At 50.2% G+C, this 57,671-nt stretch carries 6 protein-coding genes (2 of these 6 running past the window's edge); 5 read left to right on the forward strand and 1 reads right to left on the reverse strand.

The window, feature by feature from the left end; all coding sequences use genetic code 11:
• The 5 genes in view from G4O42_RS08615 to G4O42_RS08635 are tightly spaced (at most 17 nt apart) and all read left to right on the forward strand, a layout consistent with a single transcriptional unit that may run on beyond the window.
• A protein-coding gene (locus tag G4O42_RS08615; protein ID WP_032874969.1) for a non-ribosomal peptide synthetase crosses the window boundary here: on the forward strand, positions 1-9,012 show its 3' portion. The gene continues 5,937 nt to the left of window position 1, outside the view; the window shows 9,012 of its 14,949 coding nt (coding positions 5,938-14,949); the start codon falls outside the window, past its left edge; it ends in the stop codon at positions 9,010-9,012.
• A gap of 1 nt (position 9,013) precedes the next feature.
• Positions 9,014-22,426 (forward strand): type I polyketide synthase, encoded by a 13,413-nt coding sequence (locus G4O42_RS08620; RefSeq protein WP_032874971.1) that lies wholly within the window; start codon positions 9,014-9,016, stop codon positions 22,424-22,426.
• A gap of 17 nt (positions 22,427-22,443) precedes the next feature.
• Positions 22,444-32,979 carry a type I polyketide synthase gene (locus G4O42_RS08625; protein WP_032874973.1) on the forward strand — a complete coding sequence of 3,512 codons (10,536 nt, stop codon included), beginning with the start codon at positions 22,444-22,446 and terminating at the stop codon, positions 32,977-32,979.
• Positions 32,969-49,267 carry a non-ribosomal peptide synthetase gene (locus tag G4O42_RS08630; protein ID WP_032874975.1) on the forward strand — a complete coding sequence of 5,433 codons (16,299 nt, stop codon included), beginning with the start codon at positions 32,969-32,971 and terminating at the stop codon, positions 49,265-49,267. Before G4O42_RS08625 ends, G4O42_RS08630 begins: the two co-directional genes overlap by 11 nt.
• 13 nt (positions 49,268-49,280) lie before the next feature.
• A complete protein-coding gene (locus tag G4O42_RS08635) occupies positions 49,281-56,738 on the forward strand; it encodes a beta-ketoacyl synthase N-terminal-like domain-containing protein (RefSeq protein ID WP_032874977.1) in 7,458 nt (2,485 codons plus the stop codon).
• A 134-nt stretch (positions 56,739-56,872) separates the two neighbouring features.
• Here the strand turns inward: G4O42_RS08635 and G4O42_RS08640 are convergent, their stop codons facing one another.
• Positions 56,873-57,671: the 3' portion of a cytochrome P450 family protein gene (locus G4O42_RS08640; RefSeq protein WP_032875233.1), read on the reverse strand. 413 nt of this gene lie beyond the right edge of the window; the window shows 799 of its 1,212 coding nt (coding positions 414-1,212); its start codon lies off the right edge, out of view — the gene reads right to left on this strand; the stop codon is at positions 56,873-56,875.

A 57,671-nucleotide genomic window follows, 5' to 3' on the forward strand; every position in this document is an offset into this window, starting at 1 on the left:
GCTGACGGAATGATCGGCGGTGAGGGAGCCGGCGCCGTGCTCTTAAAAAAAGCGTCTGATGCCGTTAAGGACGGCGACCATATTTATGCACTGCTGCGCGGAATCGGCGTCAATAATGACGGAGCGGATAAGGTCGGATTTTATGCGCCGAGCGTCAAAGGACAAGCTGAGGTCATTCAGAAGGTCATTGATCAGACGGGCATCCATCCCGAAACGATCGCGTACGTCGAAGCTCACGGCACGGGAACAAAACTCGGCGATCCGATCGAACTGTCCGCGCTTCAATCGGTGTACGGCCAATATACAGATAAAAAACAATACTGCGGCATCGGTTCAGTCAAAACAAATCTCGGGCATTTGGATACAGCGGCCGGAATGGCGGGCTGCATCAAGGTTGTCATGAGCTTATATCATCAGGAAATCGCGCCGAGCATCAATTACAAAGAGCCGAACCCGAATCTTCATTTAGAAGACTCTCCGTTTTACGTAGCGGAAGAAAAGAAAGAGTTAACCCGTGAGAACAGAGCGCACCGCATGGCTTTAAGCTCTTTCGGTCTTGGCGGAACAAACACACACGCGATTTTTGAACAATATCCGGATGCATCTAAAGCAGCAGACGCTGCCGGTCCGTTCATCATTCCGTTGTCTGCCAGAAAAAAAGATCGTCTGAAGGAGTACGCAAAACAGCTGCTGGCTTTTCTGGAAAGAAAAACGGACGCCGGCCTCGCTGATCTTGCCTACACGTTCCAAGTCGGAAGGGAAGCGATGGAAGAGCGCGCGGCCTTTATCACAAGCGGCACTGCGGAGCTCAAGCGGCAGCTTGCCGATTTTATCAATGATAAGCCGGCTGTAACAGGCTGCTTCAGAGGAGAAAAACAGCAGGCGAAAGATATTGCCTGGCTTTCTGATGATGATGACAGTGCTGAACTCATTGAGAAATGGCTTGCGAAAGGAAAAGGAACGAAGCTCTGTGAAATGTGGAGTAAAGGTGTCGCCATCAATTGGCACAAGCTTTACAAAGACAAGCATCCGAAACGGATCAGCGTGCCGGTCTACCCATTTGCAAAGGAGCCGTACTGGCCGAAAAAAGCAGAAAAGAAAACATCTGCCGCACACACCGGAATCTCAGTTTTACACCCGCTCGTGCAGCAAAACACGTCAGATTTGGCCGTTCAGCGGTTCAGCTCACGGTTTACAGGCTCAGAATTTTTCCTGAAGGATCATGTGGTCAGGGAAAAAGCGGTGCTTCCGGGAGCGGCATATTTGGAAATGTCTTATGAAGCGGTAAAACGGGCGCTTGGCGGCTTATTAAAAGACCAAGACAGAATAACGCTCCATCATACCGTCTGGATGAAACCGATCGTCGTTCACGAACAAGAGCGCCAGGTCCATATTGCACTGTTCCCTGAAGAGGACGGCATCATCTCATATGACATTTACAGCGTAAACGCTGACGATGAAGAAGTGCTGCACAGCCAAGGACGGGCCGAAATCATAAAGGCTGAACGAGAGCCAGAGACCGACCTTTCTGCCATACAAAACAGATGCACAGCGGACATTCTTGATCCGGCGGCCTTTTATCGGGAAGGCCGGAGCAGGGGGATGTTCCACGGAAAAGCCTTCCAAGGCATTAAGTCCGCCTTTATCGGCGAGAAAGAAGTGCTTTCGGACATACAGCTTCCGGATTCTGTTTCTCATACGAACGGACAATTTACGCTTCATCCGAGCATCATTGATTCGGCTATTCAGACGGCGACGATCTGCATTATGCAGGAGTTTTCCGGACAAAAGCTGATTCTGCCGTTTGCGCTGGAATATCTTGAAGTCATCAAAGCATGCACGCCGACTATGCGGGCGCATGCGCGCTTCAGTGAAGGATATCAAACCGGTGATTCCGTGCAGAAAGCCGACATTGACCTGTTCGACGAAACAGGAGCGCTTTGCGTGAAGGTGAGAGGATTCTCTACGAGAGTGCTTGAAGGCGATGCAGAATCGGCTCAGCGGCCATCAGGCTCGGAAAAGGTCTTGTTTGCACCGGTTTGGAAAGAAGCCGCCGCATCCGAAGAAGCTTCTGTCCAAGCTGATGAGCATTTGATCATACTTTGTGAAGATGCCTGCCGTATAAAAGATAAAGCGGCATCCGGCCTGAAAGACGCCGAACTGCTGATTGCAGAAGGTGAGGGTGAAACAGCCGCTGAACGCTTCCAAAGCTTTGCGCAGACAATCGCTGAACACATCCGGCGGATCATCAGCGAAAAAAGGCAGGGCCGCATTCTGATTCAGACTGTTATTTCAGCAGACGGCAGCCAGCAATTGTTTGCGGGGTTAACAGGTTTGTTAAAAACAGCCGAGCTGGAATACGGAAAACTTGACTGTCAGCTCATCGAAATGGAATCAATCGGCGAAATGCCGGCTGTCGCTCAAAAACTGAAAAACGACAGTCATCGGCCGCATGATAAACATATCCGTTATAAAGGAGAAAAACGGTATGTGAAGGCTTGGGAAGAAATGCATCCCTCAGGGGGCGGCATCGTCTGGAAGGACGAAGGCGTATATCTGATTACCGGAGGGGCAGGAAGCCTGGGGTTGATGTTCGCAAAAGAAATCGCAGGTCGCGTAAAACACCCGAAAATCATTCTGACCGGCCGCTCAAATCTGTCAGAAGCCAAACAGCGTGAGCTTGCTATGCTTCAGCACTCAGGCGCAAATGTCGTCTACAAAAAGCTGAATGCGGCAGACCGGCGGGAAAATGAAGCGCTGATAAAAGAGATTACGGCGGAATTCGGAAAGCTTAACGGAATTATTCACGCTGCGGGAGTGATACAAGACCGCTTCCTGCTGCAAAAAACGAAGGAAGAGTTCAGGGAAGTGCTTGATCCGAAAGTCATCGGAACCGCTTATTTAGATGAAGCCAGCAAAGACTGCAATCTTGACTTTTTCGTATTGTTCTCCAGTGTTTCCGGCGTTCTCGGCAATGTCGGGCAGGCTGATTATGCCGCCGGCAACGCGTTTATGGATGCATACGCCGCTTACAGGCAATCCCTTACGGAGAATGGCCTTCGGCACGGAAAAACGGTCGCCTTTAACTGGACGCTGTGGAAAGATGGCGGTATGCAGGCGGGAGACGAGACGGAGAGAATGATGAAAAAAGCTTTCGGCATGGTTCCGCTTCAAAAGGCGTCAGGCCTGGCTGCATTTTATGAAGGAATGGCTCAGGAAAAGCCGCAGCTTTTAGCAGCTGAAGGACACGCTGCAAAATTAAAACAGTCGTTCCTATCCGTTTCTGAAACTGAAAAGCCGCAGGTGGAGAAAATTGAGCCTGTATCCGCCGTTTCGGGAGACAAATGGCACGGTGCGCTTATCCGATTGGTCAGTTCAATTTTAAAAGTCGGCCAAGACGAGATCGATATTGATACGGAACTGAGTGAATACGGTTTTGATTCCGTATCGTTTACCGTCTTTACGAATCAATTAAATGAAGCGTATCAGCTGGAGCTGGCGCCGACGATCTTCTTCGAACACGGGACGATCCGCAGTTTAGCAGAGTATTTGACGGATGAGGCAGAAGCCGGCCTTCCTTCTCAGCCGGAAGAAAAACACGATGCAGAAGAATCTCTTCAAACGCTTCACACCGCTTTGACAGCCATGGTAAGCGGCATTTTAAAAGTTGACCGTGAGGACGTTGAGACAGATACGGAATTGAGTGAATACGGTTTTGATTCCGTATCGTTTACTGTCTTTACGAATCAATTAAATGAAGCGTATCAGCTGGAGCTGGCGCCGACGATTTTCTTTGAGTACGGAACGATCAGCGGTCTCGCCGGATATTTGGCAAAAGAGCATCCGGGCCGTTTCGGCGAAAAGAAGAAAGAGTCTCCGGAAAAAGCGCAGCCAAAAGCCCAAAAACCGAAAATGCAGCGGAAAAAGCGCTTCGCAACGGTAATGAACGCTGCGGCAGCGACACAAGAGCCGCGCGGCAATGACCCGGTTGCCATTGTCGGAATCAGCGGCCGATTCCCGGGTGCAAAGGATATAGAGGAATTTTGGCGCAATTTGAAAGAAGGAAAGGATTCGATCACAACCATTCCGAAAGAACGCTGGGATTGGCAAGCGTTTGATGGCGACCCGAATCTTGAAGGGAATAAAACGAATATCAAGTGGGGCGGCTTTATCGACGGAATAGCTGAATTTGATCCGCTGTTCTTTGGGATTTCACCGCGGGAAGCCCAATATTTAGATCCGCAGCAGCGGCTGTTATTGACTTATGCATGGCGGGCGATAGAAGATGCGGGCTGTAAGCCGGAAAGCCTTTCCGGCACAAATACGGGCGTCTTTATCGGCACCGGAAATACCGGTTATAAAGATTTGTTCACAAGGGCAGGTCTAGCGCCGGAAGGACATGCGGCGACAGGCAGCATGATTCCTTCCATAGGTCCGAACCGTTTGAGCTATTTGTTAAATCTTCACGGGCCGAGCGAGCCGATTGAAACGGCATGTTCAAGCTCGCTTGTGGCAATTCACCGGGCGGTATCCGCTATAGAAAACGGAGAATGCGACATGGCGATTGCCGGGGGAATCAATACGATTCTGACGGAAGAAGCGCATATCAGCTACAGCAAAGCAGGCATGCTCAGCAAAGACGGAAAATGCAAAACCTTCTCCAAAGATGCCAACGGGTATGTCAGAGGAGAAGGCGCGGGAATTCTGATGCTGAAGAAACTGACAGATGCAGAACGTGACGGCAGTCCGATTTACGGCGTGATTCGCGGTACGGCTGAAAACCACGGCGGCCGGGCGAATACGTTAACCTCGCCGAATCCGAAACTGCAGGCTGATTTATTGGTGAAAGCATACCGGAAAGCGGGAGTGGACCCGAGCACCGTCACGTATATTGAAGCGCACGGTACAGGAACGGAATTGGGCGACCCGATTGAAATAAACGGTTTGAAAGCGGCGTTTCACGAGCTGGCGAAAACAAATCAAGAGCCTGAAGTCTCCGGTCACCGCTGCGGCATCGGTTCGGTCAAAAGCAATATCGGCCATTTAGAGCTTGCCGCGGGAGTATCAGGCGTGATGAAAGTGCTTTTGCAAATGAAACATAAAACGCTGGTGAAAAGCCTGCATTGCGAGACGATCAATCCGTACATTCAGCTCGATGACAGTCCTTTCTACATCGTGCGGGAAAATCAGGAATGGACGGCAGGAAAAGATAGCAACGGAAATGCCATTCCGCGCCGGGCCGGGGTCAGCTCATTTGGCATCGGCGGGGTCAACGCCCATATCGTCATTGAAGAGTATGTCCCGAAAGCAGCCGCTCAGCCTGAGCACAGCCCGGAAAATCCGGCAATCATCCTTTTGTCCGCCAAATCAAAAGAAAAACTGTTTGAACAGGCGCAGCAGCTGCAAAAAGCGATCCGTCAAACGCCGTATACAGATCAAGACTTGGCGGGCGTCGCTTATACGCTGCAAACCGGAAGGGACGAAATGGAAGAGCGCTTGGCCATTCTTGCAGCGACGATGGCGGAATTGGAAACAAAGCTGGAAGCATTTACGAAAAATGAGAAAAACATCGCCGGGCTGTATACCGGCCAGTCTCACCGAAATAAAGATACGTTTGCCTTGTTCACGGCAGATGAAGATATGGACATCGTCATTGACGCCTGGATCAGAAAAGGAAAATTCGCCAAGCTGGCAGAGGTATGGGTGAAAGGCGGCGTATTGAATTGGAACCGGCTGTATGAAAAGGGTACGCCGCGTTTACTCAGTCTTCCGTCTTATCCGTTCGCAAAAGACACGTATTGGGTGCCTGAGAATCCTGACAAAAATAAGGTCCATACAGAGGAACGGATGAAACGTATTCTGACGAAACAATGGGAACTGAGCCCGCTCGAACTGCGTGAACCGTGCGCACGTTCAGTTGCGATTTTGACAGGCGGGGACACGATTAATCTCGCAGAAGAGATCGCAGCGCACATGCCGAATCACCGTATCATCACAGCATCAGACCTTACCGGTGAATATGACTGGCAGGCGTTTGACGGAGTCATCGACCTCCTCGGCGCAGCGAAAGAAGATTCTCAAGACATGGCCGGAATCAAATGGCTTCAGCAATTGATTGAGCATGGGCATAAAGAAGGGATGACACTGCTTTGTGTCACGAAAGACCTTGAGTCATTAAATAAAGAGGCCAATCAAACAACAGGAGCAAAACGGGCCGGTCTGTACAGAATGCTGGCATGCGAATACGGTCATCTGTCTTCAAGGCATCTCGACCTTGAAGGAGCGCTTTCGGATGACAAACTGGCGAAGCAGATTGCCGATGAGTTTCATGCCCGTACTGATGACGCGGAAGTTTGCCGGAGGGACGGCTTGCGCTACCGCGCCGTATTGAGCGGATCAGAAAATATAAATATGCAAGGCGAGAGAATTGATTTTCCCGACAACCATGTGCTTCTGATCACCGGAGGGACGAGGGGGATCGGCCTTTTATGCGCACGCCATTTTGCCGAACATTACGGAGTGAAAAAACTGGTGCTTACAGGCCGTGAGACCCTTCCGCCGCGAAGTGAGTGGACGGGCGGACTGAATGGGGTGACGGCTTCTGTAAAAGCGAAAATTGAAGCTGTTCTCGACTTGGAATCCAAAGGTGTACAAGTGAAGGTTTTGTCAGTCCCGTTAGCTGATGAAGCCGGGCTGAGACAGGAACTGAGCCAGATAAAACAGACGCTCGGAAATATCGGCGGCGTGATTCACTGCGCGGGTGTGACCGATAAAGAGACGCTCGCATTCATCAGAAAAACCGATGAAGACATACAGCGCGTGCTCGAGCCGAAAGTAGACGGGCTTCAGGCGTTATACAGTGTGCTCAGCGAAGAGCCGCTGAAGTTTTTCGTCTTGTTCTCTTCCGTGTCAGCTGCGATACCGGCGCTTTCGGCAGGACAGGCCGACTATGCCATGGCCAATGCGTATATGGACTATTTTGCAAACTCATACAAAGAGCAGCTGCCGATCGTAAGCATTCAGTGGCCGAACTGGAAAGAAACCGGAATGGGCGAAGTAACAAACAAAGCTTATATAGAGAGCGGGCTATATAGCATCACGAATGCAGAAGGATTACAGCTCCTTGACGGCATACTTCTTGAATCAGCAAGGGGCCCAGTGCTGCCGGCCGTTCTGAATCCTAAGCTGTGGAAGCCGGAGCGATTCCTGCGGCGGAGCAGGCAGGATCAGCCAATGAGTCCGGCTATGGTAAAACCGGCGGAAAAAACCGCTTATGCTGCCGCAGACAACGCTCAATTAACAAGGAAAACAGAAGAATGGCTGAAAGAATTATTTTCTGAAGAGCTGCGGATTGACCAGGATCAGCTTGAGACAGACGTATTATTCCAAGATTACGGAGTGGATTCCATTATTCTTGCTCAGCTTCTGCAGCGGATCAATCGGAATCTCTCGGCATCGCTTGACCCGTCCATTCTGTATGAATATCCGACGATTCAATCTTTCGCAAATTGGCTTCTCGAAGGATATACAGAAGTTTTGTCGGAACTGTTTGATTTGGCGGCGGAGCCTGTTAAGAAGAAGCCGGCTGAGCCGGTGATTGAAACACAAGCCGTTAAGGTGCAAGAAGAGCCGGCCGGAAAACAGATTCACCGGGAAGATATCGCGGTCGTCGGCATGTCCTGCCGGTTTCCGGGAGCGGCTTCCTTAGAGGCGTACTGGTCGCTTTTGGCTGAAGGCCGTTCGGCTATCGGTCCTGTTCCGGCTGAGCGATGGGGGTTGAAGACGCCTTATTACGCGGGAATGCTTGATGGAATTCATCAATTTGATCCGGACTTCTTTTTACTGGCAGAAGAAGATGTAAAGGCAATGGACCCTCAAGCTTTGGCCGCTCTGGAAGAATGCCTTAACCTGTGGTATCACGCTGGCTATACGCCGGATGAGATAAAGGGAGAAGCAATAGGTGTGTATCTCGGCGGACGCAGCCGTCACAGACCGGGTGAAGAGAAACTGCTGGATGCGAAAAACCCGATCGTCGCGCTGGGTCAGAATTATTTGGCCGCAAATCTCTCTCAATATTTTGATATGCGCGGCCCGAGCGTTGTCCTCGATACGGCTTGTTCTTCTGCTTTAGTCGGAATGAATATGGCCGTGCAGGCTCTTGTAACAGGAGAAATAAAAGCGGCCGTCGTCGGCGGGGTGAGCCTGTTTGAATCAGAAGAAACCCATAAATTATTTGAACAGCGCGGCATATTAAGTAAAGCGCAGTCGTTCCATGTATTTGACGAACGCGCCGATGGAGTCGTGCTGGGCGAGGGTGTCGGAATGGTTCTTTTAAAAACCGTGTCGCAGGCGATTGAAGACGGAGATTCTATTTATGCCGTAGTGAAGGCGGCATCCGTCAATAATGACGGAAGAACGGCAGGCCCGGCTACGCCGAGTCTGGAAGCGCAAAAATCCGTCATGAAGACGGCTCTTGAAAAAAGCGGAAAACAGCCGGAAGACATCACTCATATTGAAGCGAACGGTTCAGGCACGGTCGTGACAGATCTGTTAGAACTGAAGGCCATTCAATCCGTCTACCGTTCAAAAGACGCCGGCCCGCTCGGAATCGGATCTGTGAAACCGAACATCGGGCACCCGCTTTGCGCGGAAGGAATTGCAAGTTTCATAAAAGTTGTTCTCATGCTGAAAGAAAAGAGCTTTATCCCGTTTTTATCAGGCGAGCATGAAAACACACATTTTGATAGAGAAAAGGCCAATATTCAGTTCAGCCGCACTCTGGCAGACTGGCCGTCACCAATGCCGGCGGCAGGAATTAACTGCTTTGCCGACGGCGGAACAAACGCCCACGTCATTGTGGAAGCGTGGCAGGAAGACGAAGGGCGCCGAATCAAGCGCCATCCTTTAACACCGCCTGCATTAAATAAGCGGCTGATTTCGCCGGACAGCAAAGAAGAAACGAACGAAAAAGCTGCGGCAAACATCTGGGATACCTATGAAGTGGAGGTTTAACGTGAAGAACTTCAATAAGCAAATCACTTTATCGCTGAAAAATCCGTTTATTTTACATCATGACGTTTACGGACAAAAAGTCCTTCCGGGATTGGCTTATATTGATATGTTTTATCAGATTTTCAAAGAGCGCGGCTATTCATACGACGGGCTTCAGCTGCGCCATTTATCCATATATCAGCCGCTTATTGCGAAAGAAGACAGCGCCGTCAAGCTTACGGTTGAATGTACAAAGGTAAAAGAAGGGCGCTGGAAACTTACCGCAAAAGGGGCTGAGGTCAGCGGCGGACGAGTCCAGCCGAAAGAACGCATTTACGTCAAAGCGGAAATGCACGAGACGGCACCCGCAGTTTTCAGTGACACGCTTGATCTTGACTCTGTCAAACGCGAGGCGGAACGCACCATCAATTTAAATGAGCTGTATGCACAATGCAGAAGCCAGGAATTGGTTCACAGCGGATATATGAAAGCAGAAGGAGAAGTTTTTGAGGAGTGGGACGGCGTCACCTTTGATGTATCGCTCGGAAAAGACGCGATGGGACAGGCCGGAGGGTTTTTGTTCCATCCGACTCTTCTTGACGGAAGCGGCGTCGGCGCAAACCTATTGATCTCATCGTTGTTAAATGGGGAAAAGAGGCTGTTTCTGCCTCTTTTCTACGAATCTTTTACAGCTTCTGAACCTTTGCAGGCCGGCTGCATCACGAGAATCAAACGTTCGTCGCTTCGGCAGGAAAAGGAGCTTATTTACATTACACTGGAGTTTTTTAACGCATCCGGCCGGAAAGTAGCCGAGCTGAAAGATTTCACAAGCAAGCTCGTGCGGGATGCCGAGCTGATCAATACAGACTGTAAGCCTGCTGAGAAGTCTCCTGAAAAAGCCGGTTTACCGGAAGTTGCGGCATCGCTTGAAGGCGGACACCCGCATGAGGAAGCAGAGCGGTATGTCATGAATCTGATGGCGGAAAAAATCGGCAAGCCGCTTGAACAGATTGATTCTCAAGTCGGCTACTATGAAATGGGCCTGACATCGTCCGGACTGCTTGACGTCGTCGAAACGATCAGCGAAAAAATCGGAGAAACCCTTTCTCCGACTTTGCTGTTTGAATATACGACGGCAGCAGAGCTGGCGGCTTTCCTGACTGAGCAGTACGGGAGCCATTTCAGCGCGTCTCCGGCAAAAATGGAGAAGCCGGTTGAGACGCAAACAGAAAAAAGGCGGAAAAGCAGTGTGCCGCAAGATGAAGATATCGCCATTATCGGCATGGCCGGCCGCTATCCGCAGGCCGAAAATATTCATGAATTCTGGGAAAACCTGAAAGAAGGAAAAAACTGTGTCACCGAAATTCCGGAGTCTCGCTGGGACTGGCGCCGGTTTGAAAATGTAAAGTCGCCTTCCGGAAAGAGCATTTCAAAATGGGGCGGATTTATCGATGATCCGGATTGCTTTGATCCCCAATTTTTCCGGATTACGCCGCGGGAAGCTGAAACAATGGACCCTCAGGAACGGCTGTTTTTACAAACATGCTGGGAAACGATTGAGGATGCCGGATATACGCCGAAGTCGCTCGCAGAGGCGCGCGGACGGAATAAGAGACAGCGCGTCGGCGTCTTCGCAGGGGTGATGCATAAGGATTATACGTTGGTCGGGGCTGAAGCTTCTTCTGAAGATCATGTATTCCCGCTTTCTCTTAATTATGCGCAAATCGCAAACAGAGTTTCATATTTTTGCAATTTTCACGGGCCGAGCATGGCGGTCGATACGGTCTGTTCATCTTCGCTGACTGCGGTTCATCTTGCTGCGGAAAGCATTCGGCGCGGGGAATGTGAATCGGCGGTTGCCGGAGGCGTCAACTTGTCGCTGCATCCGAATAAATATCTGACATACGGTTTATGGGACATGTTTTCAACAGACGGGGTTTGTCATACATTCGGGAAAGACGGAGACGGCTATGTACCGGCTGAAGGAATCGGTGCCGTTTTATTAAAACCGCTGCGGGAGGCGGTAAAAGACGGAGACCGGATTTATGCGGTGATAAAGGGCAGTGCCGTCAACCATGTGGGGACAGTGAGCGGAATTTCCGTGCCGAGCCCTGTCGCGCAGGCCGATTTGATTGAAGAATGCCTGGACAAAGCGGGCATCGATCCGCGCACGGTCAGTTATATTGAGGCGCACGGGACGGGAACTTCTCTCGGCGATCCGATTGAGGTTCAAGGCCTTGTCAAGGCGTTCCGCCAGTACACACAGGACAAACAGTTCTGTTCGATCGGATCAGTGAAGTCCAATATCGGCCATGCGGAATCGGCGGCGGGCATCAGCGGCTTAAGCAAAGTTGCCCTGCAGCTTCACCATAAAACTTTGGTGCCGTCTCTTCATTCCGAGGAGCTGAATCCGTATTTAGATTTTGAACAATCACCGTTTTACGTCCAGCATCTTACCGAAGAGTGGCAGCAGCCCTCAGTGACGGAAAACGGAAATGAGACCGTATATCCCCGGCGTGCAGGGATCAGTTCTTTCGGGGCGACAGGTTCAAATGTGCATCTCATTCTGGAGGAATTTATCCCTGAAGAATCACACGGAACAGCGTATGAACCGGCAGGAGAACAGACATTCATTTTTCCGGTTTCAGCCCGGAATGAAGAACGGCTAAAAGAGTACGTTGCGAAGCTGTCTGCATTTATTCATCCCGGCCTGCCGCTTGAGGATGCGGCGTATACACTTCAGATCGGCCGTGAACAGATGGAGGAGCGGGTTGCGTTCACCGCTCAGAATATGACACAGCTCAAAGAGCGGCTGGAAGGCTTTCTGGCAGGTAAAACGGTCAGCGGGTGCTGGCGGAACCGAGCTGATAAAAGCAAACAGGCAGAGCTTGCTCCGGACTTGATACATAAATGGCTTTCTTCCGGAAGTCTGGAGATGATTGCTGAGAAGTGGGCCGGCGGAGGAACAATGGATTGGAATCTCTTATACGGTGAAAACAAACCGAATCGGGTCAGCCTGCCGACATATCCGTTTGAAAAAACACGGTATTGGGTGCCGAAGGCGGAGAAAAAAGATTCGTTCCCGCAAAAAAATGCAGGCATGCTGCACCCGCTCCTGCATGAAAATGTATCAAACATGTCAGGCGTCCGTTTCCGCTCTGCGTTTAGCGGCGGAGAATTTTTCCTGAAAGATCACGTCGTCAAAAACGAGCGGACGTTACCGGGCGCGGCTTATCTGGAAATGGTTCGGGCGGCCGTTGAACACGTTGCAGAAACGAAGGAAGAAGGAACAGTCCGTCTGAAACATGTCGTATGGATACGTCCGTTTACAGCGGCGGATGAGTCCGCAGAACTGTATCTCCGTCTTTATGACGAAGAAAATGGGGACATGGGATTTACGGTTTACAGTGAATCGGCTTCCTCGGAACAAGAGTCCGTTCTCTATGCGCAAGGAAGCGCGGCGTTTGTGCGAGCGGGCGAACCGGCCAAAATCGAGATTGACAAATTAAGAGAGTCACGCCGTCTGATCACACCTGACGCTTGCTATCAGGCATACAAACAGATGGGGATTGAATACGGGGATGCTCACAAAGCGGTCACGGAAATCTATGCAAAAGACAGCAAAGTGCTCGCGAAGCTCTCACTTCCGTCATCTATTTCTCATACAAAAGATCAGTTTGTCCTCCATCCGAGCCTTTTGGATGCGGCCTTCCACGCGACAATCGGGTTAATGCTTGACAGAGACGGGACTGACATACGCCCGATGCTGCCGTTTGCTCTCGAACAGATTGATGTGTTGAAAAGCTGTAAAAGCGATATGTGGGTATCCATTGCGTACAGCGGCGAAAGCAAGCCTGAAGATGCCGTGCAGAAGCTGGATATTGATGTATGTGACGAACAAGGCAATGTATGTGTGAAAATAACTGGTTATTCCGCACGGGAAATTGAAACGGATAAAACAGATACACTATATTTTGAACACGTATGGGAAGAGAAGGCCGCTGTACATGAAAAAGCGCCGATCCATTTCAAAGCCCGTCACGTGATGATATCTGACCGGTTTACGGATCAAATGAACAGCATACAGACAGACTTCAGCTGTCATATGCTCCGTGATCAGCAAAAGAGTGAAGACGAACGGTTTGAAGCTTGTGCGCTTCAGGCGTTCGAAGAAGTGAAGAAAATCCTCGCTTCAAATTCCGGCGGGCGCGAGCTCATTCAGATTGTCGTGCCTCAAGAAGCGGATACGCAGCTCCTTTGCGGCTTAACGGGGCTTTTGAAAACAGCGGCGCTTGAAAACCCGAACCTGACCGGCCAGCTGATTGAATTGGAGCCGGACGTCAAGGCAGACACGCTGTCACGATATGTAAAAGAATGCAGCGCTCATCCTGATGACAAGCATATTCGCTATGAAAATGGCAGGCGCTATACGGCGCAATGGCAGGAAACAGGGCTTGAACAGTTCGGCGCCGAAAAGCCGTGGAAGGATAAAGGTGTTTATCTGATCACAGGCGGTGCAGGCGGTCTCGGATTTTTGTTCGCCAAAGAAATCGCCCGGCATGCAAAAGACGCCGTTCTTATTTTAACGGGGCGTTCTCTGTTGGATAACCGTAAAAAAGCCCAGCTTCAAGAACTGTCCGATCTCGGCGCGCAAGCCGTGTACAAACAAACGGACATGACGGAAAAACAAGAAGTTCAATCGCTCACAGCCGACATCTGCCGGCAGTACGGCGGATTAAACGGTATCATACACAGCGCCGGAATGATAAAAGACAACTATATTCTGAAAAAGCACAAAGATGAAATCCGTGATGTACTGGCGCCGAAAGTCTCCGGACTGGTTCATCTGGATGAAGCGGCAAAGGACATTGAGCTGGATTTTCTGATTCTTTTCTCTTCCGGAGCCGGAAGCGCCGGAAGCGCGGGTCAGGCTGATTATGCGATGGCCAATGCGTTTATGAACGCCTTCAGTGAAAAAAGAAACCGTAAAAAAGCCCGAAATGAACGCTATGGACACACCCTTTCAATCTGCTGGCCGCTTTGGAAAGACGGCGGCATGACGGTTGATGCTGAAACGGAAGCCATGCTGACAAAAGAAAGCGGCATGGTCCCTATGCAAACAGAAAACGGCATTCAGGCTTTGTACCGCGGGTGGGCGGCAAACACATCCCAAGTCATGGTGACGGAAGGCTACGCCGCAAAAATCCGGGCGTTTCTGAAAAAATCAGCGGATGATCAGCCGGATAAGGGCAGCGAAACGGAAGAAACGGCAGGTCTTACAGCTGGTGGAGAGAACATGCTTGCAGAAAAAACGGAGCATTTCTTGAAACAAGTGCTTTCGGAAGTGACCAAACTTCCTGTCGGCAAAATTGACGCCAAGGCGCCTATGGAAGATTACGGTATTGATTCGATTATGATTATGCATTTGACGGGCCGGCTGGAAAAGAGCTTCGGTTCATTATCAAAAACTTTGTTTTTCGAATATCAGAATATCGAATCGCTGGCGCAGTATTTTATGAAAGCACACCGGGACACGCTGCTGGAAGTGACCGGGATGAAAACAGAAGAAACCCCTGCAGCCAAACCGGTGCTGTCTGAGAAAGCCGAAATAAAGCCTGTTTCCAAACGGAATGAAGGCAAAAAAGGCTTTGCGCAAGTCCGTCCAGACACGCGGGAAAATCAGCAGCTGACGGAGCGTGAAGATATCGCGATTATCGGTATATCAGGACGATATCCGCAGGCCGAAAATCTTCAGGAATTTTGGAAGAATTTGAGTGAAGGCACTGACTGCATAACCGAAATTCCAAACGATCGCTGGGATCACAGTCTTTATTACGACGCTGATAAAGATAAAGAAGGCAAGACGTACGGAAAATGGGGAGGATTTTTGAAAGACGTGGACAAATTTGATCCGCAATTCTTCTCTATTTCGCCCCGGGATGCAAAATTGATGGACCCGCAGGAGCGGTTATTCCTGCAATGTGTCTACGAAACGATGGAAGATGCCGGTTACACGCGCAAAAAGCTCACGGGAAAATCGGGTGATTTGCTTGGCGCCAATGTCGGTGTTTACGTCGGCGTCATGTATGAGGAATATCAGCTTTACGGAGCAGAAGAACAGGCGCGCGGAAAATCGCTTGCGCTGACCGGAAATCCGTCATCAATTGCGAACAGGGCTTCCTATGTATTCGGTTTTAACGGCCCGAGCATGGCTCTGGATACGATGTGCTCTTCTTCTTTAACAGCCATTCATCTGGCATGCCAAAGCTTGCGGAACGGGGAATGCGAAGCAGCATTTGCCGGGGGCGTCAATGTATCCGTTCATCCGAATAAATATTTGATGCTCGGCCAGAACAGATTTTTATCAAGCAAAGGCAGATGTGAAAGTTTCGGAGAAGGCGGAGACGGTTATGTGCCCGGTGAAGGAGTGGGCGCCGTACTCCTTAAGCCGCTTTCTAAAGCAAAAGCGGACGGTGATCATATTTACGGCCTGATCAAAGGAACGGCCGTGAACCATGATGGAAAAACAAACGGGTATTCCGTACCGAATCCGAACGCCCAAGCCGCGGTGATCAAACAGGCGTTAAAAGACGCGGGAACCGATCCGAGGGCGGTCAGCTACATCGAAGCCCACGGCACCGGGACTTCACTCGGCGATCCGATTGAAATCACGGGTCTGACAAAAGTCTTCTCAGAACAAACACAAGATAAACAGTTTTGCTCTATCGGCTCAGCGAAATCCAATATCGGGCACTGTGAAAGCGCGGCGGGCATCGCGGGGCTGACGAAGGTGCTGCTGCAAATGAAAAACAAGAAGCTTGCGCCGTCACTGCATTCCCGGACGCTTAACCCGAATATTGATTTTCCGAGTACGCCGTTTAAAGTGCAGCAGACGCTTGAAGAGTGGAAAAGACCGGTCATAAATGATAAGGAATTGCCGAGAACCGCGGGACTTTCCTCATTCGGAGCCGGCGGCGTCAACGCTCATATCGTCATCGAAGAATATTCCGCTGATGAGGATAAGGAGACGGCTTTTGCCGCGCCTCATCCGTCGATGATCGTCCTTTCCGCGAAAAATGAGCAACGGCTTCAAAAACGGGCGGAACGTCTTCTTGATGCGCTGCGGAGCGGGCGTTACCGGGAAGTGGATCTGAGCCGGATCGCATATACGCTTCAAATCGGCCGTGAACCGATGGAAGAGCGTCTCGGAATGATTGTCAGCAATTTGCGCGAGCTTGAAGAGAAGCTTGACGAATTTACGGGCGGCAAGGAGTCAATTGACCAGCTCTACCGCGGACAAGTCAAACAGAATAAAGACACGATGGCGCTGTTTGCGGCTGATGAGGACATGGAAAAAACCATTGAGGCATGGCTTGAAAAAGGCAAAGCCGCAAAGGTATTAGAGCTTTGGGTGAAGGGTCTTCCGCTGAATTGGGATAAGCTGTATCAAATGGGCAGACCGCAAAAAATCAGTCTCCCGGCCTACCCGTTTGCAAAAGACCGTTATTGGATCGACATATCAGCAGATGCAGCTGTCAAAAAACCGGCCGACACACAGTCTGCGCCGATCGCACCGGCGGCCGTCCCGGAACCGGTCATTGAAGTAACAACTCTTCACGAGGAGACTGCCAAAGAAAAACCGTCAAACATTTCATTGCAGCCTTTGAGCGGCGCGAAACCGAAAAGAACCGTACAGTCTGTTTCCCGTCCGGCGGTTTCCGCTGAAAAAGTAAGTGCCGTATTGACCGAAAGTTTGGCAGACGTTTTATATATGGATGCCAACGATATCGACGCAGACGACACATTTATTGATATCGGCATGGATTCAATTACCGGTCTTGAATGGATAAAGGCCGTTAATAAAACGTACGGCACGTCTCTTACGGTGACGAAAGTATATGATTATCCGACAATCCGCCAGTTTGCGGCCTTCTTGCAAAAAGAGCTCGGAACAGAACCGATCCTTGAGGAAGCAACCGAACCGCAGAAAACAGAGGCCGTGAAAAAACCGTCAAACATCATGCTGCAGCCTTTAAACACTTATAAACAGCAGGTAATCCAAGCAGAAGCGGATATTCTGGAGGCGATGTCTGAAACGGCAGCTTCCGCCGAACCGGAAGAACCGATTGAAGCGGTGCATGACGAGTTATCAAAAGCACTGGCTGATGTATTGTACATGGAGCGGCATGAAGTAGATATTGATGAGGCCTTTATTGACTTGGGTATGGATTCGATTACCGGTCTTGAATGGATAAAGGCCGTCAATAAACGGTACGGCACGGACTGTAACGTAACGAAAGTGTATGATTATCCGACAATCCGCCAATTTGCCGATTTTCTGCGTACGCAGCCGTCCGTCCGCGGCAGAAAAAAACAGGCGGTTCCCGTACGTCCAAAGCCGCTTACGCAGCAACATGCCCTGCAGGAGAAAACACCTGCCGAGCCTGAGAGATTAACGGTTCAAAAGGAACCTGAACCGGTGCAGGCCAAACGGGAGCCTAAAGATGAGATAGCGGACGCGATAGCCATCGTCGGCATGTCGGGCAAGTACCCGGATGCGCCGGACCTAAAGACGTATTGGGACAACTTAGCCCGTGCGAAAAACGCCATTCGCGACATCCCGCTTTCCCGCTGGGATGTAAACAAATACTATGATCCGGCCTTAAACAAGAAGGGCAAAGTATACTGCAGATCAATCGGTATGCTTGACGGCATTGAAGAGTTTGATCCGCTGTTCTTTAATATATCTCCGTCTGAAGCGGAACTTATGGACCCGCAGCACCGGATATTTTTACAGGAAGGTTTTAAAGCCTTTGAAGATGCGGGTTACAGCTCAAAAGAATTGAACGGGAAAAATTGCGGCGTTTATTTGGGGATTATGAACAATGAATACGGCATGATGTTAAACAAACATCAGACAGGAGGAAGCGCGACGGGCAACAGTTTCAGCATCGCGGCGGCCCGCCTGCCTTATTATCTCAATTTGAAAGGGCCGGCCATTCCGATTGATACGGCATGTTCTTCATCTCTCGTCGGGACTCATTTGGCGCGTCAGGCGCTGTTGAATCATGAAATTGACATGGCGCTTGTCGGCGGTGTCACCTTGTATTTAACGCCTGAATCATACATCAGCATGTGTGAAGCCGGAATGCTGTCTCCTGACGGCCAATGTAAAGCATTTGATAACAGTGCGAACGGATTTGTGCCTGGCGAAGGCGCGGGGGCGCTCGTTTTGAAGAGGCTGAAAGATGCGGAAGCCGATCAAGACCATATTTACGGAGTCATTATCGGATCTGGAATTAACCAGGACGGAAAAACCAACGGCATTACCGCACCAAGCGCGAAAAGCCAAATGGATTTAGAGCGCCAAGTGTATGAAGCGCACAACATCCACCCTGAGAGCATCACCTATGCGGAAATGCACGGCACCGGCACAAAACAGGGGGATCCGATTGAATTAGAAGCCCTGTCTTCTGTATTTAAGGAAAAAACGGACCGCAAACAATTTTGCGCCATCGGTTCGGTTAAATCGAATATTGGGCATACGTCGGCAGCGGCAGGTGTAGCAAGCGTCCAGAAGGTTCTGCTGTCGATGAAGCATCAGCAGCTTGTGCCGACCCTTCATTTCAGCACGCCGAATGAACATTTTGATTTCGATGACTCGCCTTTATTTGTCAATACCGAACTCAAACCTTGGGAAACAGGCGGAGCACCGCGGCGGGCCTGTGTCAGCTCATTCGGCTACAGCGGCACAAACGCTCATCTCGTTATCGAAGAGTATCAGCCGAAAGACCGGGGAAGCCGTAAGCCTGATGAGACAAACATTTTTGTGCTGTCGGCGAAAAAAACGCCTCAGGTAAAAACCTATGCCGAGTCTGTGATCGAATTTGCAAAAGCCAATCAGAATATCAATCTTTCAGATATGGCGTACACGCTTCAAACCGGGCGTGATGCGATGGATTACCGTCTTGCGGTTACAGCCGGTTCGAGAGAAGAACTGATCAGCCGTTTAACCGATTTTGTAAACGGAAATACGGGTGAAGGGATATATGAAGCCCATATCAAAACGGCTAAAAAAGAAATCAAAGCATTTGAAACGGACGATGACCTGAAGCAGCTCGTAAGGTCATGGTTCGATAAGAAAAAATACGCCAAAATAGCGGAATTGTGGGCCAAAGGGCTTCAGATGGACTGGGACAGACTCTATCAAGGCGAAAAACCCCGCAGAATCAGTCTCCCGGCTTACCCATTTGCGAAGGAGCCGTACTGGCTGCCTGAGCCGAAAGCCGTACCGCAGGAAACAGAAGACCGGCGCGAGGCTGTGTTTCTAGAAAAGCAATGGGTTCAGTGTGAGATCGATTCGGCCGGTGAGAAAAGCGGCAGGACGGTCATGATTCTGGCTGATGCAAGGACAGCTGAGCTAGCCGAAGAGACTGCGAAGCATTTCGCTGACTCATTCATTCTCCCGGTCGATTCCGCTGACACTGCAGCTAGCAATTGGAATCACATAGATGGCGCAATCGATCTGACGGGATGCGGAGACGAAGACCCTTCACTGGAAGAGCTCAGCCGGCTCCAGACTCTGATTGATACAAGCCGCCGGCAAGCGCGGCCGCTGACGCTGCTATATGTAACAAAAGGCTTGGAGCCATTTCAGCAGAAAACGATTCATCTTGCAGGAGCGGCAAAAAGCGGCCTGTACAGAATGCTTCAAAATGAGTATCAAAACGTGACGTCCAGACACATGGATGCCGATACAGATACGGATCAGCAGACGCTTGCCAAACAGATTGCAGATGAATTTTCGGCGGACAGCACAGAACCGGAAATCTGCCGCCGAAACGGACAGAGATACCGCGCTTTATTCACGGAGATTCCAAGCAGGAAGCGAGCAGAACATAAGCCCGCACCGTTTCCTGAAGACCATGTGCTTTTCATTACCGGAGGCACAAGGGGACTGGGTCTCTTATGCGCCCGCCATTTCACAGAAAAACACGGGGTGAAAAAAGTAGTGCTGACAGGCAGGGAGCCGATTCCTCCCCGTCATGAACGGTCAGCCGTTAATACGAGGCTGAAAGAGAAGATCCGGGCGATTGAAGAGCTCGAAGCAAAAGGAGTGCAAGTGGCGGTGATCAGTCTGAAATTGTCTGATCATGATGCGGCGGCAGCGGAAATTGAAACAATCCGGCGCACGATGGGACCGATCGGCGGTGTCATTCACTGTGCGGGATCGGTTAATTCAGTAAATCCGGCGTTTATCAGAAAGACTGCCGACGACATACAAGAAGTGCTTGAACCGAAAGTCGCCGGGCTTCAAACATTAAGCAGCCTTTTCACAAATGATCCTTTGCAATTTTTTGTCTTATTTTCTTCAGTATCTGCAGTCGTTCCGGCGCTCGCAGCGGGACAATCGGATTATGCGATGGCAAATGCGTACATGGATTATTTCGCGGCGGCTCATCAGCATCAATATCCGCTGGTCAGCATTCAATGGCCGAACTGGAAGGAAACCGGATTAGGTGAAGTCCGCACAGAAAGCCTGAAGCAGACCGGGCTGCTGGGACTGTCCAACGCGGAAGGACTTGACTTGCTGGACCGCATTTTATCTGAAAACATCCGCCCGTCCGTTCTGCCGGCTATCGTTGATCGGAGCGAATGGCATCCTGACAGGCTGCTCTGTCAAGAGAAAACACAAAAAGAGACTGAAGCCGTAATAAACGGCAAAGCCGCGGAAAAACATTCAGACAGAGACCTGCTTCTTGATACGAAGGCGTGGCTTGTGAAACTGTTTTCCGATGAGCTGAAAATCGCTCCGGAAGAACTGGAAACAGACGAACCGTTTCAGGATTACGGGGTTGATTCGATCATTTTAGCGCAGCTTTTACAGCAAATGAATCAAGCGCTCAAAGAGGACTTAGACCCATCTGTTTTATATGAACATCCGACAATCGACGCGTTTGCCGAATGGCTTGTATCCAATGGGCAGCCGCTGCTTACAGAAAGGGAGGAACCTGATACAGAAATGTTGGTTCCGGCTGCCGTACAAACGGTTCACACTGAACAAAAGCGTGATGCCGTAACTGAAGACATTGCTGTCGTCGGAATGAGCTGCCGTTTTCCGGGAGCGGAATCGTTAGACCAATATTGGGACTTGCTGAGAAGCGGCAGGTCCGCAATCGGCTCCGTCCCGGCGGAACGTTTCGGATATGAAAATCAATACGTTGCGGGATTGATTGACAATATGGATCACTTTGATTCCGAATTCTTTTTCATTCCGGAAAACGACGCGAAAGCGATGGACCCTCAGGCGTTGGCGGTGTTGGAAGAGAGCTTGAAACTTTGGTGCCATGCCGGCTATACCCGTGAAGAAATCAAGGGCATAGAAGCCGGTGTGTATATCGGAGGCCGCAGCCAGCATCAGCCTGATCCTGAAAGTCTTGCGAATACCCGCAACCCGATCGTTGCGGGCGGGCAGAATTATTTAGCGGCAAACGTTTCGCAATTTTTTGATCTGCGCGGGCCGAGCATCGTGCTTGATACGGCTTGTTCATCGGCTTTGACAGGAATGAACATGGCCGTTCAGGCACTGAGAAGCGGCGATATCAAAGCGGCGGTAGTTGGCGGCGTCAGCCTGCTGAACACGGATGCGGCGCACCGGATGTTCCAAGAGCGCGGGCTGTTAAACGAAAAACCGGCATTTCACGTATTTGACAAGCGTTCAGGCGGAGTTGTCCTCGGTGAAGGCATCGGCATGGTGCTGTTAAAAACAGTAAGACAGGCGCAAAAAGACGGCGACACGATACACGCGGTCATTAAGGCCGCCGCCATGAACAATGACGGCAGAACGGCAGGCCCGTCAGCTCCTAATATGCAGGCGCAAAAAGACGTCATGCAAAGCGCGCTTTTCAAAAGCGGCAAAAAGCCGGAAGACATCACTTATATCGAAGCAAACGGATCGGGTTCCGCGGTGACTGATTTGCTTGAGCTGAAGGCGATTCAATCCGTATACCGCTCAGGTCAGCATGTTCCGCTCGGCATCGGGTCAATCAAGCCGAACATCGGGCATCCGCTTTGCGCAGAAGGCATCGCAAGCTTCATTAAAGTCGTATTAATGCTGAAGCATAAACAAACGGTTCCGTTTCTCTCAGGAGACGAACCGATGCCGCATTTTGATATAACAAAGACAGATTTTCACTTTCATAAAACAGCCGGCGAATGGGATGCAGCCCCGTCAGCAGCCATCAACTGCTTTGCTGACGGCGGAACGAACGCCCACGTCATTCTGGAAGCTTGGGAAGAAAAAGATACCCGAATGAAAAGAAAGCCGCTGCCGGTACCGTCATTAAGACGTAAGGCTCTGGTAAAAGAGCCTGATGCACCGGCGGAGAAACAAGAGCTTCCTGCGAAAAAAATGTTCTGGAAAGCATTTAAATGAGAGAGGAGTGGGAAGGAATGATATCCGAAAAAATCAATATCTCACTGGACCATCCCATCATGAAGGGCCATAGGGTCTTTGGTGAAGCGGTATTGCCCGGTCTTGCTTATATCGATTTGATTTATCAGGTTTTTCAGGAACACGGTTATGTATACAATGAGCTCGAATTGAAGCACGTTACGATTTATCAGCCTTTAACCGTCAGTGAAACGGCTGCAATCATTCTGACCATTCAATGTTCTGATAGCGGAGATGGAAAGTGGCTCATCTCCCTTTCGGGGCAGAAACAGCAGGGTGACGAGCTGTCAGACGATATACAATATGCGACGGCTGAAATGGTGAAAAGAGATGCTGTGACATTTGACGAAACCATTGATTTCAGCGATGTGAAGCAGTCAGTCAGATCTCTGAATCTTGATGACATGTATAACCGCTGCCTGGATCATGACTTGGTTCATTCCGGCATGATGAAATCGAACGGACGATTGTACGAAACAGAAGGCGGCATGCTGGCTGAGCTTTCTTGTGAAGAAGGAAAGGATTTCTTTTTATTCCATCCGGCCCTTTTGGATGCGAGCGGAATCGGGGCGAGCGGTTTGCTTTCTGATACAAACCGGCTTCATCTGCCTTTATATTATGAATCGTTCACGGCCGCCGACAGGCTGCAATCAGAGTGCACGGCGCGTATCGCCGCTTCCGGCGTCCGTCAGGAAAAAGAACTCACAACGATGACAATCGAGTACTTCAGCCGATCCGGACAAAAGGTGGCGGAGCTTAAAAACATTACGGGAAAAGCGGTTCGGCTCGAAGAAGACGAGAATACAGCCGAACAGAATCAACAGGCTGCAGCTGAGCCGGAAAGCGCAGATGAAAAAGACATCATTCTGTTTTTAAAGAAGCTTTTGGCTGATAAGCTTGGTCAGCCCTGGGAGACGCTGGACGTTCTAGCCGGCTACTACGAGCTTGGGCTGGATTCATCTTCTTTGCTTGAGATTGTACAAGATATCAGTAAAAAGACGGGTGCGGACCTCGCGCCCACTCTTCTCTTTGAATATACAAATATAAAAGAACTCGCAGCCTATCTGAAAAAGACCGTTTCATTTGAATGTGAGGAACGTACAGCCGAACCGACACGGCCTGAAGCTGAAGCGCCGGACGCGCCAGAATATCATAAAAACACCGGAGACATCGCGATTATCGGAATGGCCGGCCGCTATCCGAAAGCGAAAAGTGTGGCGGAGTTTTGGGATAACCTGAAGGCAGGCGCGGATTGCATCACTGAAGTTCCGAAGTCCCGCTGGGATTGGAAAACATATCACAACGTAACGTCCCCGTCAGGAAAAACAGTATCAAAATGGGGCGGTTTCATTGACGATGCCGACTGCTTCGATCCGCAGTTTTTCAGAATCTCACCGCGTGAGGCGGAAACGATGGACCCGCAGGAGCGCCTGTTTTTAGAAACATGCTGGGAAACGATTGAAGATGCGGGGTATACGCCTGAAACGCTGGGAAATAAAGGTGAGAAACAGCATCCGATCGGCGTATTTGCAGGGGTGATGCATAAAGATTATTCCTTAATCGGCGCAGAACAATTATCTGAAACTGATCCTTTTCCGGTTTCACTGAATTATGCGCAGATCGCCAACAGAGTGTCCTATTATTGTGACTTCCACGGGCCGAGCATCGCGGTGGATACCGTTTGTTCCTCATCATTGACCGCCGTTCATCTGGCCATTGAAAGCATCCGCCGCGGCGAATGTGAAGCCGCGCTTGCGGGAGGGGTGAACTTGTCGCTGCACCCGGCGAAATATCTCAGCTACGGAAGCGTGGGCATGCACTCAAGTGACGGCCGCTGCCGCACATTCGGCGAGGGCGGGGACGGCTACGTTTCCGGAGAAGGAGTCGGTGCGGTCTTGCTCAAGCCGCTGGAAAAAGCCGAACAAGACGGCGACCGCATTTACGCGGTCATTAAAGGAAGCGCCGTTAACCACGTCGGGAAAGTAAGCGGAATTACCGTCCCGAGTCCTGCTGCACAGGCAGAAGTCATTAAGGCCTGTCTGAAAAAAGCAGGTATCAGCCCGCGGACCGTCAGTTATGTGGAAGCCCATGGCACGGGTACTTCGTTAGGAGACCCGATTGAAATTGAAGGTCTGTCAAAAGCGTTCAGCCAAGGGACGCAGGATAAGCAATTTTGTTCCATCGGTTCGGTCAAATCAAATATCGGCCACGCAGAATCAGCGGCGGGGATCAGCGGGTTAACAAAAGCAGCGCTGCAGCTTCATCACAAAACGCTTGTCAAATCACTGCATTCTGCGGAATTAAATCCTTACCTGAAATTTGAGGGATCTCCTTTTTACGTACAGCAGCAGACTGCTCCGTGGAAGCAGCCGGCAGCTGAAGAAAACGGTAAAGTCACACATTATCCGCGCCGGGCCGGACTCAGTTCCTTCGGTGCATCAGGTTCGAACGCCCATATCATTTTAGAAGAATACATTCAGCCTGAACAAAAAGCGCCTGTACCTGAGAACGATGCAGCAAAACTCATCCCGCTGTCAGCAAGAAATAAAGACAGGCTTCTCGCCTATGCGGAAAAATTAGCCCGGTCGCTTTCAGAAAAGACGGTGCTGTCTGAACTGGCTTATACACTTCAGACAGGACGTGAAGCAATGGAGGAGAGAGCTGTCTTCCTTGTAAATGACACCCGCGACTTGATAGAAAAGCTGAATGATTTTGTAAAAGGAAACGAAAACATCTCCGGTTTTTGGCGCGGACAAGCTGAGCTGCCGGAACTGAGCGAAGCCGCTCCTGAGACGGACGATCCGAAACGGCTTGCGGCGTTATGGGCAGAAGGGAAAACAGTAGATTGGAATAAGCTGTACGGTTCGGATAAACCGCGTAAAACAAGCGTTCCGACTTATCCATTTGCAAAAGAACGCTATTGGATTCCGCAGCAGAAAAAACAGGAGAAAAGCCTTTCAGGCACAGTGCTGCACCCGCTTTTACAAGAAAATACGTCAGATTTTTCGCAGCAGCGCTTCACGTCTCTTTTTACGGGAGATGAATTTTTCCTATCTGACCATGTCGTCAACGGACAAAAAATACTGCCGGGCGTCGCCTATTTGGAAATGGCCGCAGAGGCGGTCAAAAAGGCCGCTGCCGTGACGGAAAAAGACCACAGCGTCACACTCAGACAGGTTGTTTGGGTCCGGCCGGTCATGATTGAAGACAAACCGAAGGAAATACATATTGCCCTTTATCCGGAAGATAATGGTGAGATTACCTATGAAATATACAGTGAAGCAGAAAACGGCGAAGATCCGGTCATTCACAGCCAGGGTGAAGCGGTCATTACCGAACCGGGAAGCGCCCAGATTGATATCGAGTCTGTCAAAACTTCCTGCAATTTAGGAATCGTGACTGCGGAAGAATGTTACGGTGCTTTTAAGAAGATCGGTCTGGATTACGGAGAGGCATACAGGGGCGTACAGCAATTGCTGCTCGGAGAAGACCGATTATTGGCCCGTATTTCACTCCCAGCAGCCGTACATGACAAAAAAGAACAGTATACGCTTCACCCGAGTATGATGGACGCCGCTTTTCACGCATCCGTCGGTCTGCTTGTCCGTTCGATACATGACGATGCAGACAGCCACGAGCTTTCTTTGCCGTTTGCGATGCAGGAAGTGGAAGCGTTCGGCCCGTGCCCTGAACATATCTGGTCATATATCCGGTACACAGAAGGCAGCAAAGCAGATGACAACGTAAGAAAATTTGACATTGATATGTGCGATGATGCCGGTACGGTTTATGTCAGGATGAAAGGCGCGTCCGTCCGGGCGCTTGACACAAGCCAAACAGCGGGCGGAGAAACCACGGAGGCGCCTGTCGGCCATACGATGCTGATTCCGGCTTGGGAGCCTGTTGCGCTTGAAAAAGCCGGGGAAGCAGCGGTGGATAAGCAGACGGCAGTATTCGGCGGAACGGATTCGAGACATACGCACATAAAAGAACATCTGCCGAACGCTTCCTATTATCCGATCAGAGGTACGGATGATATCACATCTCTTACGCACATGCTTGAAGGACAAAAAGAACTGGAGCAAATCATTTGGCTTGCTCCGCAGGCTGAGAGTGCTGACAGCCTCAAGGAACAGGATAGGAACGTTCTTCATGTGTTCAAGCTGATGAAAGCATTACTTGCCTTAGGGTACGGAGAAAAACGTTTGGACTGGTGCATCGTCACAGCAAATGCCCAGCCGTTTTCGGATCAAGGCAGCGCCGACCCGTCACAAGCCGCAGTCAGCGGACTTGCCGGAACAATGGCGAAAGAATATCCGCATTGGCATATCCGCATGATTGACACAGAAACGGACGGCAGCTGGCCGATCGAAGAGGCGCTCAGTCTTTCTGCCGGGAAAAACGGTCAAATTTGGGCGTACCGCAATCAGCAGCTGTTAGAGCGGCAGCTGATACCGCTTGACAATATGCCGAAAAACGGCACGCTGTACCAAACAGGCGGGGTTTATGCCGTGATCGGAGGCGCCGGATATCTTGGCGAGGCATGGAGTGAATACATGATCCGCCGCTACAAAGCACGCATCATTTGGATCGGAAGAAGCACACTGAATGATTCCATACAAGCGAAACTCGACCGGCTCAGCGCATTCGGCCCGGCCCCTGAATATGTTTCCGCCGATGCCGCTGACAGGTCTTCCTTAGAGCGGGCTTATCAGTTCATAAAAGAGCGCCACACAAAAATGAACGGAATCATCCACTCGGCAATGGATCTGTCTGAGCAAAGCTTAAATAATATGAAGACAGAAGAGTTCAAATCGGTGCTGCGGGCAAAAGCCGATGTAAGTGTGTCCATGGCGGAGGTATTTGGACGGGAGCCGCTTGACTTTGCGCTCTTCTTCTCCTCGCTTGTGGCATTTATTCATAACGTGAAACAAAGCCATTATGCCGCGGGATGCGCTTTCAGTGACGCATTTGCGAAAGAACTTGATCAGACATGGAATTGTCCGGTCAAAGTGATGAATTGGGGCTATTGGGGTAACAGCGAAGCGGCTGAAGACGGCGATTTTATTCAGCTGATGGATCAGATCGGATTGGGATTGATCGAACCGGACGCTGCAATGGAGGCGCTTGAAACCCTTATGACGCTGCCGGTTAATCAAGCAGCCTTCATTCATACGACCAAACCGGTCGCAGTCGAAGGGATGAGTGAAAGAGAAAAGATTTCTGTTTATCCGCCTCAGCCGATTGTCTTTTCACAACAGCCGAAGGTCGCTCCGCCCGGCGCACGTCTTGTAAGAGAGGCTGAACATCAGGAGCTCGATGATTTTCTGTATCAGCTTTTGATCGCCCAGCTTAAAGAAGCGGACTTGCTGACGCCGCAAAGCCTAAAAGTGTATGAGCCCGAGCATGAATACTTTAAAAAATGGCTCAAGCAAACGATCGCCTTCCTTCTGGAACATGGCTATCTGGAAGGGAATGCGGATTCATTTACACTGTCGGCACGCGCCGAAAACACAACCGCCGCGCTATGGCAAAAATGGGAGCGGGAAAAGGCGGAATGGCTCAATAACGCCGATACGAAAGCGATGACTGTTTTAGCCGAGACGATGCTTAAAGCACTGCCGGACATTCTGCGCGAAGACGTGCCGGCGACAGACATCATGTTCCCGCACTCTTCTATGGAACTTGTTGAAGGAATTTATAAGCACAATCAAGTCGCGGATTACTTTAACAGCGCCCTGTCAGATACATTAACGGCATATGTGAAAGAAAACATCAGCAAACATTCAAAAGCCGAGATCCGCATACTGGAAATCGGGGCGGGCACAGGCGGCACAAGCGCAGGCATATTTGAAAAGCTCAGGCCGTATCAAAACCATATAAAAGAATACTGTTACACCGATGTATCGAAAGCTTTTCTCGTGCATGCGGAGACGGAATACGGCAAACGGAACCCTTATCTGACGTATAAGCTTTTTAACGCAGAAGCGCCGCTTGCCGGCCAGGACATAGAGCCGGGCGCATACGACATCGTCGTTGCGGCCAATGTGCTCCACGCGACGAAAGACATCCGCCAGACGCTGAGAAACGCAAAAGCCGTTTTAAAAGACAACGGTTTGCTGCTCTTAAATGAAATGGCGGGAAACAGCCTGTTCCCGCATATTACTTTCGGACTGCTTGAAGGCTGGTGGCTGCATGAAGATTCCGCCCTTCGTATTCCGGGGTGCCCGGGCTTGTATCCGGAAAGCTGGAAGCGCGTGTTAGAAAGTGAAGGCTGGCATTCTGTCTTCTTCCCGGCAGAAGCGGCACATGAATTAAGCCATCAGATTATAGCGGCAAAAAGCAACGGCATTGTTCGCCAAAAAACGCTTCAAGCAAAGGCCGGAAAACGGACCGCTCCGCCAAAAGCAGTACATGCGCCGGAACTTCAGGCGCAAACAACGGTGCAAAAAGGCGACACGTCTTTAACAGAAAAAAGCACCGAGTACTTGAAAACGTTAATCGGAGAAACATTAAAAATTCCGCCGGCTCAAATTGATCCGAAAGCGCCGCTTGAAAAATACGGAATTGATTCTATCGTCGTCGTACAGCTGACAAACGCGTTACGAAATGTATTGGACCAAGTCAGCAGCACTTTATTTTTTGAATATCAGACGATTGAGGCGCTCGTCGCTCACTTAATCAAAACGAAAAAAGACGCGATGATCAAACTGACGGGACAAACGCCTGTTCAGGAAGAACGGAAGGCATCACCAGAACCGCAGGCTGTACAGCCGGCTAAGCCGCTTCGCACTGACTGGCGGCGGAGGGAAAAACGGGCAGCCAAAGAGACCGTCCGGCAAAGTTCGGTTCGCGACGTGGCCATCATCGGTGTTTCAGGACGCTACCCGCAGGCAAAAACAGCGGCTGAGCTTTGGGCAAATATTAAAAAAGGAAAAAACTGCATAGAAGAAATCCCGCGGGAACGCTGGAACTGGCAGGATTACTACGATGAAGAGAAAGGTAAAGAAGGCTCTATTTATACGAAATGGGGCGGCTTCATTGAGGATATGGACAAGTTTGATCCGCTGTTCTTTCAGATTTCTCCTTTGGAAGCAGAGCGAATGGACCCGCAGGAGCGATTATTTTTAGAAACGGCGTATGCGAGTATCGAGGATGCCGGCTATACGCCTGACAACCTGTGCCAAAGCAGAAAAATCGGTGTTTTTGCCGGCGCGATGAACAAAAACTACCCGACAGGCTACGGCTATTGGTCCATTGCCAACAGGGTATCTTACCTTTTTGATTTCCAAGGGCCGAGCATTGCTGTTGATACAGCCTGCTCCTCTTCTTTGACGGCCATTCATCTGGCGCTTGAGAGCATATACAGCGGTTCAAGCGAATGCGCGATTGCCGGTGGCGTAAACATAGTGACCGACCCGATCCATTATATGAATCTGTCAGTCATGAACATGCTTTCCGCAGGCGACACGTGCAAATCGTTCGGAGACCGCGCGGATGGTTTTGTAGACGGAGAAGGGGTAGGCGCGGTCGTATTAAAGCCGTTAGACCGAGCGATTGCCGATAACGATCACATTTACGGTGTAATTAAAGGAAGCACCATTAACAGCGGAGGCAAAACGAACGGATACACCGTTCCGAATCCGAATGCGCAGGCCGCCTTAATAAAAGAAGCTTTCCAAAGGGCAAACGTCCCGGCGCGCACCGTCAGTTATATTGAAGCCCACGGTACGGGCACCGCATTAGGAGACCCGATTGAAATCGCCGGATTAACGAAAGCATTTGAAGAGGATACAACAGACAAACAGTTTTGCGCCATCGGCTCCGCAAAATCAAATATCGGTCATTGTGAAAGCGCCGCGGGCATTGCGGGTCTGACAAAAATACTATTCCAGCTCAAAGACCGCCAAATTGCGCCGTCCCTGCACGCGGAACAGCTGAATCCGAATATTGATTTCGCGTATACGCCGTTTGCCGTTCAGCAGGAGCTCGGTGAGTGGAAACGTCCCGTCATCGGCGGCAGAGAGCTTCCGAGAAGGGCGGGGTTAAGCAGCTTCGGCGCGGGAGGAGCAAACGCCCACCTCGTCATAGAAGAATATACGGCAGATAAAGAGCCTGATGAGACGCCGGCAGATCAGCCCGCCATCATCGTCCTGTCCGCGAAAAACAGCGAACGGCTCACTGAAAAAGCAATACAGCTCAGAGACGCCATCCGTGAAAAAAGATACAGCGGCAGCGATCTAATGAGCATAGCCTTTACTCTCCAGACGGGCCGGGTGCCGATGGAAGAGCGTCTCGGTTTTATCGTCCATTCACTTCATGAACTTGAGGAAAAACTGAATGGATTTATCGCCGGACAAAACAGCGCCGGACTGCACCGTGACGGCACGGAAGAAAACAAACGGATGCTTGCCGTATTTTCGGCGGATGATGATATGGAAACAATCATAGACGCTTGGATCAGCAAACGGAAATATTCTAAGCTGCTTGAGCTTTGGGTAAAAGGATTGGACATCGATTGGGCGAAATTATACGGAGACCGTCCTCCGGCCCGCATCAGCCTGCCTGCTTATCCGTTTGCGAAAGAACGCTTCTGGCATCAGCAGCCTGTACAAAGCAAGGCCGCGCCCGTTAACGCGCCGTCTGATGAAAGTGATCCGGCGGAACAATTTGAAGTAATGGCTTTTAGAGAAGTTCTTAAAGAACAGGTTCTGCCGGCTGCCGGAGAAAAGAAAATCAAAACGGTGATTTCTTTCTTATCTGATCAGAAGAAGCAGCAGGAAGCCGTCTCTGTGATCAAATCGTATGACAATGACATTGACGTTATTTTTATCGCTCAGGGAGACCGATATGAGGCTCTGTCCGCCGGCCGCTGCCAAGTGGTGCGGGAAGATCCGCAATCATATGTGAACGCTTTTGCGGATATTCAAAAAGAGTACGGTGAAGCTTCTGCCATTTTGTATTTATGGGCGCTTGAAGATAAAAGCTGCATCGAAGATTATTCATGTATCGTCCATATTCTCAAAGCAATGGCTGAGACCGGTCTGCAGCCGGAAAGGCTGTTATTGGCGGGGGGATATGCATCCGGTCTGGAAAGGTGCTACTTGGAATCATGGATCGGCTTTGAGCGTTCGCTCGGCATTGTTCTCCCGAAAACAAGTGTTACCGGCCACTTCAGAAAAGCCGGTGCGGCCATAACGGACTGGATGAGAACCATTTGGGACGAGCTGAAAGCTGAAACAGACCAAACCGTTTTCTTGGAAGAGGGAAAACGATACGTCTATCACACCGAACCAACCGGACTTACGAAAGAAAACAGCAGAATCAGAACCGGCGGAACATATCTCATTACAGGCGGATTAGGAGGGCTCGGCTACTTATTTGCCCGCCATCTCGCCCGGAACTACCAGGCAAATGTCATTCTCACGGGGCGGTCGCCGATCAATGAAGAAAAGAAAGAAAAAATGAAAGACCTGGAAAATCTCGGCGCGGGTGTTCTTTACGCCGAAGCCGATGTTTGTGATCCGATCGGAATGGGCGACTGCATCAAGCGCGCGAAAGAACGATTCGGAGCCATTCACGGCGTCATTCATGCGGCGGGCATCGAAAGCAGAACATCCGTCTTTGAGAATGAAATCGGGAATTTCCGCAGTACGCTTGAACCGAAAATAAACGGAAGCCTGCTTCTTGACGAGTGGCTGAAAAACGAAACGCCGGATTTCATCTGCTACTTTTCATCCACATCGGCTGTTTTAGGGGATTTCGGCTGCTGTGATTACGCGGTCGCGAACAGGTTCCAAATGGCGTATGCCCACTATAAAAACGAACAATCAGAAAGCGGAAACGCTTTTGTCATAAACTGGCCGGTCTGGAAAAACGGCGGAATGGCCGTCGGCGGTGAAGAGACGACGGGCATGTACCTGAAATCAAGCGGCCAGCGCCTGTTAGAAACAGATGAAGGCATTGAGCTTTTTGAGCGCATCATTTCTCAAGACAACACCCAGTGCCTTGTCATTGCCGGCGAAAGAAGCCGTGCTGAACGATTTTTAGGCATACAGCGGGACGATTCATCAAAACCGGATGCGCTTTTGGAAACCGTGAGCCGCCGCATCCCGGAAGAAAGCACGGAAAAACGGCTCGAAGCGGATTTGAAAGAGCAGATACACAGTCTGCTGAAAATATCCAAAGATAAACTCGTCCTGCATAAAAACTGGGCGGAATTCGGATTTGATTCCATCTATTTAGCCAAATTTGCCGCTCTTTTGACGAGTCATTACGGCATTGAAGTCACTCCGGCACTATTTTACAGCTATGCCACGCTCGGAGACGTCATGAGCTATTACCTGACAGAACATAAAGAAACGATCGAAACGTTTTACCGAACGGAAGAAACCGAAACAGAAGCCGCCGCTCCGGAAAGCAAGGAGTATACGGATCAGGAGATCATCGCCATGATGAAACAGGTCTCTGAGGGGACATTAGATTTTAAAAGAGTGCAAGACATCATAGAAGGGAGTAAGACCTATGAATCATAAAGAACTTCTCGATGCCTACAGATCAGGAACGCTCACCATCGCTGAAGTAGAACAAAAACTTCAGGCTTCTAAGCGGACAACTGCAAAACGTCCGCTTTCAGAAGGCCAGAAAGGTTTGTGGATGCTTCAGAAAATGTTTCCGGAGATGAGCGCATATAACATTCCGTTATGCTTTCGTTTTCAAAAGCTGGATATCGAGACATTCAAAAACGCTCTTTTGTCCGTGCAGCGCCAGCACCCTATTTTGACCAGTGTGATAAAAGAGGAAAACGGCCTTCCGTATCAGATAGAAGATACGGATCGGCATTTTCCGATTGAAGAAATGGATCTTTCTGAATTAAGCGGGCGTGATGCGCTTACGTTTATTAAAGAAAAAGCAAAAGAACCGTTCTCGCTTGAAACCGGGCCGCTCCTGCGTGTTCAAGTATTCCGGCGGGCGAAGCGGGAGCCGATTGTGTTAATCACCATTCACCATATCATTTTTGACGGCGTCTCTCTTATGACGTTTATGTCGGCGCTGCTGGACGCTTATGTAAAAGCAAGTGAAGGCAAAGAACCTGTCATGCTTCAGCAGGCCGCAGATTATCATGACTTTGTGAAATGGGAAAAAGAGCTGCTGGAAAGCGAAGCGGGAAAAACACATCTCTCTTATTGGAAAAAGCAGCTGGAAGGACCGCTGCCGGTGCTTGAGCTTCCGTCGGATTACCCGAGATCATCGGTTCAAACGTGCAGGGGGCAGGCGTATCAACGCTTGCTTCCTGATGAACTGAACCGGCAGATTAAAGTGTGCGCCCAAAAAAATAACGTCAATGAATCCGTTGTGTATCTCGCTATTTTCAAAGGACTGCTCTATCAATATACGAATCAGGAAGATGTCATCGTCGGCATGCCGACGATGGGGCGTTCTGAGGCTCAATTTGAGTCTGTCATCGGCTACTTTATTAATATGATCGCGGTCAGAAGCAGGGAGACGGGCGCCAAATCTTTTACGTCGTTTTTGAAGGAGCTGCAGCTGACACTGGCAGAAGGGCTGGACCATGCCGCATATCCGTTTCCCGCGCTTGTAAAAGAATTGAAGACGGAACGCTCGCCTGCGGTGTCGCCTGTTTTTCAAACCGCGTTTTTCTATCAAAACTTCTTCCGGACGGAAGGAGCGGAAAAGCTGGCGGAACTATATCAATCACTCGGCATTGAAATGATAGAAGACATTCATCAGGAAGGCGAATTTGAGCTTGCGCTTGAAGTCTATAAAAAAGAAACGGGAACCGTCCTGCAATTTCTGTACAACCCGGATGTCTACAGTCCTTCTTTCATCGAACGGCTGGCGGAGCATTATATGAAACTGGCGGAAAAGGTGCTTTCTGATCCGGAGATCGCTTTTGAAGCCTGTTCCGGCCTGCTCAATCAAAAACGGGATGAAAGCCGTTCATCCCATCAGCCGAATGAGCGCTGCATTCATGAAGTGTTTGCGGAAAAAGCCGGACGCCACCCTGACAGAGAAGCCGTCACATTCGGTGAAAACAGCCTTACATATCGCGAATTAGATGAACGAAGCACGGCGCTCGCTGTGTACCTGCAAGAAAAGGGCGTCACACCGGAATGCCCGGTCGGCATTTGTACGGAGCGTTCTTTTGAGATGGTCATCGGCATCCTCGCCATTTTAAAAGCGGGAGGCGCGTATGTGCCGCTGGACCCGGCTTTTCCAAATGAACGGATGGCCCACGTGTTGACTGACAGCGGCGTGTCAATCGTATTAACGCAGGAAAAGACGCGCGGCATGATTGAACAGTTGGCCATCGGCGGTGTGAGCACGGTGGAAATTGAAAACAGCGGACGTTCTGTCAGCGGGGCAAAACTGACGCCGCGTTCAAAACCGCATCATCTCGCTTATATTCTATATACGTCCGGAAGCACGGGAAAACCGAAAGGCGTCATGGTTGAGCACAGGGCCATCATGAATACGCTGCAGTTTTTGGAAGCTGAGTATCCGGTCGCTCAAGAGGATGCCTATCTGTTAAAAACGAATTACGTATTTGACGTTTCGATTTCTGAATTATTCGGCTGGTTTATCGGAAACGGACGGCTAGTCATTTTGCCGCCTGGCGCAGAAAAAAATCCGCAGCTTTGCATGGAATATATTCAAACCCACCAGGTCACGCATCTGAATTTTGCGCCCGCCGTGTTTAATGTATTTCTGGAAACGGTAAAGCGGCATACGGCATTTACAGAAGACGGCCCTGTGAAGTATGTGATGGTGGCCGGTGAGGCGTTTCCGAAAGATTTAGTCAAAAAGTCAGTTTCCATCTTCAAACATGCCAGAATTGAAAACATATACGGCCCGACGGAAACATCCATTTATGCCGCTTACTACAGCTGCGGCCAAAAGGAAATCACAAGCAGGAATACGCCGATCGGGAAACCGATTCACAATACGCGGCTTTATATCGTCGATGAAAAGCTCAGCCCCGTCCCTGACGGTGTGGCCGGGGAGCTTTGCGTGGCCGGCGCCGGTCTGGCCAGAGGCTATTACAATCAGCCTGAGCTGACGGCGGCATCATTTATTGATAATCCGTTTAGTGAAGGAGAAAAACTTTATAAGACAGGTGATTTGGCCAGATGGCTGCCTGACGGAAATATAGAATATGCCGGCCGGATTGACAGTCAGGTGAAAATTCGCGGCTTCCGCATCGAATTGGGAGCAATTGAAACGAAATTGAGCGAACATCCGGATATCCTTGACCAGGCGGTTGTGGTTCAGGAAAAGAACGGACATAAAAAGCTGATTGCTTATTATACGGCCCGCGCCGGTCATACGGCAGATGAAAAAGCGCTCCGCAACCATCTTTTATCAGGCCTGCCGGATTATATGGCGCCTGCCCATTTTATCCGTCTGGATGCGCTGCCGTTAACACCGAGCGGAAAAGTGAACCGCAAAGACCTAAAACAGCGCAAGGTAATCGTTCACCGGTCTGAAAAGACGGGCAGACTGCCGTTATCAGAAGCGGAAGCGAAAGTGACCGCAATATGGGAAGACCTGCTGAATACGGCGGGCATCAAAATCGAAGACGGCTTTTTCGATGTGGGAGGCGACTCGCTTCTGGCTGTTGCGGCAGCAGAACGCATTAAACAGGAGCTGGAATGCGATTTTACCGTCACGGATTTATTCGAACACTCTACCATTCAGGCGATCAGCCGATTTATTGTTGAAACAAAACAGGCGGCTGAATCAGAGGCGCCCGGCCAAGATGAGAGAGAAAGAGAACAAACACCGCAAAACGGGGTGCCGTCTTACTTTGATGACAGTGTGGCGATAGTGGGGATCTCCTGCCAGTTCCCCGGCGCGAAAAATCATCATGAGTTTTGGAAGCAGTTAAGAGAAGGAAAGGAAAGCGTCCGGTTCTACTCGGAAGAAGAACTTCGGGAAGCCGGCGTGCCTGAAGATTTGATCGAAAATCCCGACTATGTGCCGGCATTATCGACGATAGAAGGAAAAGATCTCTTTGACCCTGAGTTCTTTCACATTTCTCCGAAAGACGCAGAATTTATGGATCCTCAGCTTCGGCTTCTGCTGCTTCATTCTTGGAAAGCCGTCGAGGACGCGGGATATGTATCGAAAGAGATTCCGAAGACAAGCGTATATATGTCGGCAAGCAATAATTCGTATCGGTCGCTTTTGCCGGAAAAAACGACAGAAGGCCATGAATCTCCCGACGGCTATGTGTCATGGGTGTTAGCGCAGAGCGGCACGATTCCGACGATGGTTTCCCATAAGCTCGGATTAAAAGGGCCAAGCTATTTCGTTCATTCCAATTGCTCATCATCATTAGTCGGTCTTTATTCAGCCTACAAAAGCATAGCGAGCGGAGAATCGGAATACGCGCTCGTCGGCGGAGCAACTCTGCATGCAGCGACCGGCATCGGCTATGTGCACCAAAACGGATTGAATTTTTCAAGCGACGGGCATGTCAAGGCATTTGACGCTTCAGCCGACGGTATGGCGGGCGGAGAAGGAGCGGCCGTCATTCTGCTGAAAAAGGCGTCACAAGCCGTTCAGGACGGAGATCACATATACGCCATGCTCAGAGGCATCGGTCTGAACAATGATGGAGCAGATAAAGTCGGTTTTTACGCACCGAGTGTAAAAGGTCAGACTGACGTCATCCAGCATGTTTTAGACAGCACGAATATTCACCCGGAGACGATTTCCTATATCGAAGCGCACGGCACTGGAACGACATTGGGTGATCCGATTGAAATGTCCGCGCTTCAGCAAGTGTATAAACGTTACACGGACCGGGAGCAGTATTGCGGGATCGGCTCCGTAAAAACGAATATCGGACATTTGGATACAGCAGCAGGTCTGGCCGGGTGCATCAAAGTCGCCATGAGTTTATATCATCGGGAGCTGGCGCCTACCATTAATTACACGTCACCGAATCCGAATATCAAATTCAGCGGTTCGCCGTTTTATGTGGCGGATAAGAGAAAACCGCTTCCGGAGAGAGAGACGCCGCACCGCGCAGCGTTAAGCTCATTCGGACTCGGAGGAACAAACGCACACGCCATTTTTGAACAGTATGAAAACAAAACGATCAGCGGATCAAAGGACGGACAGCCGCCTTATATCGTTCCGCTGTCAGCGAGAAATAAGCAGCGTCTTACTGCCTATGCATCCTGTTTATCCGGCTTTCTGGATGAAGCCGAAAACGATGTTTCCTTGCATGATCTGGCATTTACGTATCAGACCGGACGTGAAGCGATGGAAGAGAGAGCCGTTTTTATCAGTCATGATCGTCACGATTTGAAGCGTCAGCTGCAGGATTTCATCAATGGCAATGACCAAAACATCTTACGGGGCGAAAAAGTGAGAAGCAGAGAAGTGTCAGCTCAGGAGATGGAAGAGCTTGCGGCATGTCAGACACGGGATGAAAAGCTGAAAGCACTGGCGGCACTCTGGGTTGAAGGAGCGCGTGTCGATTGGGGCTTATTGTATCAGGATTCCCCGCCGCAAAGAATCAGTGCGCCGACCTACCCGTTCGCAGAGGAGTGCTTCTGGCCGGAAGAAACGGTGAAGCAAACGGATACCAAACTTTTGCATCCGCTGGTACATCAGAATACATCCGTCTTGCAGGAGCAGCGGTTCAGTTCGGAATTCACGGGAAAAGAGTATTTTATTGCCGAGCATATCATTAAAGGAATGGCGATCGTGCCGGCTGCCGTTACCCTTGAGATGGCACGGGCCGCGGCGGAGAAAAGCATCGGCGGGGCAACAGAGGATTCTCTGGGCCTGCGCTTAAAGAATATTGTATGGGTCCGCCCGGTGATAGCCGATCAGGAGGCTGTCCGTGTCCATATCGGACTTTATGAAGAAGAGGACGGACAGATTCAATACAGAATGTACGGGGGTAACGATTCTATCGGTGAAGAAGCTCCTCTTTATAATCAGGGCATCGCTGAAATCATTCGGAAGGAACCGGAGGAAGCGGCGGATATTGAGCAGCTGAAGCGCCGGTGCACACAGGGAACAATCGAATCTCAAGCGTTTTACAAAGGAATGATCGGTGCTGATTACGGGCCCGGATACAAAGGGGTGCAGCTTGTATACAAAGGCGAAGACCGGCTGCTTGCTAAATTGAAGCTTCCTGAATCCGTCTCTCATACAAAAGCTGATTATATCCTTCATCCGAGTATGATGGACGGTGCGCTTCAGGCCGCCGAATATTTGCAAAACGTGACGAGAGCGCTGCTTGCAGAAAGTGGGGAACCATTCAAAGCCGCATTGCCGTTTGCTTTAGAGGAGCTGGACGTTCTGAATCCGTGCGCTGATGATATGTGGGTGCACGTCACATTCAGTGCGAACAATAAAGCCGGCGATCCTATCCAAAAAGCCGATATTGATCTATATGACAATAACGGCGGGCTTTGTGTGCGGATGAGAGGTTTCTCAACGCGGATCATGGAAGAAAACGCGGGTGCCGGCGTTTCCGTCAGCCGTACGGACACATTGCTCGCTGAACCGATCTGGAAAGAGCAGCCGGAACCGGCGGACCACGAGCCAACGTATGAAGAGCATATCATTTTCCTTTGTGAGTACGATGAAGCCGTAAAACAAGCTGTCGAAGCAAAGCTTGAACATGCAAGCGTCATTATCTTGGACGATCGTCCCGCATCTATTGCAGAGCGGTATCATTCTTATGCGGGCCAGCTGTTTGACCATATCAAAACCATAATGAAAAGCAAGCCGAAGGGCCGCGTTCTATTTCAAGCTGTTACGCGGTCAGCAGGCTTACAGCAGGTGTTCTCAGGCATTACCGGCCTCTTCAAAACCGCATGCCTTGAACAATCCAAGCTGATCTGTCAAATGATCGAAGCCGAAGAGAAAGAAAGTGCTGAAGGCATAGCGGAAAAAGCGTCCGAAAACCGTATGCATGCCGGAAGCGTCCATGTGAAATATGAAAACGGCAAGCGCTTTGCCGCTGATTGGGAAGAGATGGATATTTCTCAAGCGGAGCCGGACATTCCGTGGAAAGACGAAGGCGTTTATCTCATTACAGGAGGTGCCGGAGGTTTAGGTCTGATCTTTGCAAAAGAGATCGCAAACCGTACAAAAGACGCCGTCATCTTACTAACCGGCCGGTCCGCTCTCAGAGAAAAGCAGAAAGACATGCTGGAAACAGTACGTGCTGCCGGCGCTTCTGTTTTCTACGAGCAGACCGATGTCACGGATGAAGCAGAAGTATACCGATTGATCCGCAATATACGCAAACGGCACGGCAAGCTGGACGGGATTGTTCACAGTGCCGGCATTATAAAAGACAACTACATGGTGAAGAAGACGGCAGAGGAATACCAACACGTTCTCGCTCCGAAAGTGAAGGGTCTTGTGTATCTTGATGAAGCGTCACAACATGAGAAATTAGATGTCTTTATTGTCTTTTCATCCTTATCAGGTGTGCTTGGAAGCGTCGGCCAGGCTGATTATGCGTCTGCAAATGTCTTTATGGAGATGTATGCCGAGTACCGCCGTTCTTTACAAGCCGCAGGACAAAGATACGGAAAGACGCTTTCTGTCAGCTGGCCGTTATGGAAAGAAGGCGGAATGCAGGCAGGAAAGCAGACGGAAGATATGCTGATGCAGGAGGCGGGAATCGCACCGCTCGGCACAGATGCCGGCATCAAGGCTTTATATCAAGGCTTGATGAGCGGGACAGCCCGGATGACGGTTCTTGAAGGAGATGTGAAACACATGAAAGCAAAACTGTTCCGCAAAGAGAATGATCGTCCGGAAGCAGAGACCACTGTAGTTCATGACATTGATACTGACAGCCTGCTTGAAAAAGTGAAGCATTTGTTAAAACAGCAGACGGCCTCACTGTTAAAAGTAAACATTGACAAAATTGATCCTCATGAAGAAATGACAAAATACGGGCTGGATTCTATCTCGATGACTGAGTTTACGAACCAGTTAAACAAAACGTACCGGCTTACGTTAACGCCGACGATTTTCTTTGATCATCCGACAATCCATGAATTTGCCGTTCATTTAATCAGTGAATACGAAGAGGAATTTGCCGGACGGTTTGCGGTAAATACAAAAACGGTTCAATCGGCAAGACCGGTAAAAGAGACTCAAATCACGCGCCCGGCCGTTAAGCGACGCCGCACTCTGCCTGAGACACTTCCGCAGACAGTGCAGCGGGACCAAGGGCCGGAACCGATCGCAATCGTAGGCATCAGCGGGATTTTCCCGATGGCAGAAGACATTGAATCTTTCTGGCAGAACCTGAAAGAAGGCAAAGACTGCATGACCGAGATTCCGAAAGACCGCTGGGACTGGCGGGACTATTACGGGGATCCCGCAAAAGAAGCCAATAAAACAAACGTCAACCAAGGCGGGTTTATTGACGGAATTGCTGAATTTGATCCGTTATTTTTCGGAATTTCACCCCGGGAAGCGGAGCAAATGGACCCTCAGCAGCGCCTCTTGCTGACGCACGCGTGGAAAGCGATCGAAGATGCCGGATATGCGTCAAAGAGTCTCTCAGGCACAAAAACAGGTGTGTTTATCGGGACCGGAAATACCGGCTACGGTTCTCTTTTAGCCAATGCCGATGCGGAGATTGAAGGGTCATCCGCGGCGAATACAAGTCCGTCTGTCGGACCGAACCGTGTCAGCTATACGCTCAATCTGCACGGGCCGAGCGAGCCGATTGATACCGCCTGCTCAAGCTCGCTCGTTGCCATACACCATGCCGTTTCTTCAATTGAAGAAGGGACGTGCGACATGGCTTTGGCGGGAGGAATCAATACGATTGTTCTTCCGGATGTGTATATCAGTTTTGACAAAGCGGGCGCGCTGAGTAAAGAAGGAAGATGCAAAACGTTCTCTGATCAGGCTGACGGTTTTGCCCATGGTGAAGGAGCAGGGCTCTTTTTCCTCAAAAAGCTGAAAGCCGCTGAGGCGGATGGGGACCATATTTACGGCGTCATTAAAGGAAGCGCGGTGAATCACGGCGGCCGCGCGGCATCTTTAACAACGCCTAACCCGAAACAACAGGCGGAAGTCATTAAAGCCGCATACAAAAAAGCGGGCATTGATCCGAAAACAGTCTCTTATATCGAAGCCCACGGCACCGGAACAGAACTGGGAGATCCGGTTGAAATTAACGGCCTGAAACAAGCGTTCAGCTCGTTTGCAGACGGAAAAGAGAAAGCGGCCGGCTATTGCGGCTTAGGCTCGGTCAAAACGAATATCGGCCATTTATCCCTTGCCGCGGGAGCAGCGGGCATTATTAAAATTTTGCTGCAGATGAAGCATCGGACATTAGTAAAAAGTCTCCACTGTGAGACGGTAAATCCGTACATTCAGCTTGAAAACAGCCCGTTTTATCTGGTGCGGGAGACGATGGAATGGAAGACGCAGACGGACGAACGCGGAAACGAACAGCCGCGCCGCGCGGGGATCAGCTCATTCGGCATCGGAGGCGTAAATGCCCACGTCGTCATCGAAGAATACATCCCAGAAGACAGAGAGGAAGCAGATGATTCTCATATCGACCCATGTCTTTTCGTTCTGTCCGCCAAAAATGAAAAACGCCTGAAAGAGCAGGCAAAACAGCTGAAACGTGCGCTTACAGAAAAGCGGTACGATCAATGCAGCCTCGTTTCTATGGCGTATACCCTCCAAATCGGAAGGGACGCCATGGAAGAACGCCTGGCGGTTATTGCCGGATCCGCAGAAGAACTGCAGGAAAAACTGTCACAGTTTATCACTGGAGATAAGCACGCGGATTTGTACAGAGGAAGAATAGACAAAGGCACCCTGCAAATGCTGACGGAAGATGAAGAAATTCAAGAAGCCGTTGAAAAATGGATGGCACGCGGCAAATACGCGAAGCTGCTTGAATTATGGGTCAAAGGGCTGAACGTCGATTGGGCGAAGCTGTATGGAGACCGGCCGCCTAAACGCATGAGCCTGCCGTCGTATCCTTTTGCAAAAGACCGCTATTGGGCGGCAAAAAGCACCGGAAAACACGAAAAAACAAGCACTGTGTCTGCCGGAAAACAAGACGCGCTTCATCCGCTTCTGCACAGAAATACTTCAAACCTTGCAGAACAGCGGTTCAGCTCAATCTATACAGGAGAAGAATTTTACCTTGCGGACCATGTTGTAAAAGGCGTGCCGATTTTACCGGGAGTGGCACATCTTGAAATGGCGCGCGCAGCAATGGAACAGGCATCTGAAGTTCCGGCCGGACAAGGAAGCGTCAAGCTTAAGAATACGGTTTGGGTGCGGCCGATCACCATTGAAGACGAGCCGGTTCATGTCAACATCCGTCTCATTCCTGAAACGGCAAATGACGTTCAATTCGACATTTACAGCGGCCTTGAAACAGATCAGCCGTCCGTTTACAGCCAAGGGGCAGTATCAGTCCGCCCTGACGCCGAGGCTCCGGTCATTGATCTCCAAAAGCTGAGATCACAATCCGCCGAGACACCGTTTTCTGCAGATGAAGTATACGATATGTACCGCAAAATCGGTTTTGATTACGGCCCGGCTTTCCGGGGTGTCAAAGCGATTTATACAGGTGATGATTTCGTATTGGGCAGACTGTCACTTGATGCGGCTAGTGCGGACACGGTACAGGAGTATGTCATGCATCCGGGCTTAATGGACTCTGCATTGCAGGCATCAAGCATATTAACCGGAACAAATGATGAAAAACTGATGCTTCCGTTTGCGGTTCAGGAGCTTGAAGTATTCAGCGCCTGCGCTGCCGAGATGTGGGTTTACGCCAGACTTTCTGAAGACCACAAAGCCGGCCAGATTGAAAAACGTGATCTTGATATTTGTGATGAAAACGGCAAGGTTTGCGTAAGGCTGAAAGGTTTGTCATTCAGAACGGCTGAAAAAGAACCTGAGAAAAAAGAAAAAGCTCCGGGAACGCTCATGCTTGAGCCGGTATGGACCCGAAGCGATGAAACTGCTGCTCAAACGGAACCGGTTTTTGCCCGGCATATCGTAATACTTTGTGACACAGACGCCGGATCAAAACAAGCCGTTGAAGCCGCGGGAGCTGAATGTATTGAAATGACCTCCCGGCACGGGAAAGCGGCGGCGCGCTTCCGTGATTATACAGGACGGATATTGGAGACGCTGCAAAAACTGCTGAAGGAAGAGACGGAAGACGTCCTTATCCAGACGGTTCTCTCTAAAACAGATAAGCATCAGCTGCTCTCAGGCATTTCAGCTCTGTTAAAAACAGCCGGCCTGGAACATAAAAAACTGAAAACCCAGCTGATTGAAATAGAACCGGCGGAAAACGGCAGAATCACAGACATCATCAGAGAAAATAAAACACGGGCTGATGACAGCCATATCAAATATGAAAACGGCATCCGATACAGCGCAGATGTCAAAGAAACGGCCGTGTCCGGCGGCAAAATACGCATTCCGTGGAACGACGGAGGCATTTATCTCATTACCGGAGGAGCCGGGGGCTTAGGCTTTATTTTCGCGAAAGAAATCGCCCGGAAAGTCAAAGAGCCGACACTGGTTTTGACAGGCCGTTCCGCTTTAAGCGAGAATCAGCGGATGCAGCTGCAATCGCTTGAATCACTCGGAGCAAAAGCGGAATACAAGCAGGCTGACGTAACAAACGCTCAAACTGCGGCAGACCTGGTCAAAACAATTGAGACGGAATATGGCGGCCTTCACGGCATCATTCATAGCGCGGGTGTGATGAAAGATCAGTATATTGCAAAGAAAACAACCGAAGAGTTTTACAGTGTATTGGCTCCTAAAACGGACGGATTTGTCAACCTTGATGAAGCAACCGAGCATTTAGCGCTGGACTTTTTCATCGTTTTCTCATCCATTTCCGGCGTCACCGGGAATGCGGGACAGGCGGATTATGCGGCGGCAAACGCATTTATGGACAGCTATGCGGCATACCGAAACGCACTGGTTACCGCAATGTACCGCCACGGTCACACATTGTCAATCAATTGGCCGCTTTGGAAAGACGGCGGAATGCAAGTCAATGAAGAAATGGCGAAGCTCACCGAAAAAAGAACCGGCGTAACGCCGATGCGCACTGAAACCGGAATAGAAGCTCTTTACAAAGCATGGAGCACGGGGAAAACAAGCGTGCTCGTCATGGAAGGAAACGGCGCCGTAATGCGGGAAAAGCTGCTTCAAAAGACTCCTGCAGCCGCTTTTGCACCGGTTAAGAAAACGGAGGAAACGCCTGCGCCGAAAGACCTGACGGCAAAACTTCAGGAATTGCTGGCAAAAGAGGTTTCCGGGCTTCTGAAAATAAACATTGAAGAAATCGATATCGAATTGGAGTTCAATCAATACGGATTTGATTCCATTACGCTGACGGAATTCGCCAACAAGCTGAATGACACTTATCAGCTTGATCTGACACCGACCGTATTTTTTGAATATGCGACGATTCAAGCCTTGGCGCATCATTTAGCAGAAGACTATCAAACACAATTTACCGGCAGCACACAGCCGAAAGAAGAAAAACAAAGCGGTGTGACTGATGATGGCGGCATCAGACTGGCAGGGAACAAACGATTTGCAAAAACTGCCGTACAGCCTGTTCAGACTGCGGCTGAACATAAACCGGAACCGATCGCCATTGTCGGCATGAGCGGGGTGTTTCCGAAGGCCGCAAATATTGATGAGTATTGGCGCAACTTAGAAGAAGGAAAAGACTGTATAACAGAGGTGCCGGCGGATCGCTGGGACTGGCGGGAGTATTACGGTGACCCGCTTAATGAAGCCAATAAAACAAATGTAAAGTGGGGCGGGTTTATTGACGGAGTTGCGGATTTTGATCCGCTGTTCTTCGGAATTTCACCGCTGGAAGCCGAACAGATGGATCCCCAGCAGCGCTTGTTAATGATGTATGCGTGGAAAGCGATAGAAGATGCGGGATATTCCGCTAAAAGCCTTTCCGGCACGAAAACAGGCCTGTATATCGGCACGGGGAATACCGGATACGGCTCACTGTTTTCCGACCTTGATATCGGCGGTGCGTCAGCCGCAAATATGAGTCCGTCAGCGGGGCCGAACCGTGTCAGCTATATGCTCAATCTGCACGGGCCGAGTGAACCGATCGACACGGCTTGTTCCAGCTCGCTGGTCGCGATTCATCACGCCGTATGCGCCATTGAAAACGGGAACTGCGATATGGCGATCGCCGGCGGCGTGAATACCGTCGTCACACCGCAAGGCCACATCGCTTATGACAAAGCGGGTGCGCTGAGCAAAGAAGGGAAATGTAAAACATTCTCCGACAGGGCGGACGGATTTGCCGTCAGTGAAGGTGCCGGAATTCTGTTTTTGAAAAAGCTGTCAGAAGCGGAAAAAGCGGGCGATCATATTTACGGCGTCATTAAAGGCAGCGCGGTCAACCACGGCGGACGCGCGAACTCCTTGACGACACCGAACCCGAAAGCCCAGGCGGAAGTCGTCAGAACGGCTTATGACAAAGCAGGCATTGATCCGAGAACCGTCACTTATATAGAAGCGCACGGAACCGGAACGGAGCTTGGCGATCCGGTCGAAATCAACGGCCTGAAATCCGCCTTTCAAAAGCTGTACGAAAAAACAGGCGATTCCGCCGTTTACGCGAGTCACTGCGGTCTGGGTTCGGCCAAAACCAATATCGGCCACCTGTCACTGGCAGCCGGTGTCGCGGGTGTGATCAAAGTGCTGATGCAGATGAAGCATAAAACACTTGCAAAAAGCCTCCACAGCGAGGTCATCAACCCGTATATCAAGCTGAAAGACAGTCCGTTTTACATCGTACAGGAAAAAAGAGAATGGACGGCATTGAAAGACGAAAACGGCAATCATCTGCCGCGCCGTGCGGGAATCAGTTCTTTCGGCATCGGCGGCGTAAACGCCCATGTCGTCATTGAAGAATATATCCCGAAGGTAGAAAGAAAAACAGCTGTTTTCACACACCCTCAAATCTTTGTGCTGTCGGCCAAAGAAGAAGAGCGTCTGCAGGAACAGGCGCAGCAGCTGGCGCAAGCTTCTTTTACGGATGCGGATCTTGCCGATGTTGCTTACACGCTTCAGCAGGGACGTGATGCGATGGAAGAAAGAGCGGCCATTATCGCTTCCTCGGCCGAAGAACTTCGGGACAAGCTAAAGAGCTGTGCGAAAGGACGTTATGATATAGCGGGCATTTATAAAGGAAAAGCGGGTAAAACCTCCCTGAAATCCATTCTGGCAGGCGCAAACGGCGAAGCGGATATCGAAGAGCTGATAAGCCGCCGAGAGAATGACAAGCTTGCGGAATTATGGGTGCAGGGCGCGGATATCAAGTGGGACGGCTTATATTCTGATATCAAGCCCCAACGGATGAGTCTTCCTGCTTACCCGTTTGCGAAAGAGCGGTACTGGATCACGGACAACCGGCCGAAAGCAGAGAAACCGCAAGCTGTGCCGACGTCGCGGGTACTGCACCCGCTGCTTCACGAAAATGTATCAGATTTAACAGAGCAGCGGTACCGATCCGAATTTACGGGACAAGAGACGATTTTCATCGATCATCTCATTAAAGGCAAGCCGGTTATGCCAGGCGTTGCCTACTTGGAAATGGCTAGGGCGGCGGTTGCTCAGGCAGTCAAAGGGCAAAAGGAACGTCCGTCTGTCATTCGTCTGAAAAACATCGTTTGGGTTCGGCCGATCGAAGCGGGAACCCGCCCGATTGAAGCACAAATCAGCCTGAACCCGAGGGAAAACGGTGAAATCGTGTATGACATTTACACGGACTCACAAACAGAAGCAAGCGGCAGGCAGATACACTGTCAGGGGGCTGCCGGCATTCTCAGCGCCGGGGAGGCTCCGCACCGTGATATAGGCGCACTGAAAGCTCAATGCGGCCTCAGTATACTGACTTCTGAACAGTGTTACAGCTTATTCAGCAAAATCGGCATTGACTACGGTCCAGGACAACAAGGAATTCAGCAGATTCATATCGGAAGCAATCAAGCATTAGCTGAGCTCCGGCTGCCTTCCTTCCTCGAAGAAACGGCAGATCAATACGTTCTTCACCCGTGTATGCTTGATTCAGCTTTGCAAGCGACAATCGGACTGAAGCTGCATGCAGATGATAACCAGCTGTCACTGCCGTTCGCCCTTGAAGAACTGGACATTTTCAGCCCGTGCACGACAAGCATGTGGGCGTATGTCAGCTCCCGGGGAACGGATGAAAAAATACAGCGTATGGACATTGACTTATGCGATGAGACAGGACGGGTCTGTGTCAGAATTAAAGGGATTTCTTCCAGAATGATGGAAGGCTCCGCGCCGGAAACATCATTAAATGGAGCAAACCTTCTGGCTCCGGTGTGGGATCTCGCGGAATTCCGTGATCAAAGCCCGGCATATAAGACGGAAGAGGTTGTCTTTATCGCGGGGGATGAGGAAAGCGCGGCTTTTCAATTGCATCATCCTTCTGCGAAACGGCTTCATATCAACCCGGAGGATGAAATAGAGGCTGTTGCGGCTGAACTGAAAGCAACAGGGTCTTTCGGGCATATCGTATGGATCGCTCCTTTTCACCGCGCTCATGACATGGTGAAAGCTCAAGATGCAGGCGTCATCCAGATGTACAGAGTGATCAAGGCAATGCTTGCTTTAGGATATGGAGGCAAGCGAATCAGCTTGACTGCAGTCACAATAAAAACACAGTCCGTACAGCCGGCGGACATTATTGATCCGGCTCATGCAGGCATTCACGGTTTGGTCGGCTCGCTCACAAAAGAGTATCCGAACTGGCAAACAAGGCTGATTGATGCCGGATGTCCGGAAGATGTTTCAAAGGCGGAGCTGTTCTCAGCGCCGTTTGATGAGCAAGGCAATACATGGGCGTACCGGAACAATCACTGGTACAAACAGCGCCTTATTCCTGTACAGCAGCCGGTGTCAAGCCGGCCCGCTTACCAAAAAGGCGGCGTTTATGTCGTCATCGGCGGCGCGGGGGGCATCGGCGAGGCATGGAGCGAATATGCCGTGAAAACATATCAGGCGCGAGTCGTTTGGATCGGCAGACGAAAACATAACAGCGCTATCCAGGAAAAAATTGACAGAATCAGCCAATTCGGCCCGGCGCCGATTTATATTGAAGCTGACGCGGCAAATCCGAATGAGCTCACACGGGCGTATGAAACGATCAAACGCACGCACCCGCAAATTAACGGAATCATCCATTCCGCAATTGTTTTAGAGGATCAGAGCCTGGCAAATATGCCGGAAAGCCGTTTTAAAAGCGTGCTCGCTGCAAAAGTCAATGTCAGCGTAAATATGGCCCGCGTGTTCCGAAATGAGCCGCTGGACTTTGCTTTGTTCTTCTCATCTGTTCAATCATTTGCACGAGCGGCCGGACAAAGCAATTATGCTGCCGGATGCAGTTTCAAAGATGCCTTTGCCGCTCATTTGGCTAAAACGCGGCCGTATTCGGCGGCAGTGATGAATTGGAGCTACTGGGGCAGTGTCGGAATCGTATCATCTGCCGACTATCAAGAACGGATGAAACAGGCGGGAGTCGGATCAATTGAAGCGCCGGAAGCAATGGCGGCGCTTGAACGATTGCTCGGCGGCCCGTTGAATCAGTTCGTCATGATGAAACAGGCGGAAGAGCCGGAGGAAAAACCGGAAGAAATGATAGAAGTATACCCTGAACATCACGGCTCGGCGATGCAAAAACTGCGAAGCTATCAGCCTAAAGTAACAAGACATGTACAACAATTGAGTTAAGGAGGGGACGGCTTTGCAAAACACTGAAGATCTTCTTTACAAACTATTGGCAGGCCAGCTGAAATCTGTCGGATTTTTTACGGAAAACGAAACGCAGCCTGTCATGCAGGGGTTTTACGGCAGGTGGCTGGAAGAAAGCATCTCCATCTTGGTGCAAAAAGGCTTTTTGAAACAGTCAGGCAGTACGTATGTGTTAACGGGTCCGATAGAGCGTGCGGACGTGCTGTGGCAAGAATGGGATGAAAAGAAAGCTCCTTTACTCAAGGACAGCAGCAAAGAGGCGATGATCACCTTAGTGGAGACCGCTCTCAGAGCTTTGCCGGATATTTTATCCGGCAGAGTTTCTGCCACTGATGTTCTGTTTCCTGATTCCTCAATGGAATTGGTGGAAGGAATCTATAAAAACAATGAAACGGCAGACTACTTTAATGAGGTGCTCGCTGACACATTGACGGCTTTCATTGAAGAACGCCTGAAAGAAGACCCGAACGCGGAAATCCGGATATTAGAGATCGGAGCGGGGACGGGCGGGACGAGCGCGGCCGTTTTCAAAAGATTAAAAGAGTACAAACATCATGTGAAAGAATATTGCTACACCGATCTGTCAAAGGCCTTTTTCATGCATGCTGAAAAAGAATACGGTCCCGACAATCCGTATTTGACTTATAAGCGGTTTAATGTGGAAGAGCCCCCGGCTTTGCAGGGTATAGAGGCGGGCGCATATGACGCGGTAATTGCGGCAAATGTGCTTCACGCGACAAAAAATATTCGGCGGACACTTCGCAATGCCAAAGCGGTGCTTAAAAAGAATGGGATTTTGCTATTAAATGAGATCAGCAGCCATTCGGTTTATTCTCACCTGACATTCGGCCTTTTGGAAGGCTGGTGGCTGTATGAAGACGCCAAACTGCGCATTCCCGGATGCCCGGGGCTGTATCCTGAAGCGTGGCAGTCTGCGCTGGAAAGCGAGGGATATCGGTACGTTACATTTATGGCGGAATCGTCACATCACTTCGGCCAGCAGATCGTGGCGGCAGAAAGCGACGGCGTTATCAGGCAAAAGCAGCCGGACGCGCAGGCGGTTGAAGAAACTGCGGCTTCCAAAGAGCCGGCTGATTTCACAGAACCGCCTTTCTCAGTCACAGACCGGACTGTGCAATTCATAAAAGAAACGTTAGCCAAGTCCATAAAGCTTGCTCCCGAGCGCATTCAGCCGGAAACCAGCTTTGAAAAATACGGCATCGACTCCATTTTGCAGGTGAATTTTATCCGCGAACTGGAAACATTGACGGGCGAGCTGCCAAAAACGGTCTTATTTGAACACACGAATACGAAAGAACTTGCCGAGTATTTGCTGGAAAATTACTCGGATAAGCTGCAACAGGCATTCGGAGCCGAACAAGCGCCTCCTGAAACGGAGCATCCGGAACCTGCAATGAATGAACCGGTGCCGCTTGTCACGGAAACGCGGCGATTTATCACTGAACAAAAAGAGCCAAAAGCGCCAAAGCCGGAAACAGAAACCGTCACCGTTAATCATTCTGATCGTGACGACATTGCCATTATCGGCATCAGCGGCCGCTATCCCGAGTCTGAAACGCTCGATGAGCTGTGGGAACATTTAAAAGCCGGAGACAGCTGTATTACGGAAGCCCCGGAAAACAGATGGAAGTCCGGTCTTCTGAAAACAATGGCAAAAGAAACACGAAAAGAAGAACGCAAAACACGGTACGGCGGATTTCTGCAGCATATTGACGCTTTTGACCATCACTTGTTTGACATCCGGGAAGACCATGTGATGGAGATGACGCCTGAGCTCCGTCTAAGCTTAGAAACCGTATGGGAAACATTTGAAAACGGCGGTTACTCGTTAGAAAGAGTAAACGAATGGCAGGAATCAGACAGCGGCATCGGTGTATTTATGGGCAGTATGTACAATCAATATTTCTGGAATATCCCGTCATTGGAAAAAGCCGCGCTCAGCTCTAACGGAGGGGATTGGCATATCGCCAACCGCATTTCCCACTTTTTCAATTTAACGGGTCCGAGCATGGGCGTTACGACCGCATGCTCCAGCTCACTGAGCGCCATTCATCTCGCCTGTGAAAGCCTGAAGCTTAACAGCTGTTCCATGGCGATTGCCGGAGGGGTCAATCTCACGCTTGAACCGTCTAAATATGATGCGCTCGAACGGGCTAATTTGCTTGAACAGGGAAGTGAGAGCAAAAGCTTCGGAACCGGCACGGGCCTGATGCCGGGAGAAGGAGTCGGGGCGGTGCTCTTGAAGCCGCTCTCCAAAGCGGTTGCTGACAAAGACCATATTTACGGGGTCATTAAAAGCAGCGCGTTGTGCCATAGCGGCGGAAGGCAGATGTACACGGCTCCGGATCCGAAACAGCAGGCGAAGCTCATGGCGGCTTCCATCGACAAGGCCGGAATCAATCCGGAAACAATCAGTTATGTTGAATCAGCGGCAAACGGGTCTGTATTGGGAGATCCGATTGAGGTCATTGCCCTGACAAACGCGTTCGCGCAATATACTGATAAAAAACGTTTTTGCGCGCTTGGATCCGTCAAGTCAAATCTCGGCCATTTAGAGGCGGCTTCCGGCATGTCCCAGCTCGCGAAAGTGCTGCTGCAAATGGAGCGGGAAACATTAGTCCCGACGATTAACGCAAAACCGCAAAATCCGAATATCGCGCTTGAACAAACGGCTTTTTACCTGCAGGAAAAAACCGAGTATTGGGAACGTCTGAAGGATGCCGAAACGGGGGACATCATACCGCGGAGAAGTATGATCAATTCCTTCGGGGCAGGCGGGGCATATGCAAATCTCATCGTAGAAGAATATATCAGCCCGAATTCCGATCAGGCCCGTCACGGCGATGAGGAATATATTTTCCCTGTGTCAGCGAAAACAAAATGGAGTTTTGAAGCCTATCTTGAGAGACTGGCGGCTTTTTTAGAAAAGACGCCATCTCTTCATCCGGCCGCCATCGCATCCGCGCTGCAAAAAAGAACGCATCATTTGGAGTATCGGGCGGCATTTACGGCTGCTTCCGTTCAGGAACTGCTGGAAAAGCTGTCCGCTTACCGCATGGATCAGCGGAATCTCAATTTCTCCGATTCTGATATTGGCCGGCGTGCGCGGCAATGGGAAAAAGGAGAGAATATCGCGTTTGATCAGTTGCAGCAAGAGCACGCCGTTCATCTGCCGGCCTACGCTTTTGACCACGGGACTTCTTTTCAATTCGGTGAATCAGAAAACGCTGCCGGCGTTCAGTCGGTATACAGTGATGACGACCCATACGTGAAAGGGCATCAATTCAGCGGAGAACCGGTACTCGTCGGCGCTACGTATAACAGTCTGGCAGTCGATCATTTTTGTGAAATTTTTCCTGAAGCGGAAGGAGGACAAATTAAAAAACTGAATTACACGAGCCCCATTACCGTAAAAAAAGGCGATCGCATCGAGCTGAAAACAGAATCGAAACAAAACGGGGATGGATTTGAACTGAGCATAATGCACCGCAGCCGCACGTCTCCTGATTGGAGCATAGCGGCGTATGCCGAGTGCAGCCCGTATCCGTTTCAAAAGCAGCACGCGGATCTGACGGCCATTCAGCGCTCTTACCGGGAAGTGGGCCGGATAGATGAGTTATACGGAGACGGAACGGGAACCGTCGTGTGGGGAGAAGAATTTAAAACGATCACCCGCCTGTACAAAAGCTCTGATGGCGTTTTAGCGAAAGTGAACCTGAACAATAGCGACTCACAACAAGCGCATCATTATGCCGTAAATCCGTTAATCGCCAACAGTGCTTACTTGGCCTCACTTTCTTTATTGGACCAAACGGAGGCGGAAAGCTATCTGCCGTTCGGCATTAATTCCGTCACCTTCAGCAGCCCGGAAGATCTTACCGATTGCTGGCTGCACATCAAGCTGGCCAAACAAACGGGGGAAATGATTCTGATTAACGCAGATGTCATCAGCAGGCGATCGGAAGTGGTGATGCGTTTTGAAGGCTATGCCCTGAAACGGTTCCGCCCGAAAACCGAACAGATAAATCAGCCGGCCCGAACGGCTGTTAAGAATGCGGGAGCACCGATTTCTGCCGGCAGTCTGACAGATGATATCCGCAGCTACGTCCTTGGCAAGCTCGCCAAGATGATGGATGAACCCACGCCATCTCTTCATTCTGACGCAAATATCATGGAATTGGGACTTGATTCAGCGAGCCTGATCGGGCTGACAAAAGAGATCGGCCAAGAGGCGGACATCGATGTGAATCCAACATTGTTTTTCGAGTATCCGACCGCGGAGGAGCTGACCCGCCACTTCGCGTCAGCATATGAGAGCAAGTTTTCTCAATTGCTTGCCGATCATAAGCATTCAGAAGAGGCCAGGGTCACGGAAACAGAAGAGCGCACTTTACCGAAGAAACAGCATAAGCCTTGTGATAACGCCGATATCAAGCAAGGAATCGCGATTATCGGTATGTCAGCTCAGTTTCCGCAATCCCCGGATATCCAGTCTTTTTGGGAGCACATCGTAAACGGGGATCACTGTATTACCGAAATTCCGGCGGACCGCTGGGACTGGCGCCGTTACGCCGGTGATGAGAATGACACGAGTCTCAGATGGGGCGGTTTTATTGACGGTGTCGGCGAATTTGACCCGCTCTTTTTCGGAATTTCTCCTAAAGAGGCATCACAAATGGGGCCGGAGCAATTTCTGCTTTTGATGCATACATGGAAGGCAATGGAGGATGCGGGCCTTACAAATAAGGCATTATCAAGCAGACCGACAGGCGTTTTCATTGCCGCGAGCAACAGCGATCCGAACAATGGAACAGCCATTCCGTCCATCATTCCGAACAGAATTTCATATGCCTTGAATTTACAAGGACCGAGTGAATATTACGAGGCTGCCTGCACGTCAACGCTGGTGGCATTGCACAGGGCAGTTCAATCAATCCGCCATAACGAATGTGAGCAGGCTGTCGTGGGAGCCGCCAATATTCTGCAATCGCCGAAGGGCTTTATCGGTTTTGACTCAATGGGATATTTAAGCAAAAACGGCCGGGCGAAATCGTTCCAAAAAGATGCCGATGGCTTTGTCAGAAGCGAAGGGGCGGGCGTGATCATCATCAAACCGCTTGAGGCGGCAATTGATGACGGCGATCATATTCACATGGTCATTAAAGGAACAGGAGTGTCTCACGGCGGTAAAGGCATGTCGCTTCACGCACCGAATCCGGCGGGAATGAAGGCCGCGATGAAAAAAGCGTACGAAGACACCGAAGTTGATCCGCAAACCGTCACTTATATTGAAGCGCACGGCATTGCCTCCGAAATGGCAGATGCGCTGGAGTTTAATGCAATCAAAGCGGGTTACGGAGAGTCTGCAAATCAAGAGGAAAGCGCGCCTTGTTATATCAGCACCGTGAAACCTTGCATCGGGCACGGCGAACTCGCTTCCGGACTGGCTGCCCTTATAAAAGTGGCGATGGCCATGAAGCATCATACCATCCCGGGTATTCCCGGATTTACAGCTGCAAATGAGCAAATGGCCATTCAGAAAAGCCGCTTCCGTTTCACCGAAGACAATCAGGAATGGACACAGTTCACCGACCATACGGGCAGACCGATCCCGCGCCGGGCCGCAATTAACAGCTATGGCTTCGGCGGCATGAATGCGCATGTCGTCTTGGAACAGTACAGCCCGAGCCATAAAGACAAAGAATCTGCGCATGAACCGCAGCTTATCGTGCTTTCTGCTAAGAGCGAAGGGCGCCTAAAGGCGGCCGCAGGTCAGCTGGCTGATTTTGTGCAAACTGGAGATACTCCGTCATTGCGGGATATTGCTTATACGCTTCAGACCGGCCGTGAGGCGATGAACTGGCGCCTGGCACTCGTTGCCCGCAATCAAGATGAATTGCTGGAAAAACTGAAAGAGTACAGAGCATTTTCCGAAGAAAGCAATGGAATGAAAAGCTTCTTTACAGGCAGTCAGCAGACTGGATCAGGAGATATCGGCGTTTTACTGGAAGGGACTCTCGGTACAGTCGTCACAGAGACGCTGTTGGCTGAAAATAATCTGGAAAAGCTTGCATTTTGCTGGGTGAAAGGTGCGGATATACCGTGGGACAGACTCCACCAAGGCAAATCTGTTCAAAGAGTGCCGCTTCCGACATATCCTTTTGAAAACCATAAGTATTGGAACGGCGGTCAGCCAGAAGACATCAGCCTTGCATTGGTTTCACAGGAGCCTCAGCTCTGCCGCGGGAGCGCGGCTGACATTGTGGCAGACATTTTGGGGATGGAGCCAGCGGAAATGGATCAAAATAAGCCGCTGACTGAATACGGCTTCGATTCAATCTCCTCTATTCAGCTGCTGAAAAAACTTGAGGGCGGAGACAGCCGCATCAGTCTGGAGGCTCTTCAGAAATGCAGCACTGTTCAGGAGATTAGCATGCTGTTAAAAACGAACCAATCGCAGGAGGCGGGCCGGAATTTTCCCGAACTCGTCAAGCTGAATGATAGAGAAAAAGGCCGTCCTGTTTTTTGGTTTCACGGCGGAACGGGAGGCGTGGAAGCATACCAGCCATTCGCCAAAAAGAGTCAGCGGCCTTTTTACGGCATCCAGGCAAGAGGTTTGACAGGGAAAGAGCCGCTGCAAGGAATCGAAGAGACTGCCGTTTCTTATATGAGAATCATCCAAGCGGTACAGCCGAAAGGCCCTTATGACCTCGGCGGATATTCCTTGGGCGGAATGCTTGCATACGAAACCGCGCGCCTCTTGCAGGAGGAAGGTCATACGGTAAAAAGCGCCGTCATGATCGACACCCCGTACAGTGAAAAATGGAAAGAAAGAAAACCATCTGTTAAGTCAGTCATGCTGCAAACGATCAATACGATGCTTGCAGCATATCTTAAGCCTGAAAACCTTGAAGAGGCATTAATCAGCAGAGAAGACATTACCGTCCAGGCTGAGGAAGAAGAGATATTGAAAGAATTGATCGGCCTTGCCAAAAAGCGCGGTCTGCCAAAATCCGAAGAAGCGATCCGGATGCAGCTGGAGCAAATGATGAAGACGCAGCTCGCTTACGGAATGGAAGAGTATGACATGAAGCCGCTGCCTCATCCGGAAGCGCTGCAATGCTACTACTTCCGTAATAAAAGCGGTTTGTTCCTCGGAGATCTTGAACGTTATCTGACAGCAGAGGAAGAACAAATTCCGTTAGACCAAGATGCGTATTGGAAAGAATGGGAACGCCAGATGAAACAGTTTCACCTGCTGGACGTTCACTCTTCCAATCATGTCACAATGCTGTCGGAACCAAAGCCGCAAAACGCCATTAAAGCATTCTGCGAAAAACTGTACGCAAACAAAGGAACGATAAGCGCAAATTTCCTTAAATCTTTCAGAAAAAAGCTGGACGAAACAAATGAGCTGGTAAAACGGTAATAGAGAACGGCCGGAGCAATCCGGCCGCTTTTTTATTTATATAGAACTAAATTTACTATGTACTAAATTTTCATTGTTATATTGATTTCTGTTTATAAGACATTAAAAAAACCCCCGATAAACCGGGGGCGATATTAAAATCTGACAGGCAATGTTTCAAGCCCTCTCAAAAACACATTTTTTCTCCATGTTACATCCTCGGGCGCGCCTTTCAGCTCTATATTCGGAAACCGTTTTAAAAGCGCGGTAAAGGCAATGGATGCTTCCATCCGGGCGAGCGGAGCCCCGAGACAAAAATGAATGCCGAATCCAAAAGAAATATGACGGTTCGGTGTTCTCGCTATATTTAATGTATCAGGATCATCAAAATATTCCGGGTCCCGATTGGCTGAACCGATGCCGATAAATATCATTTCACCTTTTTTAATAGAAACATCTTTATAAGTGAAATCTTCAATCGCCCATCGATTCGCCATCATGATGACGGGAGAGGTATAACGCAAAAGCTCTTCAACCGCCATCTGGATATTTTCCGGCTGCCGCTTTATCTTCTCCATCTGGTCTTTGTGCAGAAGAAGCGCCAGAGTGCCGGAGCCAAGAAGGTTAACCGTTGTTTCAAGCCCGGCAACGACTAACAAAAACAGCATGGAATACAGCTCTGATTCACTCAGCTTTTGGCCGTCCTCTTCAGCGTAAATAAGCTTGCTCGTCAAGTCTTCACCCGGATGTTTTCTTTTTTCTTCGATCAGTGTTTTCATATATTGTTTAAATTCTTTGAGAGCCTGGTTGGTCGCATCTTGTCCGCTTTCTGACGTGTCGACCATTGCGTTTGTCCACACTTGAAATTTGGCGCGGTCTTCTTTCGGAATTCCGAGCAGCTCGGAAATGACGATAAACGGAAGCGGTGCGGCGAAATCTCTCATGATATCAGGG

The sequence above is a fragment of the Bacillus sp. LUNF1 genome (assembly GCF_011008975.1).
Lineage (GTDB): Bacteria > Bacillota > Bacilli > Bacillales > Bacillaceae > Bacillus > Bacillus velezensis.

What these genes read in the sequence shown, in the direction of transcription:
- G4O42_RS08625 (WP_032874973.1), top strand. Translation starts at nt 22,444, where the DNA reads ATGATATCCGAAAAAATCAATATCTCACTGGACCATCCCATCATGAAG.
- G4O42_RS08630 (WP_032874975.1), top strand. Translation starts at nt 32,969, where the DNA reads ATGAATCATAAAGAACTTCTCGATGCCTACAGATCAGGAACGCTCACC.